We start from the raw sequence: 57,671 nt of genomic DNA, 5'->3' as shown, positions 1-57,671 counted from the left end.
CCCCGATTTCGGCATACATCAACGGGTTGTTTCCCTGCGTACTCAATCCATACGTACCGTCGGCATATTTGGGAACAGCCCAGAGCGAACCATGTAGCAGAAAATTGATAGGATCGACGGTGGGAGCCTGTGAGTAGTTGTAGCGGTAGTTAATATCGCCACTTAGACGCAGTTTCGATGAAATCGTGTAATCTGTATTCAGACGAATTTCGCCGATTTTACTACTGTAATGCGTGATAATACCTGCCTGATCCTGATACCGCATACTCAAGCGTGTCCGTAGCGTTTCATTACCACCCGATACAGCTATAGTGTGGTTTTGTTGCGGAGCTGCGTGTAGTACGGTTTGAAACCAGGTATTGGGCAGCGGGTATTTCTCGCGGTCGGTAGCCGTGACATACGCCTGAATAGACTGTTCCGTGAAACGAGCAGGCAAGGGAGAACCAGCATTGGTATAGGCAGCTACCTGCATTCGCATGTAGTCTTCAATGCCCATCATGTGCGGTTTGTTAATGGAATTCTGAATAGCGTAATAGCCATTATACTCGACCTGCACCTTACTGCCTTTAGCCCGTTTAGTTGTTACAAGCACAACTCCGTTAGTTGCTCTTGACCCATAAATAGCCGTAGAGGCAGCGTCTTTCAGTACTGTAACTGTCTCAATATCATCTGGATTAATATCAGACAAGCGCTGTTCGATACCGTCGACAATCACTAGCGCATCGTTTTTGCTCATGTCATAGCCACCTGAGCCATTATTGGTACCGGCGGTATTACCAATGCCATTGATATTGAAGGTGGTAATCCCACGAACGCGAATAGCCGTGTTAGAGCGACCGGGCGATCCCCCCTGATCCAGTACGGTAACGCCGGGCAACTGCCCCTGCAATGATTGCTGAATATTGGAAACAGGCCGTCGGGCAATTTCTTCGCCACCAATTTGCGCCACCGAATTGGTCAGGCTTTCGCGCTTCTGGGTACCGTACCCTACTACTACAACCTCGTCGAGCTGCTTATTATCGGTCGCCAGCGAAACGTCGATGCGAGTACGATTATTTACCGGAACTTCCTTCGTTACAAATCCGATACCCGAAAAAACCAGAATTGCCGTAGCTGGGACTTCGAGCGTGAATTTCCCGTTGGCGTCGGTAGTCGTTCCTTTAGTCGTATTCTTGATGACGACATTGATACCGGGCAGGCTTTCCCCAGATTCACTTTTGACCGTACCCGTAATAGGCTGATCAACGGCCACTTTGGCGTCTGTTTTTGCGATTTCCTGTACTAATCCTGATGGCAGTTTTGTCGTCGGCTCGGCTTGGGTACTTTGCTCCTGATTCAGCGTAGACTCCGAAATCGAACCGTCGGCGAAGGCAATTTTCTTTGCTTTTCTATTCCCCAGAATCAGGTACGAATTACCGTTTACTTTTTTATAGCGTAAGCCCAATGGGCGCAGTAAACTCTCCAGATTTTTGTCGAGCGTTTCTTTAGCATTAAGCACTTCTGGAGACACAGATAGTCCGTCTACTGTTTGCAGCTCGAACATGATGTTTACACCATACTGATTCTTCAGATCATTGAGCACCTCCTTGAGTTGACGGCTGGCGGCTCGATTAGATTCAGTTCGCTTTTGCTGAACATTGCTGGCCAGTACAACCGACTGCGACCAGCCGGGATGAAATCCAACAAGCAGCATTGACAGAAGACTCACATTGGAGACTTTTCGTAAATGATTTGTCATAAGAGTTAACAGATTGATTGTAATTGTCCATCTGCTGGACGTAGTTAGGCTAGTAATTGGCAGGCTGTTGATTGATAGTAACCCGGCAGAATTCCATTAGCGGGCAAGGCCAAACAGTTGAGTAGGCACATCAAAAATTGGGTAAAAACGAACTAGTACTGTTAATATATGGGCAAAGGTTGGTAAGCAAAATCTCTTTTCCAAGAGAAAATTAAAATTTTGATTATCAACTAATTACCTAATAGTCTATCGAGAAGTACTGTTATTCATAGTCAAGCGGAGGTGCTCAAACGGCATTCCGATGAGTCTGAACGTGTTACGCGAGTTCACCTATTTATCCATGATTTGAACATGATTCCCCTGACGAGCAACATTGATGTCTAACAGCTCAGAGATGGATAGCAGGAGTTGATCGACGTTATCAGCCTGGAACGAACCCATCAGTATACGTTGAGCCAGTGCCTGGTTTTTAATGTTAACCCGGAGCCCATAATTTTCTTCCAGCATATAGGCTACTTCTTCCAGCGTGGTTTCTTCAAATACAAATCGTTTCTCTTGCCCGACTGAAGGAAATTGACGCTGTTTAATCGTTTTCAGAGCGATATGATTCTCTGGATCAAGCGTGACAAAATCGCCGGGCTTCATCGTTACCTGTTTAGCGATTTTATTCTCCTGATAATGAAGCTGAACTTTTCCCTTATTCAGTAAGACCCTGGCTCCTCGTTTTCTCGCAAAAACGGTAAACTCTGTACCCAGAACAACTACGTCTAACCCTTTCGCTGTCTTCACCACAAACTTCTGATCATCAGGTGTGTGTGTGACAGAAAAATTAGCCTCTCCCGCTAACAGAACCTCGCGGGTTGTGCGCCCAAATCCCCAACGGGGTACCTGTAGGCTGGAGTTTGCATTCAGATTGACTTCGCTCCCGTCGGGCAGTTTTATGGATCGGGTTTCGCCAAACGTTGTCGTGTAGGTCTGGTAGATGAGCTGATTACGAAACAATAAACCAACCATACTGGCAACCAACACGATAGACGCTGCTACTAACCAAAACGGCCTGTTCCAGGGTCTTGATATGGGCAGGATTACCGGTATCTCATTTGACGAGGTTTCTTCTGTATGTGGATTATCGGCTAAAAACGTGGCATAGTGTTGAGTCGCTTTTTCCGTTTGGGTCAGGTATTGGGGATTCCGATTTTCCCATTCTTCCAGCCATTCGTAATACTGCTCCTCATTTGCTTTTTCCCGAAGCCACTGGGCAATCAGTTCGCGTTGAAGCGGAGAAACTTTCCTTGCGAAATGGCTAAATATCAACTCTTTATTAATGTCCGATTCCATGGCGTGTAGTAGCTTGCTTATTGATGAGACAATTTTTGGAGAACTTTCCCTGACTGATCGACATCCAATCAGAAAGGAAGCCAATGCCCGATTGCCATCAGCATAAGCAGCCAATGGTCTTTCAATCCTTTTCTAACTGTACTCAGGGCTTTGCCAATATGGACTTCAACAGTTTTGATCGACAGCCCCAATTCTGTTGCGATATCCTGGTATTTCTTTCCTTCGAAACGACTCAGCAAAAAGACTTTACGGCATTGTGGTGAGAGCGATTCAATCATTTCCTCTACCCGATGCAGCACTTCCTCAAACTGCACAATCTGATCCGGTCGCTGACTAAACGCGCCTTCCTGAAGGTCGGCTGTTTCGATATCGTCCAATTCCTGAAACTCTAATCGGAGATAATTGTAGGCTTCATTCCGAACGCTGCGGAACAGATAGTAGCGGTATGAGGACGTTACGTTTTCGTAAGCTTTGGTTTTCCAGAATTTACAGAAAACATCACTGACCAGGTCTTCGGCCGTTTCTTTGGAGTAGACGAACCGGACAGCATGGTTGCACAGAGCCTGATGGTACCGTCGAAAAAGCAATTCACAGCCTTTTTGAGGACTTTCTTCAAACGTCCGTCGAATAAATAGCTCTGTATCGTTGCCAACGGTTTTTTCTTCCATTGCCTCAACAGTTTCTCCGACCGGGCGATGAGTGGGAGAACTTGCCGGGAAGGGCTGGCCAACGGATTCAATCAGCGGACGCACTTGCATAGTCTGTGAGTAAACGAATTCATCTCTATTCGAGCCTCTCGTCTACTAGTAAAGACAACTTTTAGCAAAAACCCCCTTAGTTGATTTTAATTTTTTCTAGAATAAAGCTAAAAAACTATCAGTAATCCACTTTCTTACGATTGACTTTCGTGTCACCCTTCTGCTTTTTTCGGGCGATACGCTCCTCGACAGATGCTTTTGAGGGCTTTGTGGCTTTGCGTGGTTTGGGGGCTTCAAAGGCTTTTTCGATGAGCCGATAAAACTTCTTCGTTACCTTTTCCTTATTGGCGAGTTGTGTTCGTTCGGTCTGGTGAGTCAGTACCAGTTCGCCTTCTGTCGTTAGTTTATTGGCTAACTTCTCTTCCAAAATGGCCCGTTCGTCATCGGTAAGTAGCAGCGAATTGCGGACGTCGAAACGCAATTCGGCCTTCGTAGCCACTTTATTCACATTTTGTCCACCCGCTCCCCCACTCCGGGCAAACTGGTACTGTAACTCGGGTTGTAAATGGGTGGCATCCATACTTAATCAACTTTCTTTATCTGGAAAAACCTGTTCATCCTACAAACAATCGCGGCAGGAGTCGGTTTTTTTTCAAAACTAACGGATTCAACGTTACGGCTCACCACGGACCGAAAATCGCCATCTATTCAACAAACTAAATCATGATTTTAGGTGAATACGTTTAATGGGGCAGTCGGCCGTAATTGATTAACAACAAAAACCACAGATAGCCATGATACAGAACAAACAAATAGAAACCGAACCAACGGTCGATATGGACGACACAACAGGAAGCAATGGAGGCCCAGCCAGTGAACGATTTTCGGGAGAAGCTGACAATACGGCAGACGAACAGGGCGATGGCTATGCCCATCCTTCAGACCATGACAAACCCCGAAGCGATACAGCACGGGTCGATGGCATGGGCATCTCGGGTGGCACTGGCGATACAGATTCAAGCCAATCGGGAGGTCGCTCGCAGTACTAATGAATTATCAGAAAGCAATCTGTGGCAGTAGGGCAAAAATTCTAGAGGTGACTTTCGCGCATAGATTGCTTTCTGGTTTATCGGCAAACAAACCGCCCGCGACCGGGTTATTTTAAGAACAGCAAACCAGTTGGCTGGTAAATTTAGCGACGATGGGATCAAACAATTTGGAAGAGCAGGCGCTCGACAATACACTCAGTGCATTCCGCCATAATGGCCATATAGCGGCTATTTCGCCTGAACAGGGGATCAAATTGCTCGATAGCTGGCTTCAGGCGTTACAGGGCGATCCTAATATCGATCAGATTAAAGGCCAGCTTGGCGAACTTCGCACAGCCTTGCAGGCCACTCCACCCGACGACCAATACATCCGAGATCTGTTATTAAGTTTAGCCGATAAAACACAGGCAGTAGCCGAAGATGCAGACTCTGAAGGCACCTGGACAGGTGGATTGGAGAGTTTATCAAAAATTCTACGAGATTTCGGCAGTAAATCATAACGTAGCCCTGTGTTTGCCGTCTAATAGACCACAAATACAAAACTATAATTCACTACATAACATGGAAGGAACCGGAACCACACTTGAGCACCGGATGCTCAACGATACGTTAGGTGCTTTGGGCGATGGCAGTCATGCCACGCTTACAGCCGAACAAGGCATTTTATTACTTGAAGGCTGGCTAAATGCCCTGCCCGGCGATGTTGGTGCCGAACGTATTCTGGCGGAAGTCACAGCCCTGCGGGATCACTTGAAAACAGGCCATCCTGATGGCGAAAAAATTCGTCATTGGCTACTTAGCATGGCTAGCCATACGCTGGCTCTCTCGCACGAACCATCTGTCGACGCCACCACGGAAAGACAGCTTAAGCAATTGGCCACAGCGTTGCGTAGCTTCACTAACCAGATTTAATATGCTGACTCCCGAAGAATCCGCAGATCTCCTCGACTCAACAATGGATGTTCTGGAGAGCGAAGTAACAACGGCCATACCGCAAAGTGGATTAGATATTATTGATCAGTGGCTTGTCCAACTCCGTCAAACCGAAAACGCGAAGGAAATTACCAATACGCTCGAACAGGTGAAAACACAACTGGAAAGCAATCAGATCAATACACAAGAGCTGATCCAATTGTTCGATACGTTAGCTACGCAAACTATTGAGTTCAGTACTCACGTAGGATCGGAAGGAGACATGGCTGTTCGGCTTGAAGCCATATCCTCAGCGTTACAATCGCTGGCGGGACAATTGGGACGTTAAGTTTCAGGTTCCAGGTTCAATGTTCCAGATTATACAACATTGAACCTGGAACCTGAAACATTTTCATGGTATTCGGTTATTCCAGTAAATCAATACGTTAAGCGTGGCTCGGCCTGATGCAATGATGTCTAAATCGCCATCCCCATCAAGGTCGGCAGCTTGCAGATCTTCACAGGCCATACGAACGCTATCGTCAAGTGGATACCCTTTCCAGTTCTTGACTTCTTGTGGTTTAAACAGCCTAACTCCGACTTTTTTGTAGGCATTGGGATTTCGCCAACCCGCTATAATCTGATCGCTCCCCAAACCAAGAAAATCTCCGCAAACCAGCGCGTGCCCCTGATTAAGCATATCGCTCAAAACATCGATTTGTTTATCGCCAGCCAGTTTCCGGGGTTTTCGTAGCGAATAGAATCCGCTTTCTACCTGTAGCAAATTTCCATGCATAGGCTGAATGGTGGCAATGCGCTTACCATTATCCAATCGCCTGATTTCCCCAATGCCAGCGACATCATTGGTTAGTAAGGGTAGTGAATTGCTCGCCGATTCATCATCGACAGGCTGCCATTTCTTTTTCCGCCATTGGAAAATATTTCCTCCTTCTTTACTAGCAACAATAACGCCTGTAGCTGAACCATTTTCCCCATCTTCCCAAATCTCGAAGTTATGGGTCAAGTGCATAGTCGAATCGATGAGGTGTCGTTTCCAGGCACCTTTGGGTTTTTTCGGGAATTCATACCCCCAAATTCGAACGCCCCTACCTTCTCCGTTTTTATTCCCCAGCCCATGTAAAGGCACAACAATGAGTTGATAATTATCTTTGCCGACTTTGGCCCAACGCATTCGGTGGGTTGTCACTTCGTGTGGCAATCGCACGGGTTCCCAACGCTGGGTAGGGTCCTGTGGGCGAATGAGGTAGAAAACAGCACCCGACTTCGTACTATCATTCGTTTCGGCAGGATTCCAGCCTGCGCCAACGGCCACCTCCATAAGACCATCCCCATCGAGGTCACGAGCGGCAATGCAAACATTGTCCTGCGGTGTCAGGTTTGCGGCCATAACGTACCGTTTCCACTGCCCATCTTTTGCATTAGGATTTTTATACCAGACAATCTCTTTCTGATCAGCCAGCAGAATATCGGGTTGTTTGTCGCCATCCACATCGCCAATGGCCATACCATAGCCAATACTGATCTGGTTATCAACCACCTGAATCTTAAAATTCAGCGCAGCTTGCTGGGTTGTATCCGTTTGCGCCAGCAGTGGGCTAGTTAATAATAAGCAGAAAAGCAGGCAGGTTTTCATCGCGTTTTGGTTAGACCACGTCAATAGGCTAAAGGGTTCTGCCCTATACATCTACCGACTTATACTTACCCGCTCACCCAACTGCATGACACGATAAGGCGTGCCATACTGCTTGCAGGCATTCACAAAGTCGGCAGGATCAGCCGTGTTGAATTCAAATAAATCGTAATGGTGCGGGATAACCAGCCTGGCCCCTATCTCGCGACCCAATCGGGCAGCTTCGTCGGGGTTGAGATTACCAGCTACCCGTCGTTCGGGTTTATTGCCGTTGATGGGTAAAAATGCAACGTCTATATTGAATGGTCGCAGGATATCTACTATGCCTTCGTACCAGAGTGTATCGCCAGAATGGTAAATCCGATAAGGCCCCACTTCTACGACAAAACCCATGAATTTACAACGCCCTTCGGCATCCCGTTCGAGTTCATTATGGGCAGCCGGAACGCCGTGAAACACAAATCCATCAACCGTTGCTGTCTGCCCGTCGGTCAGGCCAATGGGCCAGATCGCATCTGTTTTAAGTCGATCAGCAATAAATGTGCGGTTAGCTTCGGGTATTACAAACTGTAAATTTGGGTTAGCCGCCATAAGTGGCAACAGCGTTTCGGCATCCAAATGATCAGTATGATTATGGCTCGACGTAACAACGTCGATCATTGGTAAGCGAGCGGGATCGATTACAAGCTCTGAAATTCGCACATGCGGCTTATCGGTATTGGCGTATTTCCGACTTAGTGAATCTGAAAGGTATGGGTCAAACAGCAGATGCTTGCCGTTGTATTGAAGTAAAAATCCACTTTGGCCAAGCCACCAACTATGCAAGGTATCAGACTGATTTCGAGAAGCTTCGATATCAGCCAAAAGGGCTTCGTCTTTTTGAAAAGCGGGTTTAAGCATGTTTGTGAGTAGTAAGTTGTAAGCTGGTAAGTAGTAAGTGGCTGATGTAAATGAATTGCTTTAGCGTCAGCCACCTACTACTTACCTACTCACAACTTACTAACTTTTTATGTTACGACGATTTCGGCTCTCGCAATCCACTAATTCGTCCCAGCACCCAATCCAATACCCAGGCGGGTAAGAGCCGGGGCAAAATCCAGCCCATAAACTTACCAGGCACAAGGGCATAGCGCACGCGGGGTCGATCGGTTTCATAAATTTTCACGATGCGTTCGCCAAGATAGTCGATTGAGAAACCTTTGCTTTCAGATACTTCGACCTGTTTCAAAAATCGCTGCATAGCTGGGTAATAAGGCGTGTTTTTATAAGGGCTCATATCCGTGCCTTTTCCCCAGATCGGTGTTTTAACCGCCCCCGGACCTATAATAATCACTTTAATACCCAATAAGACCAATTCACGACGCAGGCTATGCGACAAGCCTTCAACGGCATGTTTCGATCCAACATACGCGCCCATAAACGGAATAGCAACCTGCCCATTTACCGAACTAATATTCAGAATTCGGCCCGGCTGAACCGGGTGGTTGTCGCGAGCACCCAGCAGCGGCAAAAATGCCTGCGTAACCTGAACTAAGCCCAACACATTTACTTCGAAATGGTGCCAAAAAACGTCCATTGGCTGGTATTGTAGTGGCCCACCAATGGCAATACCAGCATTGTTGATTAGACCGCCCAGACCATTGCCAGCTAGTCGTTCCGTTAGGAATTGTGCCGCTTTCGTTACGGCTTCGGCATCCGTTACATCAAACAGCAGTGGAGTAAATGACTCACCAAATTCAGCCTGCAAGCGGTTGGCATCTGTTTGCGTTCGAACGCTCCCGAAAACGGTATAACCACACCGGAGAAAGTATTTAGCCGCACCGTAGCCAATACCCGTTGAGACACCAGTAATCAGAATATTTTTGCTAACGGGTTTCATGGCGTAAACATACCCATTATCTGCCTCAACAATCGCGCATACGTTAACGTTATGTTTTTTATACTAAGTGAATGAGGAAATGAGAGAACGAGCGAATAACTTCAACTCACCTATTCACTGTACCGGTGGCACGGTCATTTATCAATTCATTAACCTATGCAAGATATTGAACCTTTCTACGGCTGGGAGAAGTATTACACCGCGTCGGAAGACGAACAGTCGCCGTTTTATGAGCGTGAATACAACATGCAGCAGTACGAAAACACGATTTACGGCTACTACATTCATCCCCTTTGGGACGATATAGGTTCCGAAACATTGTACTGCAAGATACTGTTTGCCAACTATGATCGGCAGTATGTAGTGATCGAATTATTTGGCGAGTGGAATGATACCCTGCACAACGACATCATGTACCTGAAGCGCCAGGTTATCGACCCACTTGTGCAGGAAGGAATCAAATACTTTATCCTGATTAGTGAGAACATTCTCAACTTCCACGGTTCCGACGATAGTTACTATGAAGAATGGTTTGAGGATGTAGAAGATGGTTGGATTGCGGCCATTCACTCACCGGAGTTTATCGAACGCGAATGGAAGAAATACCATCTCGATTATTACATCAATTTCGGTGGCACGCTCGACATTGCCAACTGGCGAACGCTTAAACCAGCTAACCTTTTTGAGTTAGTCAATAGTTTGATAATTCGGCGATTGGGAGGCTGATCAGCCAAAGGGATAATCAAGAAAGAAATAAGATTTTGACCTCATTTCGTGCTCATTTTACCCTTCTTCCCATTCTAGGTAGCATTTCCCCCAATTTTCTCAACTTTACCCAAAATCCCACGAATAAATTCTATGGAAAACAACGAAAAAGCGAAAGCTGCTGCCGATGTGCAGGCTGCGAAAGCAACAACTGCTGAGAAACTCGAAGCGTTTAAAACCGAAGCGAGCCAGCACCTCGACTCAGCCGCTACCCAACTCGACGAACTGAAAGATAAATTAGTGGCTCAGGCGCAGGAATTTGGGAAGGACATTGATATTGACGGGCTTAAAGCGAAAGCAACGGAACATTTCGAAGCGGCTAAAGCATCGACCGCTGAGAATTTAGCCAACCTGCAAGCTCAAGCCGAAACGGCTTTTGCCGCAGCTTCTGCCAAAGCGGATGAACTGTCGGATGTAGCCGAAGATAAGTTCGACGAGATGAAAGCCGAAGCAGCCGTACAACTAGAAGCGGCACAGGTCAAATTAGACGAACTAAAAGCCGAAGCGGCCCTTCAGATTGAAGTGGCCAAAGAAAAGGCTAAAGGTGTTTGGCACAGTTTATTTGGCGAGTAATTCCGTCCAGAGTCGGTGTATAAAAAAAGTCAGCCTCATTCGAATGAGGCTGACTTTTTTATGAGGTAGTTTAACCGTGTTTCGGACCACGAGGAGGACCTCCGGGGCCGCCTGTTCCACTATGCGGTGGCGTATCAGTGCCACTGTGCGGAGGGGTATCAGTGCCACTATGCGGAGGGGTAGCTGTGCCACTATAGGGGGGTGTTCCGGTTCCACTATGCGGATGAGTGTCGGTACCACTATGCGGTGGTGTATCAGTACCACTGTGAGGTCCGGTAGCGGTACCACTATGAGGACCACCAGGAGGAGTTCCTGTCCCACTATGGGGTGGTGTATCAGTACCACTGTGCGGAGGTGTACCTGTTCCGCTATGAGGTCCGGTCGCCGAACCTGACGAGACAGATGACGTACGAGCTTCGGCACTTGTGTCGTCAGGAGAGAGGTCTGAACTCTTCGTACAGGCATATCCGCCCAGCAACGTTGCTACCACACAACTAGTTACAATCAGTTTCTTCATTGGATTATCCGTTTAGGGGACTAAAAATCATTTTAGGTTTCAAGAAGCTATACGCTACTGTCCCAAAAAATGTGGCAGCTTTAATAAAAATTTAACCTCAATTTACTCACCATTAATTTATTTATAATGAGCCTAATAATAATTAGTACACTAAGTAATAATCCTTACACAAAACTAAGTTGATTCGAACCTTTTGGTAGTCAGGGGAGTCGTTATCAGAAAAATAGAAAACTCATGACCCGCTGGTTGATTGTCCTGATGCTATTGGCTACGCTAGTGAATTGCCATTCCGACAAAACATCGGATGATTCTGTGACGCCTGTGCATGGAGATGGATTACCTGGAACATGGTTATTGGCCGAAAGAGGATACTCACCAGGAGCTGGCTATATTATCGACAAGATCCCATCCAAACCCGAACAAACCCTGACGTTCGCAGCCGATGGCCATATGCAGGCGCAGGGTGATGACTTAAAAGCCTATCAGACGTTTAGCCAATTTCGTCTTGACACCACGAATCAGATGGTCCTTATCCACTTTGCTCCCAATACAACTGATTATTATGAACGAGTTTATCTCCGCAACGATACGCTTAAACTATATCAGTCCTGCTACGAAGGGTGTCATTTAGGCTTCTTACGAATAAAGTAAACGCGGGTTGGCTTAAAACTAAAAACCACAACCCGAAGCTACTGAAGCAACTGGTTGTGGTTTTGTCTGATCTGGTGTCGGATTACTACTATCATTAGCAATCTGTTTAGTAGACGGCGGTCCGTCGTACTGGACGGGAAACTGCCGTTCCCACACCCAATAATCGAGCCCGCTCGGTGCGGAAAATAGTGCGAATTTGTCGTGTTGTTTTCATTGTCTTTGTTGTTTTGGTTTTTGAGGAAATGTATCGTTTTAAAATTTTGCTGCCAGACCTAGTTTCAGCGCTGAAACACCATAACCGACTTCGGCAAACGCACCAACTTTAGGGCTGAAGAAGTAGCGGGCACCAACATGAATACCCAGCCATAAGCCACTGTTGTAGCCACTGCCATAGTCGCTGTAACTGTAGCCGTACGAGTCGCTATAACGAGCGTAACGGAAACCTAATGTTGCCCCGATATATGGATCAAAATTAGCATCCTGAACCCCAAAGGCGTCGCCCAGATGGTAAGAAGCGCGGACACCTGCCAAAACGAAGTTGTACCCACCAGAATAGTAACCATAGTTGTAGTGGAAATAGTCGATCGAGCCACCTACCGAAAAGTTATTTTTCACACCTGCTTCCAGCGATACGCCAATTGGAAAGCCACCACCGTAGTACGTTGCCAAACCAACGCCAGCATTCAGATATAATGGATGACTGATACTGTTACGGGAAGGCTTTGCATAAGTGCGGGAAGGCGCCGTATGAGCAACTGGTTGTGGACGAGCTTCGGCCTGACGTGTAACAACTGGAGCCTGACTGGTTTCTGGAGCCGGTGCTTGCTGTATTTGCGGCTGGGGTTTGGCAGTGGCTGTAGTGGCAACAGTCGGTTTTTTCGCCTGACTCACTGAGGAACCGGTGGCGGATGAATTAGGCCGGGTTGCGGTTTTAGTAACTGGACGACGAACAGGTTGTTGAGCCAAAGTTGAGCCTATGGAGAGTGTAAAGGCCAATACTAAGGCAGTGAATTGAGTAATTGTCTTCATTTTGTAGTTGTTGTTTTCGTTTTTTCTGAGGAACACTACAAACGTACAACAACCCCTACCCAGTAAGCCAGCTCCCCTTGTGTGAACTGCCTAAAGAGCATCCTGAACTGTGAAGGAAACCAGGTGAAGTGATTCTAATTTTTCGGCACCGATGTTAAGACTATACTACGATTCAGCCTACCATAGAACCGTTCGTGTAGCGTCTTATCCACTAAATAGGGCACATTAAATTAGTACAGGTTGATTTTCGTATCTTTGTTTATCCTCTTGAGAACTTCTTTTACTTGATTAATGACGTACGAAGCCTGGTCTCCACTCTTTCTGGGTATGGTATTGGCGATGCTACTGGCTAATTCGGTTCAGTGGTTCATGTACCGGGAGCGTATCTATGGTATATACTCCATCTACACGTTAATATGGGCGATTTACTTCACCATCAATCATTTCTTATTGCCCTACAACATTGCCAATTTCTACAAACTCATCCTCTCTTATACGGGTTACATTCTTTATCTCGAATTAGCTAAGATTTTCCTGAACCTTCGAGAAAGGCCCAAGTTTCTGCGCTGGGTGGCCATGGTGCAGTGGCTGCTGATTGCCTACTGCGTTGTCAAAACGTATATCTACCTGTTTACCGATTTCTGGCAGACCAAACTACACACCATCTTGCTTCAGCCCGTTCGGTTTGCCTTACTGGGCGTGGGAGGTTATATCGTATTTTCGTTTTTCCGGTCGAAAGATGTAGTCGCACGCTTTTTTGTTGCCGGAACTGCCTCCTTGTTAATCAATCATGCGATAACGTTTATTTTACTCGTACGCTCACCTAGCCTCAACTTACAACTACCGTTTTGGCAACATCCCGACTTATTTGTTCAGACAGGCGTGGTGCTGGATTTAATCTTTTTTGCGCTGGGTATTTCGTATCGGCACCGACGCGAAGCGGTCAATAAAGCAGTCCTGGAAAAAGAACTGGAACGTGAGCGCGAGCAACACCACCGCGAATTTCTTGAAGCCGATCTGGCCTTACAGCGTATGCAACAGGAAAAGACGGAAATGCAGATGAGGGCCCTACAAAGCCAGATCAATCCCCATTTTTTGTTTAATGGACTGAATACTCTTTCCTCATTAATTGATGAGAGCCCCACTCAAGCCGGCGAATTTGTCGATGAACTATCGAACGTTTACCGCTATCTGCTACGTAGCAACGAAAACGAATTGACCACCTTGGCTATCGAATTACGCTTCATCAACTCGTACTTTCATCTCCTCAAAACTCGTTTTGGTCGCTCAGTTAGCCTGGAAGTGCTGGTCGATGAAGCATATAAGGAAGCTATGCTACCCCCGCTTACCTTACAGTTACTGGTCGAAAATGCCGTCAAACATAACGTAGTCCTTAGCCAGAATCCGCTCAAAATTCGTATTCGAACTACTACAGACCAGCAATTGATTGTTGAAAATAGTCTGCAACGAAAAACGCTGCTAGTTGAATCGAATGGAGTAGGCTTATCGAATATAGCGGTCAAATACCGGCTATTGAACCAACCTGCCCCACGTATTGAGGAACAGGATGGCTGGTTTAAGGTTACGCTGCCGTTGCTAATACCCCAATCAGTATCTGTCAATTAGGTTGATTGACACCAACAAAAAAACCTGCAGGCCATAGGGCTCGCAGGTTTTTATTAGACAGCTAAAGGTGTACTGCCAAGGCAGTTACTGAAGTAAAATTAGGCAATTTTTTAGTAACCGCAAACGTTATTTCTGCTTAACAAATTCGCGATGGTAAGCTGCCCGATAGAGTTCTTCCTGAGGCAAACTTTTGAAATAATCGTAGGTTACTTTTAACCCTTCTTCTCTGGGCACTTTAGGCTCCCATCCCAAAATAGCCTTAGCTTTAGTAATATCGGGTTGGCGTTGTTTCGGATCATCGGTAGGTAACTCTTTAAAAATCAATTGCTGAGTTGTACCCGTGAGTTTGATAATCTCTTCGCCAAACTCCTTAATCGTAATCTCCGACGGATTACCAATATTGACTGGGTATGCATAATCGCTTAGCAGCAGTCGATAGATACCTTCAACCAGATCATCTACATAACAGAACGAGCGTGTTTGACTCCCATCACCAAAAACGGTCAGGTCTTCACCCCGCAGTGCCTGGCCAATAAAGGCTGGCAATACACGACCATCATTCAGGCGCATCCGCGGACCATACGTATTAAAAATCCGAACTATTCGTGTTTCCAGACCATGATAGGTGTGGTAAGCCATTGTTATAGCTTCCTGAAAGCGCTTGGCTTCGTCATATACCCCCCGAGGCCCTACTGGATTTACATTACCCCAATATTCTTCGGGTTGCGGATGGACATTGGGGTCACCATATACTTCTGACGTAGATGCAATCAACACCCGGGCTCCTTTTACCCGTGCCAAACCAAGGCAGTTATGAATACCCAAAGAACCTACTTTCAGCGTCTGAATCGGAATTTTGAGGTAGTCAATTGGGCTGGCTGGAGAGGCAAAATGCAGAATATAATCCAATTCGCCCGGCACATGGATGTATTTGGATACATCGTGATGATAGAACTCAAAATTTGGCAGATGGAAGAGATGCTCAATATTACGGATGTCGCCCGTAATGAGGTTATCCATTGCCATCACATGATAGCCCTCTTTAATAAATCGATCGCAAAGATGCGACCCCAAAAATCCGGCTCCACCGGTAATAAGTACGCGCTTCATATACTGCTTAGGAAAGTAGTAAACACAGAGACACAGCGCTTTACCTCTGTGTCTCTGCGATATGTCTAAAGTAATTAGGCTTTCTGTTCTACCGGAGCCAAAACGGGCTCGCGGCCTACAGAATAATAGGTATAATTTTGCTCGCGCATCTGGTCGAGTTCGTATACATTACGGCCATCGAAAATTAATTTATTTTTCAATAGCAGATTCATCTTGTCGAAATCGGGGGTACGGAACAGCGGCCATTCGGTAATGACTACCAGCGCATCAGCATCATCTAGAGCAGCGTACTGAGTATGTGCATAGGTAACTGCATTGCCAATTTGCTCCCGTACATTGTCCATTGCTTCAGGGTCATAAACCGTCACTTTCGCGCCAGCATCGAGCAATGCCCGGATGTTATCCAGAGCTGGTGCTTCACGAATATCATCGGTATAAGGCTTAAACGCCAACCCCCATATAGCAATCGTTTTTCCTGTCAGATTTCCACCAAAATGTTCTAAAATCTGAGGCAACAACTTAGTTTTCTGGAGGTAATTCACTTCCATTACCGATTTCAATACTTTGAAATCATAATTGAAATCCTTGGCTGTTTTAGCCAGTGCCTGTACATCTTTCGGGAAACAGCTCCCACCATAACCGATGCCCGCAAATAGGAAACGCTTGCCAATGCGGCTATCGGTACCAATACCCCGACGAATATCATCGACATTAGCACCGGCCCGTTCGCACAGGTTAGCAATCTCGTTCATAAACGTGATTTTCGTAGCCAGGAACGCATTCGCAGCATATTTAGTCATTTCGGCCGAACGTTCGTCCATGAAAATAACGGGATTTCCCTGCCGAACCAACGGAGCATAAAGCCGATTCATTACGGCTTTCGCCCGATCAGATTTGGTGCCGATCACGACACGATCAGGTTTCATAAAGTCTTCAACAGCTACGCCTTCCCGTAAAAACTCCGGGTTCGATACCACGTCGAAATCAACCTTGGCATTGTCGGCAATATGAGCATGAACTTTCTCCGCTGTGCCAACAGGTACAGTACTTTTATCGACAATAACTGCATACTGACTCAGGATCGGGCCTAGGTCGCTTGCCACTTTCAAAATATATTTCAAATCGGCAGAGCCATCTTCACCTGGAGGGGTTGGTAAAGCCAGGAAGATCACCTCCGCGCCCTTGATACCTTCTTCGAGATTTGTTGTAAAAGACAACCGGCCTTCTTCAACGTTCCGGTGAAATAAGGTTTCAAGACCGGGTTCGTAAATAGGAACGATTCCATTATTCAGTTTTTCAACTTTTCGCACATCAATATCAACACATGTGACTTGGTTGCCTGTTTCAGCAAAACACGTACCCGTAACTAAACCTACATATCCGGTTCCAACAACTGCTAATTTCATATAGTTATATAATCTAGGTATTCTAAAAAAAATAGTTTGTTTACATAGGGGCCTTTAATTACCCGATTTCACAAAAATAGGAGTTTTTCAATAACCACCTATACCACCCAACTAATTGTGACTTAGCGGTTGGTGAATTGGATCGCTAAGGGTGGTAGCTTTCTAAATTTACTTTATTGTAAAATCATGAAACTATCTATCAATAATAGACTATTACAAGTTACTAAATTTAATATTAACTCAATATACCGTTTCTAAATTTAGGTTTAGTAGCGAAAAGGAATGGTTATTGCACCCGACAAAAAAAGATTGGAGTTAATCAGGAATTTATCGAAATTACTATCCGCACCCAGTATCAGGTGGCCTTCATTTATGACGAACGAAATTGTAGAAAATCAAGAATTAATAGCCCAATCGGTACGTGATTTGAGCGAGCGACTTATTCGCCCAAACATTCGGCGATGGGACGAAGATCAGCATTTTCCGATTGATCTTTTTCGCCAGTTAGGTGAGCAAGGTCTGATGGGTATGCTGGTGCCTGCTGACTATGGAGGAACAGGGTTAGGCTACCGTGAATACGTAACAGCTATTGTTGAATTATCGCGCGTGGACGGCTCTGTTGGACTGTCAATGGCAGCCCATAATTCTCTGTGTACCAATCATATACTGCTATTTGGAAGCGAAGAACAAAAACAAACCTACTTACCTCGCCTGGCAACCGGCGAGTGGCTGGGAGCATGGGGACTAACCGAACCGAATACGGGCTCCGATGCCGGAAATATGCGAACAACAGCCGTTCGCGATGAGTCGAATAATTGGATACTAAACGGAGCGAAAAACTTTATTACTCATGGAAAAAGCAGCCATCTGGCAGTCGTAATTGCCCGTACTGGCGAGCCCAATACACCGCATAATGCAACGGCCTTTATTGTAGAGCGCAACACACCTGGTTTTTCGGTCGGACGCAAAGAAGATAAACTAGGTATGCGGGCATCAGAAACGGCAGAAATGCTGTTCCAGGACTGCCGAATTCCCGACAGTCAGCGGTTGGGTGCCGTAGGTGATGGATTTGTCCAGTCATTGAAAGTCCTCGATGGCGGTCGCATTTCAATTGCAGCTCTAAGTCTGGGCATTGCCTATGGTGCTTATGATGCTGCCCTAGCTTATGCACAGGAACGTGAACAGTTTGGGCAACCCATTGCCAATTTCCAGGGGATCAGCTTCAAATTAGCCGATATGGCTACAGAGATTGAAGCCGCCAGGCTCTTAACCTATCAGGCAGCCGATTTGAAAGATGCGGGCAAGTCGGTTACGAAAGAGTCAGCAATGGCGAAGCTATTTGCATCGGAAACAGCGGTGCGGGTAGCCAATGAAGCAGTACAGATTTTCGGGGGGTATGGCTATACGAAAGATTTCCCAGTGGAGAAATTCTACCGTGATGCCAAGCTCTGTACGATTGGGGAAGGTACTAGTGAAATCCAGAAACTGGTGATTTCGAGGCAGATACTAAAATAGACCGGGATTTAGCTGATTTAGGGATTGAAACTGATTTTGCTTTGCGCTTCATTGAAGCGAATCTATTAAAACAAAATCAGTTTCAATCCCTAAATCAGCTAAATCCCGGTTCTGACTTATACTGTACTACTACGTCCTTTGATCAGGGCGGCAATACCAAGAATAATAACAGCACCTACAAAAGCGGTGAGGATTTGATCAATGACACTGCCACCGCTACCAAAAATCAACCCGCCTACAAATCCTCCGGCAATACCGAGTAGGATTTCAGCGAATAATGAAAACGAAAACCGTTTGAACACGAGGTCGGCTAGCCAACCGGCTACAGCCCCTACCAGAATTGATACTAAGATTCCCATGATTATTAAGCGTTGAGTGATTATTAAAACAGGTATATAACGGCGGGTAGGCTATTTTGTTCAGCTTTTCAGTCCAATCACGGCCAGCATCCGCCCGGTTTGCCCCTGTTCCGCCCGGTACGAAAAGAAATCAGTGTTATGTAGAACCGTTGAAAAAGGCGAAACACCAATTTGTGCGAACGGGATGCCAAATGCAGTGAGTTGTTTCGTATTGGCCCGTTTTAAATCAATATATCCTTTGCCTGTTTCAGCATCAACACGTTTCAATTCTGACTCAAATTGCTCGGCCACTTCTGGGCCTACCTCAAACGAACATTCGTCAATACACGTCCCCACATACGCATAGCAGTGTTCGGCAGAAGTTCCAAATTGCTGCTTCATTCGATCAAGTGTTTTCGTTACAATACCACCAACCGTTCCTCGCCAGCCCGCATGAATGGCAGCCACAGCTTTATGCTCGTGGTCATAAATTAAAATCGGTACGCAATCGGCAACCGTTACGCCAATCAGTAAGCCTGGCTTATCAGTAATAAGTGCATCGTAGCCATCAAAACGACCGGCTTCTGTGGCATGCAAAACGTCTGTCCCATGCACCTGGTGCGACGAAGCAAACTGGTTTGTTGAAGCTTCAATGGTCTCAAAGAATCGACGACGGTTCTCATTTACATTCGACGGCCCATCGGTCGTATTGATCCCTAAGTTCAGTGACGCGAATGGAACCGGACTAACGCCCCCATGCCTGGTACTCTCTGCTGCGATAAGACCAGGAAAAGGGTAAAAAATAGCGGGAGTTATATGAAGTCTTGAAGCGTTGGATACAATCATAATAGAGGCAAACGATTAGCTCTTCAAAATTAGCCATTATTATTCTCCATAAATCAACTCAATTACCGTTTGCTCAACCATCCCTTGTTTCCCACCATTCATCCAGTTGGCTAACCGTTCCAGTAGTTTGCTATACATAGTACCAGCTATTGCCCATACATTTGACTCATCAATCGGGAAAAACCCCGCTAAACAGTACACAACAACTTAGAACAGTACACAACAACATAAACGCATAATCCCCATGAAAACCCTCATCAAATCGCTCGCAGTAGCTCTTACTTTGGGTATCGTTACTTCTGCCGCTTCATTCGCCGATACAAACCCAGGCACACGTCCAACTGCCGCAGCAGCTTATAAAACCGGTATTTATTCAACCCCTTATGGGCAGTTGAACATTGCGTTGGACAAAGAAAAAGGCGGAGCTGTTGATGTTCGCCTAAAAGGAGCTGATGGCAACGTATTGTACACGCAACATGTCGGCAAAAACGAACGCAACTACCGAGTACGGCTGAATTTGAGTGAACTAGCCGATGGGGTTTATCAGGTTGAAGTGAGCAATGGGGTGGAAACAACCACCCAGAGCGTGACTATCTCAACGAATCAACCCAGTGCGCCTAGCCGCCTTATTTCGATTAACTAAATCCTTCATTCACTACGACTAAAAATCCTCGCCCAGTGAGACTGAGCGAGGATTTTTAGTCATTCATAAGCCTACATATAGAAAAGCACTGGTTAAATCTCGAAATGCTCAACATACCGTCTTAGGAAAGACCTGACAACTCACCAATTTATGCGTAACGATGACTAAAAAAGAGAAGGCAATGAGTAAATAGCCCGGCTCTTCTTAGTTTTGGTATGAATAATTCTATTGCTCACTTTAATGGTACGCCCATGCCTGCTTTTACTTTTTTTAATTCCCTTCTCACAAGGGGTTTCACAAACGTATTTGCCTGATAGTAAACACATAAACAAGGCGCAGAGCCCGCCAATCATTAATCAATTTGAGCATTTGTCCACTAAAGAAGGACTCTCTAATAATTCGGTCAACTGTATTCTGCAGGATAGCGAAGGGTTCATGTGGTTTGGAACAAATGAGGGCTTAAATAAATATGATGGCAACACTTTCACCGTTTGGCAACCCAATCCGAACAATCCAACCCATAGTCTCCAAAACAGCAACATTACCGGACTTTGCGAAGACCATTCAAACCGCTTATGGGCTATAACAGAAGGTGGTGGATTACATGAGATCAATAAACAAACGGGCGTTGTCACTTCACACCTTATTCAGGCCAGCGAGGCTCACCGTTGGAATAACCAGGTCTCCATTTATGAAGATAGTCGTGGAATATTGTGGATAAGCACCTTTGCGGGCCTGGCCCGTTACGAGCCTGATCGTCATTCATTTACGCTCTATCCGGGGCCTCAGCTTAATGTACCCCTAAAAACCGTTTTTGAAGATCGTCAGCATCGTTTCTGGATAGCAACTAATCGAGGCCTATATCTCTTTGACCGGTCAACAGGTCGATTTATTCCAGTATTTATTCAAGCGCCAACGGAATCACAACCTGCCTTTATTTCCATGTATCAGGACGATCAGGATGTACTCTGGCTTGGTACAGCAACGGCTGGTTATAGCTTATTTCAGCTCGATCTGCGTCACCAACCCTGGCAGTTGGTACCCTATAATCCAGGTGGGCAGCTTAATTCATTTGTGTTTCTGAACTCGATTCATCGGGATGCACAGGGAATCATTTGGGTAGGCACCACCAGAGGTCTACAGGCAATTGAGCCAACCAGCAGGCAGGTTTTCACCTATCGGCCTGATCCTACTATTTCAAAAGGCATCAGCAGCAATAATGCCCAGGCTGTTTACCACGACCGGGCGGGCATTCTCTGGATCGGCACCGATAACGGAATTGACCGACAGGCCATTACAATAAAACCGTTTAAGACGTATCAGGTAACACCCAATAAGGGTCATGCAAACTTACCCGAAAATAGAGTGAACGCCGTATTGAACGATAGTTACGGTCAGCTTTGGGTCAGTAATTTAAGCGCAGTCTATCGAATAATAAGTGGCAAAAAAACTGCGGAGGAAGTCTCACCTAAAGCGCTGGGATCTGTTGGTCAGCACAAAAATTACCCCTGTGCCTTTCTCTCAAATGGCTCTGAGGGTATCTGGTTAGGTACTACAGATGGATTATATCACTTCGATCAGGCATCAGGAACCTATACCAGCTACCCATCTGAAGTGCCGGCTCAATTTCTGAGTCTTGCGTCAACGGGCAGCCTCTGGCTTGGGGGCGAAGGGGGCATTGCTTCCTTCAATCCTCATACACACCAATACAAGTATTATAAATATCGATCAGGCGATACGACTACGTTGCCAGATCCATACGTAAATGGGCTACTGGCAAGCCGAACGGGCGATATATGGGTATTAATAAAACGACAGGGGATCTGCCGCCTGAAGCCAGAAAGTGGTCAATTTATACGGTATACGGCGGGGGGCAAAGGCAGATTAACCAGTAACGAAGTTGAGGCAATTTACGAAGACAAAGACGGAATCATATGGATTGGAACACATCTGGGCGGGGTAAATCGTTTTGATCCCAAGACTGGTCTTTTTTCAGCCATTACTAAACAGGACGGTATTCGGGGGAACAACGTTGTCGGTGTTACCAGCGACAATGCCGGGAATATCTGGCTTAGTACCGATAAAGGACTTAGTCGTATTGATCCCCGCACGAAGTCAATTCGCAATTACGAGCTTAGCAGTGGCCTACCTAGTAATGATTTCCTGTCGAACGCCGTCTTCAAGCAAAACAACCAACTCTTTTTTGGCAGCCTAAATGGGGTTGTTCAATTCAATCCAGCCAGCATCCGAGACGATAAACGGCCCTTTCCGGTCTATATCACGGCTCTGAAGATAATGGATAAAACCCGGCTACTCACCGACAGCATAGTTACCTTAAATCACGATAAAAACTTCCTGTCGTTCGAGTTTGCAGCACTGGCGTATGCCCTTCCTGAGCAAAACCAGTATGCTTATCAGTTGATTGGTGTAGATCAAAATTGGGTACAAAGTGGTAATCGTCATTTCGCCAACTACACAAACCTGTCGCCAGGGAGGTATACGTTTCGGGTAAAGGCTGCCAACAGCGATGGCATCTGGAACACAAAAGGAGACACCATCCGTCTTGTTATTCGACCTCCCTGGTGGGCAACGTGGTGGGCATACTGCATTTATGGGTTGCTATTTGGTGGGGCTATTTGGAGTTATATACGGTTTTATACAAACCGGATCAGGCAACAGCAGGAATTCGAGTTTAATCGCCGGGAAGCTGAACAGCTCAAAGCGGTTGATGAGCTAAAGACTCGTTTTTTTTCTAACATTACCCATGAGTTACGCACACCTTTATCTCTAATTCTAACGCCGGTCGAAAAGCTCTTAAAAGGAAATCAACTTGACACCTCAACCAGTCAGATCCTGACATTAGTACAGCGAAACGCGAATCAATTGCTTCGGCTCATCAATCAACTATTGGATCTGTCGAAACTAGAGGCCGATAGAATGTCTGTCTCGTTAATGCGGGGCGAAGTGCCTGAATTTGTTCACCAATTGGTTGAATCATTCCGACAGGCCGCCGAACAAAAGGGAGTGACACTACACTATACAGCCGTCGAATTTCTACCAGAGCAATTGTTCGATGCGGATAAATGGGAGAAAATCCTGATAAATCTTCTCTCGAATGCTTTGAAATTTACGGAAGCAGGAGGACATATAACGGTTTCACTCACTTCCGTTTTTGTGCCGACAACAAGCGAAGTTTCTCGTGTGCAGATCAGTGTAGCCGATTCAGGCATCGGCATTTCCCCTCAAAACCTTCCGCATATTTTCGACCGCTTTTATCAGGTCGATTACTCACTTACCCGCGCTTATGAAGGTACTGGCATTGGGCTCTCGCTTGTGAAGGAACTGATCGAATTACTGGATGGTGAAATCAAGGTTGAGAGCCAACCAGGCGCAGGCACTACATTCATTGTAACCTTGCCGGTTATGCCTTTATCAACTAATGCTGAAGCGCCTAAGGCAGTCTTGGGTGACAGCAAACAAATTATTCCAGAACGAGTAGCTGACTCAACACTTACTATGGCCGATAATCAGCCAATAGGAGACGAACACGCCCATGCCCCGCGCATACTTATTGTTGAAGATAATGTCGAACTACGCGAGTTCCTGACCATGGAACTGGCAGATACCTACCAGGTGCTAAGCGCAGTCAACGGCGAAATCGGCTGGCAACAAGCCCAGACAGAACTGCCAGATATAGTCATTACGGATTTAATGATGCCCCAAATGGATGGGTATGAGTTAACAAGACTCATCAAAAACCATCCCGATACCGATCATATTGCGGTAGTAATACTAACGGCCAAAGCAGCTCATCTTAGCCGTATTGAAGGTTTACAGGAAGGCGCTGATGATTACTTAGCCAAGCCTTTTCATTTAGATGAACTCCATCTACGACTAAATAATCTGATTACCCGCCAGCAGAAACTCCAGAATCAGTATCGTCGGCAATTTACATTACCCGATACGCCTACTCCACTTGAGTTAACGCAAGACCCATTTTTGCACCGGGTTTACGAGTTACTGGATAATCACCTCGACGATTCATCGCTCAATGTCGACTGGTTAGCCGATCAGTTGGCCATGAGCCGCAAAACCCTCTATCGTAAAATTCACAGTCTGGTTCAACTAGCCCCCAACGAACTGATTCGTCAATATCGATTACGCAAAGCCGCCGACTTACTACGGACAGGCCATAATGTAACTGAAACAACTTATCTGGTTGGCTTTAAAACACCATCCCATTTCACTATTGTTTTCAAAGAATTCTACCAAAAAACGCCAACAGAGTTTATTGCTAGCCACGACAAAAATGCTTAGTCGGTCCTATTCACGGCTTTCATTGCCCCAATGTCCCCAATACGATAGAATTTGACCCAAATCAGAAAGCCCGTCTGAGGATAACAGGCGAAATTTGATAGCTCAAGCTAACCTATCCACATATTAACTAATTCTATCCACACCATTTTTAAGTAGTGAGCCGAATCTCCAACTGAACATGTTTCCTAATGGGCAACACCTTTCAAGTTGGGGACTTTTTTTGCCTATCCTTCCAGAGTGGAAGACATACTGCACTACGGTGTTTGTGTCTTCCACTCTTTTTCTTTTAAAGCGATTAGCTACGACCAGTTAGAATTCGCCAACAAAAAGCTCCATAGAATACTGCATACGGCTTATTCAGTTCGTTCATAACCAAAACGAGCCTGTACCATTCCCTCAATCATCCCTTATTTCCCACCACTCATCCAGTTGGCTAACCGTTCCAGTAGTTTGCTATACATAGTACCAGCTATTACCCATACATTTGACTCATCAATCGGGAAAAACCCCGCTAAACAGTACACAACAACTTAGAACAGTACACAACAACATAAACGCATAAACCCCATGAAAACCCTCATCAAATCGCTCGCAGTAGCTCTTACTTTGGGTATCGTTACTTCTGCCGCTTCATTCGCCCATACAAACCCAGGCACTCGACCAACTACCGCAGCAGCTTATAAAACCGGGATTTACTCGACTCCAAATGGCCAACTGAACATTGCGTTGGACAAAGAAAAAGGCGGTGCTGTTGATGTTCGCCTAAAAGGAGCTGATGGAAAAGTATTGTACACGCAACATGTCGGCAAAAACGAACGCAATTACCGAGTACGGCTGAATCTGAGTGAACTGGCCGACGGGGTTTATCAGGTTGAAGTGAGCAATGGGGTGGAAACAACCACTCAAACAGTGACCATCTCAACGAATCAACCCAGTGCGCCTAGCCGCCTTATTTCGATTAACTAAATTTCACCGTTCACCATCAAATCAAAACCCGTCCTCAGACTGAGGACGGGTTTTGATTTGATACCAGTCTGAACCAGCCATAATTTATAAGCGGCTCGTTTTGCCTGATTTCAAGTCCTTATCGGCCCATTTCCAAGCTTTAGTCAATAAAGCATTTGTTTGCTGCGCTTTTTCGGTAAAGCCCTGACTCAGTTGCGCTTGATAAAGGCCCGACAACGCCCAGCCATTGCGCGGAAATACTGTCAAATCTTTAGCAAAAACCGCTTCTGCTTCACTATACCGTTTGGCTTTCAGCAAAACGGCGCCTAAGTTATGACGTACCGAAAAGAACCAATCGGGTGGTTCATCGTAGCCTAAGGCATCTTCCAGCGCAACAGCTTCCTGTAACAAGTTAATGCTACTCTCTAATTGACCTTCATTCGATAGGATTTCGGCCCTAAGCACACGACGGGCAATTTCCAGAATGGAACGCATTGAGTTAATAGGGCTGACAGTTAGTTTAGCCATATCCACATTAGTCGCCAGCCTATCAAGTTGTTGCAGTTCCAGTTTTGCTTTCGGGAGTTGCTGTTTCCCAGCTAGTGCCAGACCGCGGGCGTAGTGGCGTATGGCCATCGGATAGGTTAATCGAACAGTGTCAGCTTTGGATAATCGAAGTAGTTCGTCCCATTTTGAAAACTTAATGCCCACGTAATAAGGAATGGTGTAGAAATGCTGAAGAAAGCACCAGGACGGTTCGGCCATCAACGTTTTATTCGTATTGTCGGCCACTTTTTTTGCGGAACTCATTGCCCAAGTATAATCCCCGTCAAGCGTGGCTGTAGCGACTAACAGATGATAGTTATGCGGAAAATAGGCCAGTGGAAAAGCCCCTTGTGCATGTACGTCCATTAGGTATGTACTGTCCACACGTACTGCCAACAGATTGGCTAATGAGCCTTCGTGATAGTCACCTGTTCGGATGTAAATGTGCGATGGCATGTGTACTAAATGACTGGCCTTTGGCGCTACCTTACCAAGTATTTTTGCACTCGTTAACCCTCGTTCTGGCGTTTGAGAGGCTTCTACCGCGTGAATGTAATAGTGATTCAACGCAATATGCTCAGGGTTACGTGCCATTAACTTCTCCAAAGTCGAAACTATAGCGGGTGTCCACGGCTTCGGTCGCCCATCTTTCTCCCACAAATCCCAGGGATGTAGGTCCATTAACGATTCGGCATAAAAACCGGCAATATCCGCGTCGTCAGGAAACCGTTCATAAACTTGTTTTATGGAATTAGAATAAGCCAGATCGTAGGGTTTCCGGTCATCGACGGGCTTAGCTGGATAGCGCTTCGCCAACGCAGCGATCAGTGCCTTTTCTTTGTCGGTACAACTTCCCGACAATTGAATCGCCCGCTGGATAGCAACATACGCTCGCTCGTAGTTATCAGGTTCCATACCCGCATTATAGTTTGGTCCCAGCACATAGCTAAAGCCCCAGTATGCCATAGCACAGGTTGAATCCAACCGGGTCGCTTCGTAAAATGAACGAGCTGCTTCGGCATGATTGAACCCTACAGCCAGCATCAATCCTTGATTGAAATACCGTTGAGCGTCAGAACTTCGGGTAGTAATGGGGAAATTTATATTGCCTAATCCCTCGAAAAGCAGGGCTTTTTTGCCGGAACTATACCAGGCTTTGTCCATCGGGGCCGTCCGACAGATAACGATCGAAGTAGGTAAGCTATCGGCGGGTTTCTGTTGAGATTGGCAACTTATCAGTAGATATAAACCCAATAATATGCAGTTCAGCCAACCCGATGGTGATTGCCTGCGTATGTTCATGGTTCGGACAACTAAAGAAACCTGTCTATATCTGGTTAGTATTTCAGGAAGTCGCATACAGTCATCATTGTCTCGCCTTAAAATACAACTCATTGATTAATAGAACAAAACTAGGCATTCTTATAAGACAAGGTTGTGCTGTTCAGCTCAAATTATCGTCTATAAAGATCAAGATACAATTAATTTTAGGTATCGGTTAAAAACATATCCCATATCCGTACTATTCATTGATCTATTGCTCGTCTGAATCGCAGTTGGCCTTCCATCGCATCAATTTTTTTGTTCTATATTCAGGAAATTTTTGACTGTAACAAGTTTACATACTATCGATTACACCATTTTTCGTAAAACTGATTTATTCCGGCTACCAATCATGCCGTCCTTACATGCTTACAACAAACCTCTTACCTTCTTCAACTGCCTGGCCTAAAACTGCCTCCGATACCGCTTTCTGGACAATACTGACCCAAACCCTGTTACCACCCTATGTGAATACATGCCGTTGGTTTGCAGGAAAAGCACGCCAGCAAACCGGTTTTTCGGTACAAACGATTCACTCATTACTTCTACCCGATGGTGATGTATCGTTCCTGTTAATTCTGGAAGCCAGTTATGCTGATGGCGTTCCTGAACATTATCTCTTGCCGGTGTCGTTTCTCACAAAAACAGGCGCTGAAGAGCTAGCGGAGATTCCTCAAAAAGGCCGTATCGGCGAATTGGAGCTAGATGGACAAGCCGGACTTTTAATTGATGCCATTTACGATGAACGGTTTCGGCAGGTCTTATTTACAGCGATTTATCAGAATCAAACTATACCACAAGCCACCGGAAAACTGGCTTTTCACCGGGGCAAAGGCCTAGAAGAAGGCGACGACAACCTGACATCGCGGGTATTACCGGTCGATTCGAGCAACTCGGCTATGACCTTTGGGGATAAGTATTTCTTAAAACTCTATCGTAAACTCTTTGAGGAAACCAACCCCGAAGTGGACATGGTCGCGTTTTTGACCGACGAAAGCAACTTTACCCACATTCCTGCCTTTGGAGGCAGCATTATCTGGAAACAGACCAATGCCGACGGGTCAGCTCGGCCCGATGTAACGCTGGGGATGGTACAGCGTATGGTCCCAAATGATAAAGACTCCTGGATGCAAACGGGTGACTATCTGAATGATTTTTTGTATGGTGTGCCCCAGCGCATGTTTGCCATTCGAGAAGATGTATTTGATAAAGTTGAATTGTTAGGGAAGCGAACGGGAGAAATGCACTGCGCCCTATACAAACCGACTCGGGAAGGCGAACCCGCCGATCTAGCATTTGCTCCAGAGCCTTTCACCGATGAGTATCGTGCGTTTTTGATCAAACGATTCGAAGATTTGCTCGAACGGCGCTATGCGCTATTGATTGACAATTACACCAAACTCGATCCGCTGGCACAGCGGTTGGCATGGGTATTTATGGAAGCTAAAGAAATGATCGAAACGTTCATTGCCGACTTCCGGACCCGCCCGCTCGATTCACTCCGCATCCGGATTCATGGCGACTATCACCTTGGTCAGGTTTTGGCCACAGCCACCGATTTTGTGATTATCGACTTCGAAGGAGAGCCAGAAAGCACGATTACCGAACGAAAAATCAAGCACTCACCCCTCAAAGATGTGGCGGGAATGATTCGATCGTATCATTATGCGGTATCGGCCAAATTATTCAATTCGACAGAAACTGACAATCTTGATCCTGACCATCTGCAGCGGGTATCGGATCGCTGGTTTTATCTGATTCGCGACACGTTTCTGGATGCCTATCTGGATGTTTTTGGAGCACCGCACCCACTATTCAAAAACAACAGTGAAATCAATTTTCTGCTTCTGATTTATCTGCTCGAAAAGGCGGTCTATGAGTTAGGTTACGAAATCAGCTACCGACCGGCCTGGGTAAAAATTCCCCTCAAAGGTATCATTGATGTCGTACGTGAAATTGAAAAAATTCGCCTGAGCGACGGCCATTCTGTTCCCGATGTACCGATGCTACAAACGGGTTTGCTCCAAACGAAGGGAGCATAACGTTTACTCTAGCCTCTGCAAATCATACAATAACTGCGTGATTTGCCAAAAAGGTGTGCTAGTTGAGCGACAAACCTGATAAAATTGCGAGGAACATCATTTTATCAAAAAACGTTACATTTGGCATATAGACAGGAAACGCCATGAACACCGAAACGCTTACTCCCGACGAACAAGCCAAGGCACAATACCGGCTGGAATTCGCCCGTGCCTGGATGGCCCGAAAGCGGAAAGAGCAGCAGGAAATGATAGAGGAAGCGAAAACCGACCCAATGATCATAGCTGCATTTGAAGAACTAAAACGACGCAATATTGAACGTGGAACAACCATTATCGAGTTATAATTTTACGTTTGTTGGTGGCCCACAGTCAATTTACATTTTTGAAACGCGCTTCGGAGCAGAATATGAAATCAAATTCAAGCCTAGCGGTTATTTAGTCGATAATCCAGAATTTGAAGCTCTTGTCTTCGAAATGGTCATTGTACTGACCTACAATCCATACGAACCCAAACTACCACCGGTTGATGCACTCATGTCGGCGACGATTCGATCAATCGTCGCCGATTTTTTTAAAGCTCACAAGCGGGTCGTTATTTATATCTGCGATGACTCCGATTCTAAGGCTGATTCACGCCGAAAATTATTTGATCGTTGGTTCGGACGCTACAAAGCCGAAATCTTTGTCAAACTTAATGTACCACTTGGTATCGACGAAGAAGGTATGGCTTATTCGGTTGAACTAATATCCCGGTTTGACAATCCGCATTTCATGGCGATCTACGAGTCGTTCAAACGAACTATCTCCGGCGAAAAATAATAGCCTCTTTGACCCTCCCGCTTTTTTTCTAACTTTCCGACTCCTATTCCGTTCTACAATGAGCGCACTACCCTTTTAACCTATGGCAAAACGCAAAACGACTACGCCCCCGGCTCAACCCGATTCGTCGATACAGCCCACCTCATCCGAACCAATAATCACCGAATCGGCTCCAGCCGAAACACCAGCCCATATCGACGGCCCTTATTCCCGCTTCACCGATTTCGATATTCATTTGTTTCGCTCGGGGAAGCATCAGCGGCTTTACGAAAAATTCGGATCGCATGTTGTTGAATACAATGGTGTTATAGGCACTTACTTCGCTGTATGGGCGCCTTCGGCCCGTTACGTGGCTATTATGGGCAATTTCAACGGCTGGGATAAAGGCAGTCATCCGTTAAATGTTCGGTGGGATTCGTCGGGCATTTGGGAAGGCTTCATCCCAAATATTGGTCGGGGCGAAACCTATAAGTATTTCATCGTTCACGAAAGTGGACGTGAGCTGGAAAAAGGTGATCCGTACGCCCACTGGTGGGAGGTTCCGCCGAAAACAGCTTCTGTAGTTTGGGATACCTACTACGAATGGAATGACCAGGATTGGATGACCAGCCGCCAAGCCAAAAATGCACTCAATGCGCCTATTTCGGTTTATGAAATGCATATGGCTTCCTGGCGACGTGATCCAGGCAACCCTGAACGGGAGTTGAGCTATGGCGAAATTGCCGATGCACTGGTGCCATACCTGCAGGATATGGGCTTTACGCACGTTGAGTTCATGCCTGTTATGCAGTATCCTTACGCACCCTCGTGGGGCTACCAGATCACGGGCTACTTTGCCCCTAGCAGTCGTTTCGGTACGCCACAGGATTTTATGCAACTCGTTGATAGACTGCACCAAGCAGGCGTCGGTGTATTGCTGGACTGGGTTCCTTCCCACTTCCCTGGCGATGCACACGGATTATATGAGTTCGACGGATCGCATCTGTACGAACATCCCGACATGCGGAAAGGGTATCACCCCGACTGGAAAAGCTATGTCTTCAATTATAGCCGACCCGAAGTACGATCGTTCCTGTTAAGTAACGCCCTGTTCTGGCTCGACCGTTGTCATGCTGATGGCTTACGGGTTGATGCAGTTGCGTCGATGCTTTATTTGGATTACTCTCGTAACGCAGGTGAATGGGAGCCCAATATGTATGGCGGTCGCGAAAATCTGGATACAATTTCGCTCTTCAAAGAAATCAACGAAGCCATTTACAAAGAATTTCCTGATACACAGACGATTGCCGAAGAATCTACTGCTTTCCCCGGCGTATCAAGACCGGTATATACGGGTGGGTTGGGCTTTGGCATGAAGTGGATGATGGGTTGGATGAACGACACGCTCCGATATTTTGAGCGTGATCCGGCTTTCCGCAAGTTTCACCAGGACGAGCTAACCTTCAGTACGATTTATGCCTTCACGGAGAACTTCATGCTGCCCCTCTCGCACGATGAAGTAGTGTATGGCAAGAAGTCGCTGGTGGGTAAAATGCCTGGCGATGAGTGGCAGCGATTTGCCAATCTGAGGTTGTTATTCTCCTATATGTTTACACACTCCGGCACCAAACTGTTATTTATGGGTGGTGAGTTCGGGCAAACATCCGAATGGAAATTTGACAACAGCCTCGACTGGCATCTGCTAGACCACGGCCCACACAAAGGCATGGCTGCTTGTGTAAAAGCGTTAAATAAACTGTACAAATCCGAACCAGCATTATACGAACGCAATTTTAGCGCCGATGGCTTTGAATGGATTGACACCACCGACCGTGAAAATACGGTGGTTACCTATTGTCGCAAAGGCAATAATCCCGAAGACACGCTACTTATTGTATTGAATATGACCCCTATTCCGCGCTCCAATTACCGCATTGGTGTACCATCAGCAGGATCATATCAGGAGTTGTTTAATAGTGATGCCAGTGAGTTTTATGGTAGTGGTATTAGTAACAGCTCGCCCATTGCAAGCGATGAAGAAATGTGGCACGGCCGGCCTCAATCAATTCAGGTGAATGTGCCACCGCTAGGTGCTGTCGTCCTGAAAGTAGTGAAGTAGCGGATTAGTGAAATGGGTGAAGTGGTGGAGTAAGTAAAGCGACTAGCTCATTTACTCCACCACTTCACCCATTTCACTACTAAACTTCTATTGGCTTCAAATCGAAATAGGTTTCGAAAACGGCGACGGCCGCTTCGTTCGTACGCGTCTGAAAATTATCGAGGTATTGATGCAGACCGGCTTTAAAGATGTCGGCGGTTTCGGTAAATTCAATTTCTGTACGAAGCTTGGAAAGGGCTCGTTCAGCTGAGTTGCCAAAGCCCTGTGTAATATTATTACCAGAAATTTCGTAAAGCGACAATTCGGCCTGTCGGATACAATGTGCAACCGCCCTTGGGAACATCTTATCTAGAATCAGGAACTCCACAATGCTGGCTGGTGTCAGCGAACGATACTGCTGGCGGTGCATATTATACGCGCTAACCGACTTCAGTACAGCCGACCAAATCATCAGGTCGATTGTAGATCCAACTAACTCTACTTCGGGCAGCAGCGTAAAATATTTCACATCCAGAAAGCGGGAAGTTTTATCGGCCCGCTCCAGAAACCGACCTAAACGCCCGAAATGCCAGGCTTCGTTACGGGTAATCGTGGCGTCGATAATGCCATAAAAAAGCTGTATGCTATTACGAATTTCCGTAAAAAAATTCTGCGTCTGAATTTCTCCCCACTGCTGCTTCGGCGACGTGTCGCGCACCATCAGGTAAAACTGATTTAGGTGCTCCCACATCTCTTTAGAAATTACTTCACGAATCGTACGGGCATTCTCACGGGCGTAGCTCAAACACGCCACAATCGAGTTCGGGTTACGCTTGTCGAAGGTCATGAATTGAATAACATTCTCCCGCGTAGGTTGCTTGTAATAGTCCTTAAACAGGTCATTATCAGCTGTTGCAATCAGCAGAGGCTCCCATTGCTGATCAACATTGGGTGGCAGATCGAGGGCCAGATTAAAATTTACACTCATGAAACGGGCGTAGTTTTCAGCCCGCTCAATGTAGCGATGCATCCAGTAAACAGAATTGGCAACGCGGCTCAGCATAACGTATAAAGTTGGGATAAAACGGTGGATGACCAACAAAAATAGGGATTTATGCTGGTTCGACAAGACAATAAAACTGGTTACGACTTATTTACAAAACAATCATCTCTAAAAAGAGCAGTTTTCCTTTAGTAGTAAATCTGGCCTGGAATTCATAAAAAGTAGCCTCAAAGGTACGGTGCGAGGTTAGAAAAACGTGCCTTGTCCCTTATACAGGAAGAACAATCTTTACGTCTAAGTTACACAACTATATGACCTGCAAATTGTATTCACTACTCACCTTTGGTCTGCTTTTGAGCACGGCCACGTTTGCTATGCCTAAGCCGAATCCAATCAAGTCAGGGCAGGCCGGATCAACCCAGACTGCGCCAAGCACTAAGTTCTACGAAGTCCGGATTTACCACCCAACGCCGGGTAAATATGCCGAAATTGTAGATCGTTTCCGGCAGTATACGACAAAGATTTTCGAGAAACACGGCATGGAAAATATCGGCTATTGGACACCCACCGATACAACCAACAAAGAACTGATTTATATTTTAGCCTATCCAAGTCGGGAAGCCCGCGATGCCTCCTGGAAAGCATTTGGTAGCGATCCTGAATGGAAAGCGGTAGTGGCCAAAACTGAAGCCAATGGCAAATTAGTTGACCATGTCGATCAAATTTTTATGACCGAGTCTGATATTTCGCCCAAGGTAGAAGTAGGCCAAAAATCACCCGCCCGGACATTCGAGTTGCGCACTTATACACCTACTCCAGGCAAGTTGGAGAATTTGCTGACACGTTTCCGTGATCATACCATCAAATTATTCAGCAAGCACGGTATGACGAGTATAGCTTACTGGGTTACTCAGGAAAAAGATCCTGCTGCACAACCAAAACTGGTTTACATTCTGGCCCACCCCAGTGAAGCCGAAGGAAAAGCGCATTTCGAGGAATTCCGGAAAGATCCTAAATGGGTAACCGTTAAAGAAGAATCGGAGAAAGCTGCTGGCGGATCGCTCACGACCAGGGTCGAATCGACCTATATGGTACCAACCGATTACTCGCCAATTAAATAAATCGGACAAACAACCTCTTTCATCAATCGGTTTCTGACGTAAACAAACAACGTTATGAAACCGATTGATCGTTTTACGAGTAGCTTACTCGAAAATCCAGCGCGAGTTACTCTGACCCGCCAGGATTTCCTTCAACTCACAGGTCGTGGTTTGGCCGTTGGTGCATTAGGTAGTACTCTGGCTTCGTGGGAAAAGAAACCTGAAGCTACGAACGCTACTTCCTCAACAACCAGCACACCCAGCGGTCCTGTGCCAAAACTACCGGCAACCTCCCCGCCTGCTACCGTTCCTGCCGATTCCAGCAAACCTATTGAACTAGAACAGATAAAAGCTAAAACCGAGCAACAGGAAGGTCCAACTCCTACGCCAATGTCTGAGGATAAGCGCATTGGCTACGCACTAGTTGGTCTTGGGCACCTCACTCTCAACCAGATTCTACCCGCTTTTGGCGCTTGTACTAAGTCAAAAGTAGTAGCGCTGGTGAGTGGCAATCCTGAAAAAATGCAGAAAGTAGCGGTTCAGTACGGGATTAAAAAAGAGAGTTGTTATAGCTACGCCGATTACGATAAACTGCGCGACAATAAAGAGGTGCAGGCTATTTACATTGTTCTCCCGAATGGCATGCATGCCGAATACACGATTCGGGGAGCGCAGGCAGGTAAGCACATTTTATGCGAAAAACCAATGGCAAACTCAGTCCTGGAATGTCAGGCTATGATTGATGCCTGCAAAAAAGCAGACCGTAAGCTCATGATTGCCTATCGAATTCAGTATGAGCCCCACAACAAAATGGTGCGCGACATGGTACAAAAGGAGCAGTTTGGCAAGGTAAAAAGCATTATTGCCAACAACGGGCAGAACTCCGACAATCCTAAACACTGGCGATTCAATAAAGCGCTGGCTGGTGGTGGTTCGCTCCCCGATGTAGGCTTGTATTGCCTGAATACGATCCGATTTGTCTTGGCAGAAGAACCTACTGAAGTCATAGGCTACGTTCACAGTACCCCTAACGATCCACGTTTCAAAGAGGTAGAAGAGCAGGTGAACTGGCTAATGAAATTCCCGAGTGGTGTGCAGGCCAGTTGTGGTACCAGTTACGGTCACCATGACGACAAGAGTTATCGCGTACTGGCCGACACGGGCTGGATCAAGATGGACCCCGCTTTCCCGTACACGGGTTTAGAGCTAGAGACAAGTCAGGCACAGGGTACGGAGAATCAGATTATTCAGCACAAAATTTCCGATAAAGATCATTTCACCACCGAAATGGATCATTTTTCAGAGTGTTTATTAGAAAACAAAACACCATTTACGCCCGGCGAAGAAGGGCTTCAGGACCAGAAGATCATGGAGGCTATCTACCAGTCGGCGCGAGAGGGAAAACCTGTAAAGCTGGAGACCATTACGAAGAAAGACGCGTTTAGAGGTTCGGAGCCTACTGTCTGAACCGGGATTTAGCTGATTTTAGGATTAAAGTTGATTTTGCTTTACGCTTCTTTGAAGCGAATTCATTAAAACAAAATCAACTTTAATCCTAAAATCAGCTAAATCCCGGTTCAGATAATAACAAACTCTACCCTTCTATTCTTCTTCCGATTTTCCTCACTGTTGTTAGGTGCGACTGAGTCGATTGGCCCACGTCCTACAGCTTTCAGGCGACTTTTGGCGATTCCTTTAGTAACCAGATAGTCAATCACGGACTGACACCGATCGCGGGAAAGCTTTACATTTAGATCGAAATCACCCTGGTTATCAGTATGGCCAACGATTTCGATTTGTAACGCGGGATTTTCCAGCAGCATGCTATATAACTGGTCGAGTTCGGGATAAGATTCTGCACGAAGAACAGGGCTGCTCTGATCAAAATAGAGATTTTTCAGTTGAACAGGTTTGCCTTTTTCAATGGGCCCGAATGGCTTAACAGCTACCACTTCGGCAGCTGCTGCAGTGGTAGTAATAGGTGGAGTTACGGGTGGTTTTACAACGACTTTCTCAGGCGGGGCTGTATTTTCAATGACAGGTTTAGTACTGGGTTTCTTTTCGGCAGGTAGCGGTTTAGCGGCCAAAATGAACCGCGCTTCGTTCTGTACACTATCTAGCCGTATTGACTGTACGAAATCGGCATATCCTTTGGCTGTACTGCTTAACACATAGACTCCCTTGTTGGGAAGTACTACCTTAGACAAGCCAGTAGTTGAATCAGGTGTAAGCGTAAGTGATGTGGCGCCCGTGGCCTTCCCACTAATGGTGAAACGGACGCCCGGTATAATCTTGTCAGTCTGCCTATCGACCGCCCAAACAGTCAGACCAATAGCGGTCCGATCCAGCACAGCATCAAATTCATAGTGATTACCCAGCGGTGATAGCTCAATTATCCGCTTGCCTTTCGCCGATATATACCCTTCTGCATTAACCTCGATTGTTAATTCATCAGGTGCAGAAAACGTCCGTTCGAGTCTGCCATTTAACAGAGAAAAACGTTCAGTTTTACCTGTAGCCCGCGATTTGATTAGCACAAAAGCCGACGCTAATGACTTACTGATATCGCCGTCAAAAGCCCTAATACTTAAGACACTGGGTTTTGACTTCTGAGTTGAATCGGTCCTGGGCATCTGCTTTATAACCGGGCTAATCGGCCTCGGTTGGCCAATAGCAACCGTATAAACAAAAAACAGACAATACAGGCTGTATCGCCATGAAACGAATCGACCAATCGGGTAATTAGCCATTGGGTAAAGGGTTATGACACCGTGGGTTGGTACCCATCCATTTACCTAACGAATGAACGCTCATTAATGATGAGCCGTAGTTGAAACGGGTGGATTGATCATAATGTGGGCACGGTGCGTACCAGGGTCCATAATCCAGGGCATACCTGGCGCTTCGGGTTTTAGTGGCAGACCTGTACTTTCGGCAGTCGCATAAGGAATATATACGACGTAACGTAGATAGCCATCCTTCACCTCGCCGGTAGTAGCATCAAAGTCCCCGTCTTTAGCGGTATAGGAAAATAAGGTCGATGGATGCGTAGGCATCGTTAACTTTTTGTCTTTCACTTCCTGTTCGCGCATTGCCAGAATCTCCGCTGGCTTTTTACCATCCTTTTTCAAGATTCTGCCCCGCTCCATAAACGGGTCCAAATCGCGGTGGTAACAGGATACACTTAAGCCTTTCTGCGCTGGATCATCGGCCAAACAGATAAGTTCATTCGTACCTTTCCGCAGTACAACAAACTCATTTTTAGGCGAGTATCCATACACCGTAGCTCCGTCGCGCTTATCCGCTGGCGCGGCCAGAATTGCGGTTTTGATTTGCATATCAGGCGCTGGCACTGTTGGCGTCTGTGCGAATGCTATTGTTCCTTGTAAAGCGATGAACGTAAAGAGGGCAGTTTTCATGGTTAAAAGTTGTTTAGGATTGATGGCGCGAGGCTAATAAGCTACAGCCATATGGGCTAATCAGTAATGAAAGCGACACTGGATAATATGCAATCTGTCTGCTTCAACTCGGTAAACAAGCCGATGTTCGTCGGTAATTCGTCGCGACCAGAAGCCAGATAAGTTTTCTTTCAAAGGCTCTGGTTTACCTTTACCCTCAAAAGGAGTACGCATGCATTCTTTAATGAGTTCATTGATCCGTCGAAGTATGCTTTTCTCTGTCTGCTGCCAATAAATGTAGTCTTCCCAAGCATTCTTATCCCACGATAAAGTCATCGTCAGTCTTCAATCAGATTGTGCGTTTCATAATCGTCCCGCTCAGCGCGTTCAATCGCACTGATCAAACGGTTACGGTTCTTTTCTGAACTTAGTAAATGAAGTGTTTCTTTTAAAGAGTTATACTCTCTTAGCGATATAAGTACAACGTTTTTATTTTCGCTACGATTAATAATGACCGTATCTCCGTCATCGCTAACCTGATCGAGTTTAGCCTTCATCGAACGACGAAATTCTGTGTAATTGACAACTTGCATGAGCAATTATTATTTACGTACAATTTTACGTACTTATTTCAGTAATTTCAACTATTTATTCGCTACTGATAACCCCGCGCTTGCAAGCCAAACAACTCGGCGTAGCGGCCATCTTTCTCTAGCAATTCGTAATGACTACCGATTTCGAGCAAGGTGCCATTTTCCAGAACCAGAATCCGGTCGGCCATGCGGACGGTGCTGAAGCGGTGCGAAATAATGACCGACGACTTACCTTCCGTTAGTTTGGCGAAACGCTGAAAAACTTCATACTCAGCGCGGGCATCGAGAGCCGCTGTGGGTTCGTCAAGAATGATGAGTTGGGCATCGCGCATGTAAGCCCGACCCAGCGCAACTTTTTGCCACTCGCCCCCTGAGAGTTCGACGCCTTTCCCAAACGAGCGCCCTAATTGCTGGTCGTAGCCACCCGCTAATTTAGCAATTACAGTATCGGCAAGACTTCGCTGCGCTGAGGTTTCGATACGCGGCTGGTTGGTTCGTTCGTCAATATCACCGACTGCAATATTCACCCCTGCCGACATTTTGAAGCGAGTGTAGTCCTGAAAGATGACACCGATGTTGCGCCGAAGTTCCATCAGATCATATTCGCGAAGATCGTAGCCATCAAGCAGGATTCGGCCTTCAGCGGGGTCATACAGCCGGGCGAGTAGTTTGACAAGCGTGGTTTTACCCGCACCATTCTCCCCGACAAGGGCTAGTTTTTCACCTGCCTGAAGCGTGAATGAGAGATTGCGTAAGGCCCATCGCTCGGAGTTGGTGTACTTGAATCCGACATTTTGGAATACGAAACCTTCACGAATTGGGTTTGGAAAGGCGCGGACCGTTTTGGGTGAATGAATCAGCGGTTTGATGGCGAAATAATCGAACAAATCCTGTAAGTAGATGGCCTCTTGCGTCAGGCTGCTGAATTGGAGCAGAATACCTTCCAGAGAGCCTCGCACCTGCCGGAATGAGCCAGCTAAAAACGTTAGATCACCCAGCGAAATTTGGCCACTTACAGCTCGCATCACGATCCAGACATAAGCTCCATAATAACCCGCCGTGCCAAGTGCTGTCAGCAATGTTCCCCATCCGGCACGACTGATGGATAGCGATCTGTTTTTTAGATAATACTCCCACGATAACGACCGGAAGCGGTCGATCAGGAAATTCGACAACCCAAAAATCTTGACTTCTTTAGCCGTTTCGTCACTGGCCCCAATGAAGCGTAGGTAATCCAGTTCGCGCCGTTCGGGTGTCCAGGAGCGTGAGAGTGAATAACTGCGCTGATTGAAGTAATTATCACCAATGAATGAAGGCGTTACGGCCACCAAAATCAATAGTAATAACCACGGATTATAGACTGCCAGACCTGCTGCTAGAAACCCGACCGAAATCAGTGCCTGCACCTGTCCAAATACGCCTGAAAGTAGTACGGTGCGGCCCGTCGTCTGACGCCGGGCCCGTTCGAGTTTATCGTAAAATGTAGCATCTTCAAACTGTTCAAGATCAAGCGTAGCCGCATGTTCCATCAATCGAATGGAAGTTTGATTGGCGAATAGATCCCCCAGTAAGCTGTCCATAAGCGACACCGCCCGGCCTAATGCCGTTGAAAGTATCGCCAATCCAAATTCGGCCCCGACCAGCCACCAGATATAGTGCGTATCGTTCGTAGTAGTATGTTTGGAAAGGGCAACGACCTGATCAATAATCAGTTTACCGATGTAAAGCGTAGCTGCCGGAATAGCAGCCTGAATGAGTCGTAGAGTCGCATTGCCGAGAAATAAAACGGGCGATACCTCCCAGACTAATTTGAAAAATGCGGGCAGGTTACCCAGAGCCGCGAAGCGTTCGCGCCAGCTTACTTGTTCCTTAGTATCAGCGGGTTTAGTGTTTGGAATTTCAGACTTTGCCATATCTAAAAAGACAAGGCTAGCAGGGGATTAGTTCATCAAAGCTGCTTTCTAAATCGTCTTATCAAACACTCAACTCAGCCACCAATTCTTTAAAAACTCCATAAGCAGGTTTCGGTGAATAATCATCCCGCAAAAGCCCAAATTGATAGAAGATGTCAGGATTTGACGAGTTGGCATCGCGAAGGTCGAAGAGTTCGTAGCAGGCAATATTGTACGTTTCCCGCTGCTCATACACTGTTCGGATAATGGTTTCAAGTACTTCTGCCTGTCGGGTATACGGGCGCGTTGGGCTGGTAGGCCATCCGTTTTCACCAATGTGCATGGGTACAGTTGCTGGAATACCCGCCTGAAGCATATTTACATGCCGAAACTGGTGTAAAACGGCTCGAACGGCATCGCTTAGTTGAACATTGGGTTGTAAAGGAACGAACACGTCGGGAAAGAAATCAAGTGCTACATAATCAAGCGCATTCACAAATGACTGGCCGCCTAGCTGGCCTAGTTCCGTCCAGAAATCGTCGGCAGGATTGAAACTAATAGTGGCGCTGAATCCAACACCAATGGGTAAACCTAAGCGTTGTATTTCGGTTTTAGCGGCCAACACACCGGCTACGAGGGCGGCCCGAACATTAGGTGTAATGCCGTCGCCACCCGGTCCGGTCGAATTCGCTTCCTCGGTGATTTGTAAGGTTGCCAGATTAGGACCGTATTGTTGGATAGTTCTCCGAATGAAGTCGGTCCATAACTCGAAGGGCTCGTCAATAGCCCGATAACATAAGACCAGATCAAGTTTTCGGTTGGGAGCAATGTATTGTTCGAAATGTTGGGGTGTACTTCCCTGAACATTGTCTCTGTCGATATAAGCCCGCACCCGAAACGATTTGCCATCGGGCTGTAAGTCGTTCAATGCTTCCTGAATGCGTTCAGGAATATCGGGCAAGCCAATTAATAAACCATCTTCGGCACCAAGTGCGCTGCCGGGATAGATGCCAAACGTGAAAGGGTGCATTTGCTTGTAGTTTGATGAGGCCGCGAAGGTAGATTGTGTACGTTATGGCGCTGCCACGCGAAACGGATTATAGAGCCCGTGAAACGGATTTACTAACTTTTGCGGCAACCCAACTTTCTGTGTAGCTTCGTTCTATGGAAATTAGCTCTAGTAATTACGGCTGTTACTTTGATGAATATAACCGTAGTTATCCACCCGAATTTCATGGATATGCAGGCTATACGGAAACGCGTGTTCAACTACATGACGAGGTTTCTCAGGGCGAGTTGGGCGAGATTTGTTTTCATGGTGTACGAATCCATTATGGCCGTTTCCAAACGTTGAAAGCCGATACCATTCGAACAACGGAAGATTTTCCGTCAGTTGAAATGGTATTTCAGTTGCAGGGACGCACATCCGATCAATCGTCGGTGCTATCTGGTTTTTCGCCACAACAACACAATTTGAGTTATCGCCCCTATGGAGACCGTTTAAGCCGATTCGAAGCGGGTGCGTATCACTATGTTGGCATCCAGTTGACCGAAACGTTCTTCTATCGATTTGCAGATGATGACTCGCCAACCATAAGTCGCTTGTTAACTAGTCTCGCTCAAAAAGAAGCCGCTGCGCTGTCTAAGCATAATCTGGTAATTACTCCTATATTTCAGACGCAGCTAATCGGGTTAACCCAGCCTAATCGGACTCAACCACTGAAACGCCTGTATCTTGAAACAACGGTGCTGGATTTGCTACGTCAGCAACTAGAACAGGCAGATAGCCATCTGGCAAAATCAAAAACGTCCTTGACGGCAAGCGATGTCGATAAAGTCCTAGCCGTAAAGGCATTACTTGACTGTAATCCGCTGGATACTTACTCGTTGCTACAGTTAGCCCGCTTCGTTGGATTGAATGACTATAAACTTAAGAAGGGTTTCCGTGAAGTAGTTGGCAATACGGTATTTGGCTATCTCAACGACCTGCGCATGCACTATGCCCATCAATTATTGCGCGATACTGATCACACCATTGGTGAAGTGGCAATCAGGCTCGGTTATAGCGAAACGCATCATTTCTCAGGTGCTTTCAAACGGAAATTCGGGTACTTACCGAGCCAGATAAGCGTCAAGATTTAATCCCAAGCCCATGCGTTAATACGATATACGATCAATTCTTCTGCTACCTTTCTGACCAAAACGTTTTTTTTCATCTGACATACTCTATGCAAGCGCTCATTTTACGGCTGATATTGTGCCTAATTCTGCCCATGGCGTTTGGCCCAGTCGCTCATAGCGCAACCCGTCTGCCCAATGAGCCGTCGGGCATTGCGTTTTTCAAAGGTTCCTGGAAAGAGGTGCTGGCCGAAGCTAAACGACAGAATAAGCCTGTCTTTGTAGATATCTATACCAGTTGGTGCCCGCCCTGCAAACGCATGGCCAAAGAGGCTTTTCCTAATCCCACGATTGGGACTAAGTTCAACGTTCATTTTATCAACTATCAGCTTGATGCTGAACAGGGTGAGGGCGTTCAAGTAGCAAAACAATACGCCGTAGCAAGTTATCCAACCGCCCTGTATCTATCTCCAAACGGAACGCTGGTTCACCGTGCGGTGGGTTATGCTGGCATTAATGGGATGATCGATCAGGCCGATCATATGCTGGCATTACCCCAATTACGGGCAACGGTCGCCAGGGGTGATCGGGATTATGCCAGCGGTAAGCGTGACCTATCCTTCCTCAAAAAGTATCTGGTAACACGTCAAACACTCAATCGACCTATCAACGATGTGCTCGATGTTTACCTTAATGCGCTACCGGAATCAGAACGGTTGACAATGGAAACGATGACCTTCATCGCCGAAACTATGCAATCATCCACGACCAGCGCGTTTGATTATCTGATCAAAAATCGCCCGGATTCGCTATCCTCCGATCCAGCGAAACAGAGCCTGGCAACAACGATTTCTGCTGCACTGAATCGTGTACTAGATGCTGACTTTAAGCAGGTTATTGCTACTAACGACGAGGTTTTACTCGAAACGATTATTACCAACAGTGAACGGAACATTGCTTCAGCAAATCCGTCTGTAATCCGAGACGAGTCTCAGAAACAGGAAGCTGCCAACTACTACCGGTTAACGTTTCTGAAACAAACCCAGAGCCTGACCAAATAACCGGGTAGTTCGTTTACATACTCTCAATTTCCGCGATTATACTGCCATTTTAATCTCACAAAGCGCAATGGATTGGTGATTTAGAGAGAACTTACCTCTTTAATTAGTTTATCCCATGAACTCCGGTCGATTCACCAAATTCTTCGAGAAATTTGCCTCCAAAGCAACCCAGGCTACTGGCTCGTCAAGCGCATTTCTACTAGCGCTGCTAACGATTGTTATCTGGCTCATTACGGGGCCCATTTTCGGGTATTCCGATACCTGGCAGTTGATTATCAACACCGGAACAACCATTGTCACGTTTTTGATGGTGTTTTTGATTCAGAAATCGCAGAACAAAGATTCACTGGCCATGCAGATCAAACTCAATGAATTGCTTGCTGTAAATCGTAAGGCCAGCAACCGCTTACTCAATGTGGAAGACCTGACTGAAGCAGAACTTCATGCCTTGCATCGGTTCTTTGGCGAACTCGCCGAAAAGGCAAAAACCGAAGCAAGCCTGTCCGAATCACACTCGGTTGAAGAAGCAGAAGAAATTCACAACGATAAAGTAGAAGTTCTCCACGAACGGCAGGCCGCTCGTAAGGCCGAAAGACTGGCCAACAAGCAAAAGAAAGAAGCCGAGAAAAAGGCGTCGGGCAAGACGCCACCGACTGGCAAAAAGCCCTGACGGAGCCATAGTGTTACTGGCTAACCGGGCGAAGCGTCTACACTTAAAAAACAGGCAGTTGGCTACGTTGAAAAACAGTCTGATAATCGACAAACGCTTGTCCGGCGGCAGCAACCACTTCGTCGGGATGCGCTTCTCCCTGGCGTGTTAAGAAAGCGCCGAAATTTTTCCAGTTGCTCCCTGTTGACGCTCCATAACCCTGATAGAACCGAGCGTGCATAAGCAATGGCTGAATGGCTGGATTTTTCTGCAACAACCGCCAGATAACCGTACCGCCTAACATTGAACCTTCGCCTACATAAGCAGCACCCAGCAACGAAACCGGCGACCAGTCGATGAATAAATCCGGCATAGGTTGCGGTACTGGCTCATACAGATACGCTAAATCGGCCAGTAGCCAGGACGTTTTTCGACGAACCTCTGGCTCGTACTCCTGAAAAAAATCGGGATGGCGATCAATGGCGGTTTCGAGCGCCTGATGAAATGTAAAATGGGTACGAAGCAGGTGGCTATATTCCTCAACAGACAGGTTGCCATTTTGCAAGGCATCCGTATAGAACATCTGTTCGGTTTGTTCGTGCAAGGGCCGGGTTTCGTGCCGCAAACGCTCTAGTAAAGTACTCATTGTTACTCTATTCGGGTATTATTTTCTAACCAGAAATCGCACAGTCTACTAATTAATGAACCCGTTGCCTGATAACTCCCGGGCTTTACAAGATAGGCATTAACACCTGCTTCATAGGCAGATCTAATGTCGCGGGGGCTATCAGATGTACTAAACGCGACGATGGGAACAAATCGAGTTCGGTCAAGCGAGCGAGCCTGCTGCACTACCTCGACACCACTCAGTCCGTCCAGATTTAAATCCAGCAAAACCAGTTTAGGGAGCGAATGCGGTTGATCTGCATAACGACCCTGACCCGCTAGGTAGTCAACAGCGTCTGAGCCACTGTCAAGAACGGTATACGTAAAAGGTCGATTCAGTTTCCGCATCAGGCGACCGAATATGTCCGCATCGTTCGGATTATCTTCAACATAGAGGACGTCTACCATGAATCAGGAGCGAGTAATTAATGGAAATGAAACAGAAAAAGTTGTACCCCGATCTGGTTCGCTGTGAAACCAGATCTTACCCTGATGTCGGTTAATGATTCGCTTAACAATAGCCAATCCAACGCCACTACCTTCAAATTGGCGAGCATTTTCCAGCCGCTTAAACAAATCAAACATCTTACCCGCCTGCTTCATATCGAAACCAATCCCGTTGTCTTCGACAGAATAAATAACTTCATCGTCGGTTTGCCAACCTTTCACCTGTATGACAGCCTTGGGAGCCAATTTTGTATATTTAGCCGCATTACCGATCAGATTTGAAAATAATTGAAGTGCCATTGTCGGATCGGCCGATATGGGCGGTGTATCGCCAATGTCAATTTGTAAGGACCGCTCTTTGGCCGTCACCAGAATTTCTTCTCGTATACCCTCCAGCAATTGCTGCATATCGACTACCTGGGCGCTCAAATCTGCACGACCCATCCGCGAATAATACAGAATATGTCGAATCAGGCCGCGCATCCGATCGGTAGAGTCGATAATTTTCTGAAACAATGCCTGAGCATCGGGATTCAACTCTTGCCCGTATTCTTCCAGCAGAATTTCGGAGTAACACCGAATCGACGACAAAGGCGTCCGCAAGTCATGCGACACCGTATAGCTAAACGCGTCTAACTCTTCGTAGGCTACCTGCAATCGCTGGTTTAGTAATCGGATTTCATTCGCCTGTCGCGTTACGACCTGCAAAATATCCTCACGTAGTTTCACGACAGCCCCAATTTCAGCTTCGCTCCAGGGATTCGATGTATTTCGTACAATCTCGGTCCAGGCGGCAAAACTCGTTCGGGGACTAAGCCGATGCTGCCCATCGGCCTCAACCGTCACTGGTTTATCGGGGTTACCCGCCCAGGTCACCTCCTGAATCTGCTCGGGTTTGAACCAGAATACATACTCTTTTAACTCACGCGACAACTCAATCGCCAATAACCCCGATCCCACATGTCGAAAAGCTTCGGCAGGTGGATATAAATTAGGGAGTTGACTGGTTTCCAGGAATGTTTCGGTATCCTTTGTTGGTAACCAGTCTGCTAACGCCCGAATGTTTGCTTCGTCGGGTGCCTGACCTAATCGGTAAACTTTGTCGTTAAACAGGAGCGCAGCACCCGTCGCCTTGGTCACATCAAGCACCGTTACGGGCGATTTAACGAGTGATCGCACGACATCGTCACTGAGAATTAATTGCTCATGCAGCCGTTGGCCGTTTTGGGTATATTGCAGTAGACTCGTCTTGTCTTCTTCATCTTTACGAAACTCAAGCGCAGCTGAAAGCAGCTGACTAACAAATTTAGCCGCCTGTCTGGCTGGGTAATCCACAAAGCGTGGCGTTGTGTTGTGGCACGAAATCAGGCCCCAGAGTTCGCCCCGATAAAGCAGCGAAATACTCATGGATGCCTGTACACCCATGTTCTTAAGGTACTCAATATGAATTGGCGAAACGGCCCGAAGTACCGAGTGGGTGAGATCGAGCGGCCGATCGCTAGGCCAATCTGGAGTCGAAAGAATTCGGGATGGCGTACTGGTAGCATCGGCAATCAACCGTACCAGATTCACCTTATACAACTCGCGAGCCTGCCTCGGTATATCCGAAGCGGGGTAGTGCAAACCCAGATAGGGTTCCAGGTCGTCGTCCTTTTCCTCAGCCACTACCACACCATGCCAGTCGGCCCCAAATCGATATACCATTACCCGATCATACCCAATAATGGTTTTTACGCGTCGGGCCGTGTTTTGCAGCAAATCGGCAAGAGTACGGCTAGACTGAACTTCCGTTAATGCCTGCGCCAGCAATTGTTGATTAATCAGAAGATTTCGCTCATCGCCAACAGACTCCCATTCAAGCAGGATGAGCCCCAGGTATTGATGAACAATCAGATTCCAGGCTTTCCCGTTGAGATTCAGCCGGTTTGGGTTCATGGTATCCCAGGAATCGTTCCGGCAACCTACATTCAGGAGTTCAATAAGGGTATCTGCTGGCAAGTCTGTATTTGCCAACAGTGCTTTGACGGGTTGCCCCAGCAGTTGCGTAGGCGGTATACCAACTAGTTCAGCTATATTGGCACTGACATGTACAATGGTGTAAGTATCAGGCTGAATGGCTACTAGATAGCCGTGTGACTGGATATGACCGAGGATATGAATCGGCTCCCGTTCGCAGTTTGTCAGGTCAACAGCTAATGAATTCATCGAGGGTTCTCATGTAATAAACTAACGATATCATCTGATTAATTGACTATTATCGTTAGGCCCAAAGGTCGAAGCAACAACGTGCAATATAGGCATGCGACTTCTAGATTCAGCATAAATCTATTTAACTGCATACGGCGCCGGGTGTTCAGATAAAATCAGTTGAAGCAGTAAATGAGGGGTGGCAAATGCATTTAGTTGAAACCTCGAGCACAAACGCTTTTTCTTTATGCCAAATCAGATTTTGGTGATTGGTAGTTCAAATACCGATATGGTCGTTAAGACCCAAAAATTACCTGCACCAGGCGAAACCGTGTTAGGCGGCACATTTTTCATGAATCCCGGTGGCAAGGGAGCCAATCAGGCGGTTGCAGCCGCCCGGCTTGGTGGTCAGGTGACCTTCGTAGCCAAAGTTGGTGATGACATTTTTGGGCAGCAGGCCGTAACCGGTTTCCAGCAGGAAGGCATCAACACAAGATATATATTGACCGATGCTGAGCACCCATCAGGCGTTGCGTTAATTAATGTAGATGCTTCCGGCGAAAATTGTATTACGGTGGCACCGGGCTCGAACGCCCATCTGCAGGCAAACGAAACCGCAGAAGCGCTACAAACAATGGCTTCCGATACGCTGGTACTTCTTCAACTCGAAATTCCGTTATCGACCGTTGAGCATGTTGTGAAACAGGCTGCCAGACGGGGATTGCGGGTCATTCTAAATCCTGCGCCAGCCCAGGCACTTCCAACCGATTTGTTTCAGCACCTGTTTTTGATCACACCCAATGAGACTGAGGCTGAACTGTTCACAGGTATTCGTGTAGCAGACTTACCGACGGCTAAACTGGCTGCTCAAAAGCTGCATGAACTAGGTGTTTCGAATGTCGTGATTACGCTTGGGTCAAAGGGTGCTTATCTCTCGACAGAAACGCAGGATCAGCTTATCAGCACGGCAGTTGTTAAAGCAATTGATACGACAGCTGCCGGTGATTGCTTCAACGGGGCGCTGGCAGTGGGTTTAGCCGAAGGACAGCCTCTTCCTGACGCGATCGCATTTGCCTGTAAAGCGGCTTCAATTTCGGTTACACGTATGGGCGCTCAGGCGTCGATGCCAAAACGGGAAGAAGTCGATCAATAAATAGAAGCCCTTTCCCTTTTTGCCTTTAAACTGGAATATCTTAATGAAAACCCTCTTCCTATCTGTACTTACGTTGCTCCTTCCAGCAACAACTCCCCCCGGCAAACCCGCTAAAACGGTAGCGCCAGCTACGGTAACGCTATCGAAAACGGCGATTCAGGATAAAATTAAAGGCGGATGGGCAGGTCAGGTTATTGGCTGCACGTTCGGTGGGCCAACTGAATTTCGGTTTACGGGAACAATGATCAATGCGTATCAGCCAATTCCCTGGTACGATGGATATATCAAGAAAACAATGACCGATAACCCAGGCCTGTACGATGACCTGTACATGGACCTAACTTTCGTGGACGTTTTCGAAAAAAAAGGGCTCGATGCACCTATTTCCGAACATGCCAATGCCTATGCCAAAGCCGATTATATGCTCTGGCACGCGAATCAGGCTGGTCGGTATAATATCCTGAACGGTATGAAAGCTCCTGAGTCTGGTCACTGGCTCAACAATCCGCATGCCGATGATATTGATTTTCAGATTGAAGCAGATTTCTCAGGCCTGATGGCCCCCGGAATGCCTAACACGGCCGTGAAAATTGGCGACCCCATCGGTCACATTATGAACTACGGCGATGGCTGGTATGGTGGTGCCTATGTGGGAGCCATGTACTCACTGGCTTTTGTATCTAAAGATGTGAACTACATCGTCAAGGAAGCGTTAAAAAGCATTCCTGCACAAAGTACATTCTACCAATGTATCGCCGACGTTATTAAATGGCACGATCAGTTTCCGAACGACTGGAAACGCAACTGGTTTGAAATTGAGCGAAAATGGGCTGACGAAGTAGGGTGCCCCGACGGCGTGTTTCATTCGTTTAATATCGATGCCAAAATAAACTCGGCCTACATTGTTCTAGGGCTACTTTACGGTGGGGGCGATTTTACGAAAACGATGGAAATCAGTACCCGCGCCGGGCAGGATTCTGACTGTAATCCGGCTTCGGCAGGTGGCATTTTGGGTACTATGCTGGGTTACGATCACATTCCAGCTTACTGGAAACAAGGCCTGAAAGAAGCCGAAGATATTGACTTCAAATACACGACCATGTCGCTGAACGACGTGTATGCCATGAGCATGAAACATGCCCTACAGGTTGTGGAACGCAACGGTGGAAAAATTAATGGAGAGCAAGTTACCATCGCCCTACAAACACCCAAAGCCGTGCGACTGGAACAAGCCTTTACAGGTCATCATCCTATACTGGTGCGTGGTATTCATAAAGAAGTAGATGGCGAATACAGTTTCGACTTTGAGGGTACAGGTTTTGTGCTCAAAGGAGAAGCAAAACCTAAATCCCGAAATGCCTGGGATTATAAAAGCGACTTCGCATTTAATGCTGAACTATACATTGACGACAAGAAAATTGAAACGGCCAAATTACCCGTCGATTTTACCCATCGTCGGCATGAGTTATTCTGGCGCTATCAGCTTCCCAAGGGCAAACATACCGTACGTATAAAGGTATTAAATCCCGACCCAGAGCATATTGTGCGCATGGGCGAATTGATAGTATATAGTGATCAACCAGTTCAGTCAAAACTCCGTTAACAGAGGAAGCGTCGATACGCCATATCTTGGAGATATGGCGTATCGACGCTTCCTCTGTTAACGGAGTAATCACATAGCATATGTCTCTCCGCTGGTTCTTTTTCTTCTTTTTGCTGACGCTATCCGTTTCGGCCCAGAAGCCACTTCCGCCCACGCTTCATCCCGATCCGGCTGGCGCGTTGGCAGATTATCAGAAAAATCTGGCTCAACTTCGGCAGCAACATCCGAATCATCGTGAACTACCCAATCTAAAGTTCTTCCTGTTCGGTATGGGCGACCGGTTAAAGCTCATCTACCGCAAAGGGAGACTACTGAATGCGCTGACAGGCAATATTGAAGAACAGTGGCATGTAGAAGAGGAAATTATTGTCCCATCGGAGTATCTGGTACATCTTACCCTAACCGATGGGCAAACGATCCAGATTCGCGAAGACGAAACGGGTGTGTGGCTCTTACAAACCGGCAGACGTCCGAGGCTAATTCCCGGCACCCGCAGCCGGGTAAATCTGCCTCGCTTTGCCAATCACCCATTCGGTCCTATACTTCGGGTACTGCACCAGGAAGTTCTTATCAACGTAATCAACGGTCGGCCCGTACCGAATTTCCTGGTTTACTTTAAACCTAGTTATCGGGATGCTGCGCTAATGGCCATGGTGATGCGGGAAACCAATAATTTACCCTTAATTCACGACTGGATCATGGCAATTCGCGATCCCTTCGACCGCAATAACCGCGGCATTCCCGAAGCAGACAACCTTGGCGAAGTGTTATTTCTGGTATCGTTAGTGTCTGACAAAAGCCATCCAGCGGTGCAGATGGTGTTGGATTCCGTCAAACAATTTCAGAAAGGGGCTTATATCGTAGGAAAAACGAACAATGCCGAACACCCGGTTTTTCAAACCAAATGGCTCAAGTATGGCTTAAAGTCGCTTGGCCTTCCCGATTCATACACAATTCCGAAAGAGTACGACAGTTATTCGTCACGCTTCTGGATGGATTATAAAAGCGAGTACGTTGCTCCAGTATCAGTTGAGGACAAAAAAATCGACGAGACTTCGGGCGCTAACTATCCGTATTTAGCCTGGGCAGAAGACCATTTTTATAAAGGGAAACGGGGCATGGTCAACAACCTTGACTATCCAATGAGCTGGGAACAACAGGCCAGTAATGCCCATTATCCTGGCTTGACAGTACTGGACAAAGAATTCGTGAAACAGAAACTCGCCTTCCCCCATGCATGGCACGCGGCAGAGATGTTTCTGTTACTATACGAGGACAAGTAGCAAATTCAGATTGAAACCCTACCGCGAACCACCAATGGTGAGGCCCGCTTTTACGGTTAAGTAAGAATTATCGGCCGTCATCGTCAGCCCAGACGTAGTATTCTTAACACTGGTATCACCTACCAGGTTATAGGCGGCCTCTACATGCAAAATCTTGTATTTAACACCTATTCTACCCAATCCACCTATACTGGTCGTAACCGGTAATGGATAGGAAATTGAGGAATAAATGGGTGTACTTTTCTCGGCATAGTAAAAGCCTACACCCACACCAATATAGGGTCGCAATGCTTTACCAATATCGATCACATAATTTGCCGTTAACGCACCAGACATAATAGACTTCGTCTGCGTTGGAAACGAAAGTACCTTATCGAGGTATTCTGTACGCTGAACAAATGCCTGTTCAAGGCGAAAGCCCAGGTCAAGGTTCTTGATGAATTTATCAAGCTCATATTGCGGTTCAAGACTATAAACGAATCCGGCTTTCGCAAAGTCGTTGTTGCTTGATCGATAGGTAGGGGACGAATACCCGCCAGCAATAGTAACTTTAAATGGTTTGTTTTGGGCAAGCCCGGCAAAGGAAATCTGTAAGAGGAAAAGAAGGAATAATTTACGCATGAGATATAATGGTTTATTTTAGACGATTTATTGGAGTCGTGATGAACACACTGCAATCACCATCTATAGTCTTTACACCCAAATTCCGGTTTACGTTGCAACAGGACAGCTTAAAAAGCATTGGGATAAATTTCACTGCAATATCAGTTCATTTTCACTTGCTTTAGCTAAACAAGTTGAATTTCTCAGGGCTCCTTCCCCGTTTCTGTTTTGATTAAGTTCGATAAGCAGCTCAGTGAATGATTGTTAGCTCAGAAAATTTTATTCATCCAGAAAAATAATCCCATCCCTAGTAATCCAGGCGTGCGTTGTGGACTCGTATTTATCGATTTGATCGCCACCACCCCGCTGACGAGGATCGTTTTCTTCTTGCATCCATTTAGTTAAGCGTTGACGCAAGCCGTTTTTAATTTGAGTCAACGCAGCGTCCTTCGCCTTATTATGGAGATTGTATGGATCATCTTTTAGCACATATAACTCTTCGGCGGGTCGCTTCGCAAAGCCCAGTGCAAACAGTGGCTTCACGGCAGAATCATTTCGATGATCCATCATGTAGATTTTAGTAGGTCCACCATCGACATCGCCAAAGATAGAGGGTGTATTCGGGATGGTCTCGTCACCGGCAGGCATGCGGTCTGGCCGGAAGTTTCGGATGTACAGATAGTCCTTTGTTCGAATGGCCCGCATAGGATATCCGGCACCATAATCAAATTCAGGCCGGCATAGGCAATGTCGCTCGCGCTCCAGAAAAACTTCGGCTCGGTGAACCGTTTTCTGTCCACTCAGCACAGGCAGCAAGCTAATGCCATCAACTGCAGGGCGCTGTTTTACCTCAGCCCAATCCAGAAAAGTCGGCATTAGGTCAATCAGGTTCACAAACGAATCGTTGCGTTTTGGTTGATTCGTTTTTTTTGTGAAGCGGCTAATCAGTAATGGAACCCGCGTCCCGTAATCGTACAAATTCGCCTTCGCATGCGGAAAAGGCATCCCGTTGTCAGAAGCCACCACAATGATGGTATTTTCTAATTGGCCTGAGGTTTCCAGTTTCTTTAACAAATCGCCAATCTCACGATCAAGCCGCTCTACTTCCGACAAATAATCAGCTACATCACCCCTGATTTCCGGAACATCGGGCAGGAATTTTGGCAGGTGAATTTTTTGTGGATCAATACCCGCTTTCTTACCATTTCCCAAATCGAAAGGGCGGTGAGGGTCGTTGGTGCCAAACCAGAAAAAAAAGGGCTTTCCTTTTGGCAATTGGTCAATAAATGGCGCAAACCCTGCTTTTGCGGAATCTCCTGCCGGATTTTGCTTATAGCCCATTTTTCGAAAATCGCCCGGTGCCCAGCCTTTACGATCAAAAGCAACTGAATAACCTTCTTTTTCAAGTAATTGAACGTAGGTAGGAATACTATAATCAAGCCGTCCGCACAGGTTTACGCCTTCGCCGAGGTTGTGTGGATAACGGCCTGTAAGCATGGCTGCCCGCGAAGGCGTACAGGAAGGAGACGCACAGTAAGCATTCGTAAAAACGGTGCCATGCTGTGCTAGCTTGTCGAGATTAGGAGTCTTAAGTGTATGGTCGCCATAGATGCTCGCATACGGATAGCTCCAGTCATCGGCCAGAATAAACAGGATGTTCGGTCGCACGGCGGTTTCCTTCTGGAATGAAAAAAGGCTCAGTGCGAGCATCGAAAACAGCCCTGTCAGGCAAAACATATAGTTCATAATCGGGCGATAGTTTCTTTAAAAGTAGCACGAAATTTTACGCGCCAAAATTAAAATCGCCCGCTCTGAATCCTAGCAACTCGATTTATTAACCGCTGTCCGGCTATAACTTATATGCACAACAAAAATCACTTTTCAATTTCAAAGGCCAGTAAAACGTTTCCAGGCAGTTCGCCAAAGAGACCATAGCCTGAGTTGACAAATAGCATTCCGTCGGCCACCACTGGCGCTGAACCATCAATTGATCCGCCTTTACCTTCAATACCGTTTACGGACTGATACGCTTTCACGGTGTCATAGTCCCACAGTATTTTACCATCTGTTGTTGAGTACGCCCGAATGTGTCCGTCCAGTGTTCCGGCAAACACCAATCCCGGAATAACGGTTGGAGCAGCGGAGTTAGCCTCAATGCAGCCTTTTTTGCCATCACAGGATGGCGCTGCTGTTTTCCAGACAATTTTTCCGGTTGCAATATCCAGCGCAAACAGACCCGGCTCAGGCTTTATCAGTGAATCAACTTTAGGGTTTATGCCGTATTTATTATCCGCATTGGCTGCATACACGTACTTACCGTCAGTTGCCATACCCCAGTGAATACCTCCCAATGCCCCACCCCTACCAATTCGGGTTTGCCAGATCACTTTCCCATTGTCGGGCGATAATCCATAAACAATGCCCGCCTTCTGGCCAACGACTAAGATATCTTTCCCGGATGGTTGTTTTGTCAGAATGGGAGCCATTCCGAAATCAAAATCAGGCCCTACTTTCTCTGGGCAGTTGGGATTTCCGGGGCAGGCCAGATTCCACGTATCATCTTTAGTTGACTGAAATGACCAGGCCAACTTTCCTGTTTTCAGATTTAATGCCTGAATGGCATCGCTGGTCGTCGTAGCTGGACTGGTATAATTCTCACCCGTTCCGAAATAAAGCAGCCCACGTTTGGTATCGACCGTTGGACTAGACCAGACAATAGCGCCCGAAGGACCGTAAAATGGTGATCCGTTTTTCTTTTTGCCAGCAACCTTCGCTTCCTCTGTAATGACCCGGTGCCGCCATACTTCCTTACCAGACCGGGCATCCAACGCCACAATCTCACCAGATGACGAACAGCAGGGATAAGTCGGGTCCAAAACTGACACAACCTCGTTAGACGTTAGAGGCACATAAACCATGTTGTCATAAACGGCCACAGAGCCTGTATTTCCCGATTGCGGGTGTTTTCCAGCTTTGCTCTCCCAGAGCAAATTGCCGGTTTTCACATCAATCGCATAGGCATTGGTATTGTTGTCCGCAAAAAAGGCGCGAATGCCATCGTTGCTCTGCACAACCGAAATGGCTCCTCGCACGGCTGCTTTTGCCAGAAAACGCCAGCCAATTTTTCCTGTTTTTTTATGGATGCTATAGACTTCCCCAAAATGAGTACCGATAATCAGCCAGTCGCCAACGATAGCGGGTTTGCTTCTGACCTGACTAACATCGGGGAAAGCAAATGACCATTTGAGTTTAAGGTTCCCAACCGTTGTGGGTGAAATACCCGCCTGTTGCGCTGATCGGTAGCCAGTTCCTTCCAGATTACCACCCCAGCCAGAATGATACACCAAGGCACTCTTTCCTTCAGGAAGTGAAAATTGACCGTATGCTTCCTGAGGTATAGGGTTCTCTTTTAACGTCTTGCTCGCGAGCCATTGTGCTACTGCTTTCCGTTGATCGTTAGTTAACTCTTTGGCTTGTTCGCGCATTTTTCCCGTTTCCAGCGCGGCAAGAATGGCACGTGGAGGCATCTGAGCCAGCACGAAATAACCTGGCGCACCAACCCCGGCTTCAGCTTTATGGCAATTATTGCAGGTAGCCATGTACACTTTTTGCCCCTCGGTTGCTACGGTAAAGTCTAGTTTCTGAGAAAACCCAGTGGTAGCGGGTATCAGCAACGAAGCAACTATTCCCCAAAGGCACTTATACCATGCTGGTTGACCAAATCGATAGGCAGTATCCATAAATTGTAACTGTTCTATAGTTCAATGCATTAATGCCGATAAAGGTAGATTGTACCTACTGGCAGCGCTTTATTTTTTTGATAAACCACAGCAATGAGAGGATAAAGTTTGGATTGAACGGGATGAATTGCGTTTCATCAACTGATGGAAGGTTAGGCAACGGACTGGCTCTATTTGGCTGAAATGATTAGCATCAAACCCAATACATAGCACACGCCCATGAGTATTAGATAACGGTTTGACAGGGCAGGAGCACCCCGAAATTCATGCCAGATAAATATGCCCCAGAAAACAGCGATAATGGTAGCTCCCTGTCCTAATCCATAGCTGATAGCATAGCCAGCTGCGCCCGATGCCAGTAAACTCGACGCCATTCCCAGACACCACACCATACCGCCCAGCATACCGATCTGGTGATTACGTCGGCTTACATCGCTATAAAAGATTTCTCCGTCGGCAGGCTTGCTAGCAAATCGACGCAATACAGGTAAGAAGAGAGGAGTACTGATTACGACACCAATGGCAAATAATACTAAAGCTGTGTACGGCGTAAGCAGGCCCGGTTCAGGATTTGTAAAATCCATAGTCATGGATTTAGCCACGAAATAGAAAAAGAAGCTCATCAGAAACCCACCTACCAATGAGATAATCAGCCCCTGTGTGCTCACGGATGAATCAGTCGTCGCTTTTGCCCGATAAGCCATCGCACTAAATACCACCGACAGAAATATGGCGAAAACTCCTCCCGACAGCAATCCGACATTGCCCACTGGCGATAAAATATAATTAACAACAACGCCCAAAATGAGGGCTAACCCAATTCCAACGGGCATGGCGACCGACAAGCCTGCCAGTTCAATACCAACCACAATGAGGATATTAGCGATGTTAAACACGAAACCGCCAATCAAGGCATACAATAGGCTTTGTGTATCGCCCTGTTTGAAATCACTCAGAAACGATCGCCCTGAATCACCTATACTGCCCAGCGTAAAGGCTAATAATAGACTTAGCAATAAAATCCCGTATGTATAATCGCGGTAAAAAATGGTAGTTGGCACCGACTGCGTTGCCAATTTTTGAGTATTGGCCCAAGAGCCCCAGCATAGCATTGTCAGAAAACAGACGACGACTGCTACAGGGTAATACGTTATGATGAACATAGAGGGTTGAGGTGTTTAGGTAAGGTTAGTGGCAAGCTACAAAATGTGATACATTTTATCAAAATGTCCACACAGCTGAAAATCAGGTTTAAGAATAAGGTTCCGATTGGCAGTTGCCTACCTTTGCAGTCATGAATTACATCTATTTGTTGCTTGCCTTTGTGGTTGGCCTGGCTATTACTGTTCAGGCGGGCGTTAATGCCAATTTGCGTCAGGCAATGGCCAATCCTATTCTGGCTGCCATCATTTCATTCGGTTCAGGGTTTGTAGCCTTAGTGTTAATGTTTCTGGCCACTGGTGGATCAACTCCCCCATTCGAGACCATTAAACAGATTAGCTGGTGGAAATGGACTGGGGGCATTATGGGCGCTATTTATATGATCACCGTTATCGTTAGTGTGCAAAAAATAGGAACCGCAAATATGGTAAGCCTGAGCGTAGCCGGACAGTTATTAGCAGCCCTTATTCTGGATCACTATGGATTAATGGGTTTTTCCATTCACCCTGCCAACACCTGGCGCTTACTCGGCGTCGGGTTGATTATTGCAGGAGTCCTGCTGGTCGTAAAAAACTAAGTTTATAGTATTCGGTTTATGGTTCACGATGGCTTTACCATAGTAACCTGGCCGCAGTAAACCATAAACCGAATACCATAAACC

The 57,671-nt window shown here is 46.6% G+C and carries 54 protein-coding genes (1 of these 54 only partly in view); 25 read left to right on the top strand and 29 right to left on the bottom strand.

The window, feature by feature from the left end; genetic code table 11:
* The 4 genes from GO755_RS23430 to arfB all read right to left on the bottom strand — a co-directional run.
* Nucleotides 1–1,738: the beginning of a SusC/RagA family TonB-linked outer membrane protein gene (locus tag GO755_RS23430; RefSeq protein WP_157587729.1), read on the bottom strand. The gene continues 1,763 nt to the left of window position 1, outside the view; 1,738 of the gene's 3,501 nt are visible here — the first part of the coding sequence; the start codon lies at nucleotides 1,736–1,738; its stop codon lies beyond the left edge, outside the window.
* A gap of 330 nt (nucleotides 1,739–2,068) precedes the next feature.
* Nucleotides 2,069–3,076, bottom strand: coding sequence for a FecR family protein (locus tag GO755_RS23425; protein WP_157587728.1), 1,008 nt, complete (start codon nucleotides 3,074–3,076; stop codon nucleotides 2,069–2,071).
* Nucleotides 3,077–3,144: 68 nt separating this feature from the next.
* Nucleotides 3,145–3,834 (bottom strand): RNA polymerase sigma-70 factor, encoded by a 690-nt coding sequence (locus tag GO755_RS23420; RefSeq protein WP_157587727.1) that lies wholly within the window; start codon nucleotides 3,832–3,834, stop codon nucleotides 3,145–3,147.
* Between the two features lie 118 nt (nucleotides 3,835–3,952).
* Nucleotides 3,953–4,354, bottom strand: coding sequence for an alternative ribosome rescue aminoacyl-tRNA hydrolase ArfB (gene arfB, locus GO755_RS23415; protein WP_157587726.1), 402 nt, complete (start codon nucleotides 4,352–4,354; stop codon nucleotides 3,953–3,955).
* A 214-nt stretch (nucleotides 4,355–4,568) separates the two neighbouring features.
* Here arfB and GO755_RS23410 point away from each other — a divergent pair, with 214 nt between their 5' ends.
* The 4 genes from GO755_RS23410 to GO755_RS23395 all read left to right on the top strand — a co-directional run bounded on the left by GO755_RS23410 (nucleotide 4,569) and on the right by GO755_RS23395 (nucleotide 6,084).
* Nucleotides 4,569–4,823 (top strand): hypothetical protein, encoded by a 255-nt coding sequence (locus tag GO755_RS23410; protein WP_157587725.1) that lies wholly within the window; start codon nucleotides 4,569–4,571, stop codon nucleotides 4,821–4,823.
* A 152-nt stretch (nucleotides 4,824–4,975) separates the two neighbouring features.
* Nucleotides 4,976–5,323 (top strand): hypothetical protein, encoded by a 348-nt coding sequence (locus GO755_RS23405; RefSeq protein ID WP_157587724.1) that lies wholly within the window; start codon nucleotides 4,976–4,978, stop codon nucleotides 5,321–5,323.
* A gap of 61 nt (nucleotides 5,324–5,384) precedes the next feature.
* Nucleotides 5,385–5,735, top strand: coding sequence for a hypothetical protein (locus tag GO755_RS23400; protein WP_157587723.1), 351 nt, complete (start codon nucleotides 5,385–5,387; stop codon nucleotides 5,733–5,735).
* A gap of 1 nt (nucleotide 5,736) precedes the next feature.
* The gene (locus GO755_RS23395) at nucleotides 5,737–6,084 is read left to right on the top strand and encodes a hypothetical protein (RefSeq protein WP_157587722.1); all 348 of its coding nucleotides are present in this window, start codon (nucleotides 5,737–5,739) and stop codon (nucleotides 6,082–6,084) included.
* A 63-nt stretch (nucleotides 6,085–6,147) separates the two neighbouring features.
* Here the strand turns inward: GO755_RS23395 and GO755_RS23390 are convergent, their stop codons facing one another.
* From GO755_RS23390 to GO755_RS23380, 3 genes are all read right to left on the bottom strand, one after another.
* Nucleotides 6,148–7,389 carry an FG-GAP and VCBS repeat-containing protein gene (locus GO755_RS23390; protein WP_157587721.1) on the bottom strand — a complete coding sequence of 414 codons (1,242 nt, stop codon included), beginning with the start codon at nucleotides 7,387–7,389 and terminating at the stop codon, nucleotides 6,148–6,150.
* Between the two features lie 51 nt (nucleotides 7,390–7,440).
* Nucleotides 7,441–8,286: an MBL fold metallo-hydrolase gene (locus GO755_RS23385; RefSeq protein WP_157587720.1), complete on the bottom strand. Its 846-nt coding sequence runs from the start codon at nucleotides 8,284–8,286 to the stop codon at nucleotides 7,441–7,443.
* Between the two features lie 112 nt (nucleotides 8,287–8,398).
* Nucleotides 8,399–9,265 carry an SDR family NAD(P)-dependent oxidoreductase gene (locus tag GO755_RS23380; protein ID WP_157587719.1) on the bottom strand — a complete coding sequence of 289 codons (867 nt, stop codon included), beginning with the start codon at nucleotides 9,263–9,265 and terminating at the stop codon, nucleotides 8,399–8,401.
* A gap of 156 nt (nucleotides 9,266–9,421) precedes the next feature.
* Here GO755_RS23380 and GO755_RS23375 point away from each other — a divergent pair, with 156 nt between their 5' ends.
* A complete protein-coding gene (locus GO755_RS23375; protein WP_157587718.1) occupies nucleotides 9,422–9,991 on the top strand; it encodes a hypothetical protein in 570 nt (189 codons plus the stop codon).
* Between the two features lie 132 nt (nucleotides 9,992–10,123).
* On the top strand, nucleotides 10,124–10,603 hold the full coding sequence (locus tag GO755_RS23370; protein ID WP_157587717.1) for a hypothetical protein: 480 nt from the start codon (nucleotides 10,124–10,126) through the stop codon (nucleotides 10,601–10,603).
* A 70-nt stretch (nucleotides 10,604–10,673) separates the two neighbouring features.
* On the opposite strand, the gene GO755_RS23365 is transcribed toward GO755_RS23370, so the two are convergent.
* On the bottom strand, nucleotides 10,674–11,120 hold the full coding sequence (locus GO755_RS23365; protein ID WP_157587716.1) for a hypothetical protein: 447 nt from the start codon (nucleotides 11,118–11,120) through the stop codon (nucleotides 10,674–10,676).
* 234 nt (nucleotides 11,121–11,354) lie between these two features.
* On the opposite strand from GO755_RS23365, the gene GO755_RS23360 reads away from it, so the two are divergent.
* Complete coding sequence (locus GO755_RS23360; RefSeq protein WP_157587715.1) at nucleotides 11,355–11,771, top strand: hypothetical protein; 417 nt, start codon at nucleotides 11,355–11,357, stop codon at nucleotides 11,769–11,771.
* 252 nt (nucleotides 11,772–12,023) lie between these two features.
* Here the strand turns inward: GO755_RS23360 and GO755_RS23355 are convergent, their stop codons facing one another.
* Entirely contained in the window at nucleotides 12,024–12,800 is a 777-nt protein-coding gene (locus tag GO755_RS23355) for a hypothetical protein (RefSeq protein WP_157587714.1), read from the bottom strand.
* Nucleotides 12,801–13,091: 291 nt separating this feature from the next.
* Between GO755_RS23355 and GO755_RS23350 the strand changes: the two genes are divergently transcribed.
* Complete coding sequence (locus GO755_RS23350) at nucleotides 13,092–14,426, top strand: sensor histidine kinase (protein WP_157587713.1); 1,335 nt, start codon at nucleotides 13,092–13,094, stop codon at nucleotides 14,424–14,426.
* Nucleotides 14,427–14,552: 126 nt separating this feature from the next.
* On the opposite strand, the gene GO755_RS23345 is transcribed toward GO755_RS23350, so the two are convergent.
* Both GO755_RS23345 and GO755_RS23340 read right to left on the bottom strand, forming a co-directional pair.
* Nucleotides 14,553–15,536 (bottom strand): UDP-glucuronic acid decarboxylase family protein, encoded by a 984-nt coding sequence (locus GO755_RS23345; protein WP_157587712.1) that lies wholly within the window; start codon nucleotides 15,534–15,536, stop codon nucleotides 14,553–14,555.
* Nucleotides 15,537–15,610: 74 nt separating this feature from the next.
* On the bottom strand, nucleotides 15,611–16,942 hold the full coding sequence (locus GO755_RS23340; RefSeq protein WP_157587711.1) for a UDP-glucose dehydrogenase family protein: 1,332 nt from the start codon (nucleotides 16,940–16,942) through the stop codon (nucleotides 15,611–15,613).
* Between the two features lie 372 nt (nucleotides 16,943–17,314).
* Here GO755_RS23340 and GO755_RS23335 point away from each other — a divergent pair, with 372 nt between their 5' ends.
* Nucleotides 17,315–18,457, top strand: a complete 1,143-nt coding sequence (locus GO755_RS23335) for an acyl-CoA dehydrogenase family protein (protein WP_157587710.1) — start codon at nucleotides 17,315–17,317, stop codon at nucleotides 18,455–18,457.
* 116 nt (nucleotides 18,458–18,573) lie between these two features.
* On the opposite strand, the gene GO755_RS23330 is transcribed toward GO755_RS23335, so the two are convergent.
* The 3 genes from GO755_RS23330 to GO755_RS23320 are packed head-to-tail and all read right to left on the bottom strand — an operon-like array spanning nucleotide 18,574 to nucleotide 19,842.
* Complete coding sequence (locus tag GO755_RS23330; protein ID WP_157587709.1) at nucleotides 18,574–18,816, bottom strand: GlsB/YeaQ/YmgE family stress response membrane protein; 243 nt, start codon at nucleotides 18,814–18,816, stop codon at nucleotides 18,574–18,576.
* A 60-nt stretch (nucleotides 18,817–18,876) separates the two neighbouring features.
* Nucleotides 18,877–19,641 carry a peptidoglycan editing factor PgeF gene (gene pgeF / locus GO755_RS23325; protein WP_157587708.1) on the bottom strand — a complete coding sequence of 255 codons (765 nt, stop codon included), beginning with the start codon at nucleotides 19,639–19,641 and terminating at the stop codon, nucleotides 18,877–18,879.
* A gap of 39 nt (nucleotides 19,642–19,680) precedes the next feature.
* Nucleotides 19,681–19,842, bottom strand: coding sequence for a hypothetical protein (locus tag GO755_RS23320; protein WP_157587707.1), 162 nt, complete (start codon nucleotides 19,840–19,842; stop codon nucleotides 19,681–19,683).
* 43 nt (nucleotides 19,843–19,885) lie between these two features.
* Between GO755_RS23320 and GO755_RS23315 the strand changes: the two genes are divergently transcribed.
* From GO755_RS23315 to GO755_RS23305, 3 genes are all read left to right on the top strand, one after another.
* Nucleotides 19,886–20,284 (top strand): T9SS type A sorting domain-containing protein, encoded by a 399-nt coding sequence (locus tag GO755_RS23315; RefSeq protein ID WP_157587706.1) that lies wholly within the window; start codon nucleotides 19,886–19,888, stop codon nucleotides 20,282–20,284.
* Nucleotides 20,285–20,653: 369 nt separating this feature from the next.
* Nucleotides 20,654–24,601: a hybrid sensor histidine kinase/response regulator gene (locus tag GO755_RS23310; RefSeq protein ID WP_227687057.1), complete on the top strand. Its 3,948-nt coding sequence runs from the start codon at nucleotides 20,654–20,656 to the stop codon at nucleotides 24,599–24,601.
* A 567-nt stretch (nucleotides 24,602–25,168) separates the two neighbouring features.
* Nucleotides 25,169–25,567 (top strand): T9SS type A sorting domain-containing protein, encoded by a 399-nt coding sequence (locus GO755_RS23305; protein ID WP_157587704.1) that lies wholly within the window; start codon nucleotides 25,169–25,171, stop codon nucleotides 25,565–25,567.
* Nucleotides 25,568–25,651: 84 nt separating this feature from the next.
* On the opposite strand, the gene GO755_RS23300 is transcribed toward GO755_RS23305, so the two are convergent.
* Complete coding sequence (locus GO755_RS23300; protein WP_227687056.1) at nucleotides 25,652–27,394, bottom strand: tetratricopeptide repeat protein; 1,743 nt, start codon at nucleotides 27,392–27,394, stop codon at nucleotides 25,652–25,654.
* Nucleotides 27,395–27,780: 386 nt separating this feature from the next.
* Between GO755_RS23300 and GO755_RS23295 the strand changes: the two genes are divergently transcribed.
* From GO755_RS23295 to glgB, 4 genes are all read left to right on the top strand, one after another.
* On the top strand, nucleotides 27,781–29,457 hold the full coding sequence (locus GO755_RS23295) for a putative maltokinase (RefSeq protein WP_157587703.1): 1,677 nt from the start codon (nucleotides 27,781–27,783) through the stop codon (nucleotides 29,455–29,457).
* Nucleotides 29,458–29,600: 143 nt separating this feature from the next.
* Nucleotides 29,601–29,801, top strand: a complete 201-nt coding sequence (locus GO755_RS23290) for a hypothetical protein (RefSeq protein WP_157587702.1) — start codon at nucleotides 29,601–29,603, stop codon at nucleotides 29,799–29,801.
* On the top strand, nucleotides 29,776–30,276 hold the full coding sequence (locus tag GO755_RS42035; RefSeq protein WP_157587701.1) for a DUF6169 family protein: 501 nt from the start codon (nucleotides 29,776–29,778) through the stop codon (nucleotides 30,274–30,276). Before GO755_RS23290 ends, GO755_RS42035 begins: the two co-directional genes overlap by 26 nt.
* Before the next feature lie 82 nt (nucleotides 30,277–30,358).
* Entirely contained in the window at nucleotides 30,359–32,374 is a 2,016-nt protein-coding gene (gene glgB / locus GO755_RS23280; protein ID WP_157587700.1) for a 1,4-alpha-glucan branching protein GlgB, read from the top strand.
* A 79-nt stretch (nucleotides 32,375–32,453) separates the two neighbouring features.
* On the opposite strand, the gene GO755_RS23275 is transcribed toward glgB, so the two are convergent.
* Nucleotides 32,454–33,416, bottom strand: coding sequence for an alpha-E domain-containing protein (locus GO755_RS23275; protein WP_157587699.1), 963 nt, complete (start codon nucleotides 33,414–33,416; stop codon nucleotides 32,454–32,456).
* Nucleotides 33,417–33,667: 251 nt separating this feature from the next.
* Between GO755_RS23275 and GO755_RS23270 the strand changes: the two genes are divergently transcribed.
* Together GO755_RS23270 and GO755_RS23265 are read left to right on the top strand one after the other, a co-directional pair.
* Nucleotides 33,668–34,477: an NIPSNAP family protein gene (locus GO755_RS23270; protein ID WP_157587698.1), complete on the top strand. Its 810-nt coding sequence runs from the start codon at nucleotides 33,668–33,670 to the stop codon at nucleotides 34,475–34,477.
* 54 nt (nucleotides 34,478–34,531) lie between these two features.
* On the top strand, nucleotides 34,532–35,923 hold the full coding sequence (locus GO755_RS23265) for a Gfo/Idh/MocA family protein (protein ID WP_157587697.1): 1,392 nt from the start codon (nucleotides 34,532–34,534) through the stop codon (nucleotides 35,921–35,923).
* Between the two features lie 110 nt (nucleotides 35,924–36,033).
* On the opposite strand, the gene GO755_RS23260 is transcribed toward GO755_RS23265, so the two are convergent.
* From GO755_RS23260 to GO755_RS23235, 6 genes are all read right to left on the bottom strand, one after another.
* Entirely contained in the window at nucleotides 36,034–37,206 is a 1,173-nt protein-coding gene (locus GO755_RS23260; RefSeq protein ID WP_157587696.1) for an OmpA family protein, read from the bottom strand.
* 63 nt (nucleotides 37,207–37,269) lie between these two features.
* The gene (locus tag GO755_RS23255; RefSeq protein ID WP_157587695.1) at nucleotides 37,270–37,875 is read right to left on the bottom strand and encodes a hypothetical protein; all 606 of its coding nucleotides are present in this window, start codon (nucleotides 37,873–37,875) and stop codon (nucleotides 37,270–37,272) included.
* A gap of 60 nt (nucleotides 37,876–37,935) precedes the next feature.
* Entirely contained in the window at nucleotides 37,936–38,190 is a 255-nt protein-coding gene (locus GO755_RS23250) for a Txe/YoeB family addiction module toxin (protein ID WP_157587694.1), read from the bottom strand.
* 2 nt (nucleotides 38,191–38,192) lie between these two features.
* Complete coding sequence (locus GO755_RS23245) at nucleotides 38,193–38,447, bottom strand: type II toxin-antitoxin system Phd/YefM family antitoxin (protein WP_157587693.1); 255 nt, start codon at nucleotides 38,445–38,447, stop codon at nucleotides 38,193–38,195.
* Between the two features lie 62 nt (nucleotides 38,448–38,509).
* A complete protein-coding gene (locus GO755_RS23240; RefSeq protein ID WP_157587692.1) occupies nucleotides 38,510–40,360 on the bottom strand; it encodes an ABC transporter ATP-binding protein in 1,851 nt (616 codons plus the stop codon).
* A gap of 61 nt (nucleotides 40,361–40,421) precedes the next feature.
* Nucleotides 40,422–41,369: a hypothetical protein gene (locus GO755_RS23235; RefSeq protein WP_157587691.1), complete on the bottom strand. Its 948-nt coding sequence runs from the start codon at nucleotides 41,367–41,369 to the stop codon at nucleotides 40,422–40,424.
* A gap of 134 nt (nucleotides 41,370–41,503) precedes the next feature.
* Between GO755_RS23235 and GO755_RS23230 the strand changes: the two genes are divergently transcribed.
* The 3 genes from GO755_RS23230 to GO755_RS23220 all read left to right on the top strand — a co-directional run bounded on the left by GO755_RS23230 (nucleotide 41,504) and on the right by GO755_RS23220 (nucleotide 44,188).
* On the top strand, nucleotides 41,504–42,481 hold the full coding sequence (locus GO755_RS23230) for a helix-turn-helix transcriptional regulator (RefSeq protein WP_157587690.1): 978 nt from the start codon (nucleotides 41,504–41,506) through the stop codon (nucleotides 42,479–42,481).
* Between the two features lie 86 nt (nucleotides 42,482–42,567).
* On the top strand, nucleotides 42,568–43,518 hold the full coding sequence (locus GO755_RS23225; RefSeq protein WP_157587689.1) for a thioredoxin family protein: 951 nt from the start codon (nucleotides 42,568–42,570) through the stop codon (nucleotides 43,516–43,518).
* 115 nt (nucleotides 43,519–43,633) lie between these two features.
* Complete coding sequence (locus tag GO755_RS23220; protein WP_157587688.1) at nucleotides 43,634–44,188, top strand: low affinity iron permease family protein; 555 nt, start codon at nucleotides 43,634–43,636, stop codon at nucleotides 44,186–44,188.
* Nucleotides 44,189–44,231: 43 nt separating this feature from the next.
* Here GO755_RS23220 and GO755_RS23215 read toward each other — a convergent pair whose 3' ends face one another.
* The 3 genes from GO755_RS23215 to GO755_RS23205 are packed head-to-tail and all read right to left on the bottom strand — an operon-like array spanning nucleotide 44,232 to nucleotide 47,485.
* Nucleotides 44,232–44,813, bottom strand: coding sequence for a biliverdin-producing heme oxygenase (locus tag GO755_RS23215; protein ID WP_157587687.1), 582 nt, complete (start codon nucleotides 44,811–44,813; stop codon nucleotides 44,232–44,234).
* A 2-nt stretch (nucleotides 44,814–44,815) separates the two neighbouring features.
* Nucleotides 44,816–45,241: a response regulator gene (locus tag GO755_RS23210; protein WP_157587686.1), complete on the bottom strand. Its 426-nt coding sequence runs from the start codon at nucleotides 45,239–45,241 to the stop codon at nucleotides 44,816–44,818.
* Nucleotides 45,242–45,244: 3 nt separating this feature from the next.
* Complete coding sequence (locus GO755_RS23205; RefSeq protein WP_157587685.1) at nucleotides 45,245–47,485, bottom strand: ATP-binding protein; 2,241 nt, start codon at nucleotides 47,483–47,485, stop codon at nucleotides 45,245–45,247.
* A 229-nt stretch (nucleotides 47,486–47,714) separates the two neighbouring features.
* On the opposite strand from GO755_RS23205, the gene rbsK reads away from it, so the two are divergent.
* The 3 genes from rbsK (at nucleotide 47,715) to GO755_RS23190 (ending at nucleotide 51,506) form a co-directional block, all read left to right on the top strand.
* A complete protein-coding gene (gene rbsK / locus GO755_RS23200) occupies nucleotides 47,715–48,620 on the top strand; it encodes a ribokinase (RefSeq protein ID WP_157587684.1) in 906 nt (301 codons plus the stop codon).
* A 43-nt stretch (nucleotides 48,621–48,663) separates the two neighbouring features.
* Nucleotides 48,664–50,223, top strand: coding sequence for an ADP-ribosylglycohydrolase family protein (locus GO755_RS23195; protein ID WP_157587683.1), 1,560 nt, complete (start codon nucleotides 48,664–48,666; stop codon nucleotides 50,221–50,223).
* Between the two features lie 80 nt (nucleotides 50,224–50,303).
* Nucleotides 50,304–51,506, top strand: coding sequence for a hypothetical protein (locus tag GO755_RS23190; protein WP_157587682.1), 1,203 nt, complete (start codon nucleotides 50,304–50,306; stop codon nucleotides 51,504–51,506).
* Nucleotides 51,507–51,524: 18 nt separating this feature from the next.
* Here the strand turns inward: GO755_RS23190 and GO755_RS23185 are convergent, their stop codons facing one another.
* The 4 genes from GO755_RS23185 to GO755_RS23170 all read right to left on the bottom strand — a co-directional run bounded on the left by GO755_RS23185 (nucleotide 51,525) and on the right by GO755_RS23170 (nucleotide 57,012).
* Entirely contained in the window at nucleotides 51,525–52,127 is a 603-nt protein-coding gene (locus GO755_RS23185) for an outer membrane beta-barrel protein (protein WP_157587681.1), read from the bottom strand.
* Between the two features lie 261 nt (nucleotides 52,128–52,388).
* Entirely contained in the window at nucleotides 52,389–53,855 is a 1,467-nt protein-coding gene (locus GO755_RS23180; protein WP_157587680.1) for a sulfatase family protein, read from the bottom strand.
* Nucleotides 53,856–53,983: 128 nt separating this feature from the next.
* The gene (locus GO755_RS23175; protein WP_157587679.1) at nucleotides 53,984–55,849 is read right to left on the bottom strand and encodes an outer membrane protein assembly factor BamB family protein; all 1,866 of its coding nucleotides are present in this window, start codon (nucleotides 55,847–55,849) and stop codon (nucleotides 53,984–53,986) included.
* Nucleotides 55,850–56,019: 170 nt separating this feature from the next.
* Entirely contained in the window at nucleotides 56,020–57,012 is a 993-nt protein-coding gene (locus tag GO755_RS23170) for a GRP family sugar transporter (RefSeq protein ID WP_157587678.1), read from the bottom strand.
* 131 nt (nucleotides 57,013–57,143) lie between these two features.
* On the opposite strand from GO755_RS23170, the gene GO755_RS23165 reads away from it, so the two are divergent.
* Nucleotides 57,144–57,587: a DMT family transporter gene (locus GO755_RS23165; RefSeq protein ID WP_157587677.1), complete on the top strand. Its 444-nt coding sequence runs from the start codon at nucleotides 57,144–57,146 to the stop codon at nucleotides 57,585–57,587.
* Nucleotides 57,588–57,671 lie beyond the last annotated feature (84 nt).

Origin of the sequence: Spirosoma arboris, from assembly GCF_009754945.1 — a bacterium.
GTDB lineage: Bacteria > Bacteroidota > Bacteroidia > Cytophagales > Spirosomataceae > Spirosoma > Spirosoma arboris.
Note: the sequence above shows the minus strand (reverse complement) of the source record. Positions and strands in the feature narration are given on the sequence as shown.

Bases quoted from the DNA above. Each gene is read 5' to 3' on its own strand.
- GO755_RS23210 (WP_157587686.1), bottom strand. From the start codon at position 45,241: ATGGTAGACGTCCTCTATGTTGAAGATAATCCGAACGATGCGGACATA.
- GO755_RS23375 (WP_157587718.1), top strand. From the start codon at position 9,422: ATGCAAGATATTGAACCTTTCTACGGCTGGGAGAAGTATTACACCGCG.
- GO755_RS23240 (WP_157587692.1), bottom strand. From the start codon at position 40,360: ATGGCAAAGTCTGAAATTCCAAACACTAAACCCGCTGATACTAAGGAA.
- GO755_RS23420 (WP_157587727.1), bottom strand. From the start codon at position 3,834: ATGCAAGTGCGTCCGCTGATTGAATCCGTTGGCCAGCCCTTCCCGGCA.
- GO755_RS23220 (WP_157587688.1), top strand. From the start codon at position 43,634: ATGAACTCCGGTCGATTCACCAAATTCTTCGAGAAATTTGCCTCCAAA.
- GO755_RS23290 (WP_157587702.1), top strand. From the start codon at position 29,601: ATGAACACCGAAACGCTTACTCCCGACGAACAAGCCAAGGCACAATAC.
- GO755_RS23230 (WP_157587690.1), top strand. From the start codon at position 41,504: ATGGAAATTAGCTCTAGTAATTACGGCTGTTACTTTGATGAATATAAC.
- GO755_RS23390 (WP_157587721.1), bottom strand. From the start codon at position 7,389: ATGAAAACCTGCCTGCTTTTCTGCTTATTATTAACTAGCCCACTGCTG.
- GO755_RS23260 (WP_157587696.1), bottom strand. From the start codon at position 37,206: ATGGCTAATTACCCGATTGGTCGATTCGTTTCATGGCGATACAGCCTG.
- pgeF (WP_157587708.1), bottom strand. From the start codon at position 19,641: ATGATTGTATCCAACGCTTCAAGACTTCATATAACTCCCGCTATTTTT.
- GO755_RS23215 (WP_157587687.1), bottom strand. From the start codon at position 44,813: ATGAGTACTTTACTAGAGCGTTTGCGGCACGAAACCCGGCCCTTGCAC.
- GO755_RS23185 (WP_157587681.1), bottom strand. From the start codon at position 52,127: ATGCGTAAATTATTCCTTCTTTTCCTCTTACAGATTTCCTTTGCCGGG.
- GO755_RS23250 (WP_157587694.1), bottom strand. From the start codon at position 38,190: ATGACTTTATCGTGGGATAAGAATGCTTGGGAAGACTACATTTATTGG.
- GO755_RS23405 (WP_157587724.1), top strand. From the start codon at position 4,976: ATGGGATCAAACAATTTGGAAGAGCAGGCGCTCGACAATACACTCAGT.
- GO755_RS23345 (WP_157587712.1), bottom strand. From the start codon at position 15,536: ATGAAGCGCGTACTTATTACCGGTGGAGCCGGATTTTTGGGGTCGCAT.
- GO755_RS23425 (WP_157587728.1), bottom strand. From the start codon at position 3,076: ATGGAATCGGACATTAATAAAGAGTTGATATTTAGCCATTTCGCAAGG.
- GO755_RS23235 (WP_157587691.1), bottom strand. From the start codon at position 41,369: ATGCACCCTTTCACGTTTGGCATCTATCCCGGCAGCGCACTTGGTGCC.
- GO755_RS23275 (WP_157587699.1), bottom strand. From the start codon at position 33,416: ATGCTGAGCCGCGTTGCCAATTCTGTTTACTGGATGCATCGCTACATT.
- GO755_RS23295 (WP_157587703.1), top strand. From the start codon at position 27,781: ATGCTTACAACAAACCTCTTACCTTCTTCAACTGCCTGGCCTAAAACT.
- glgB (WP_157587700.1), top strand. From the start codon at position 30,359: ATGGCAAAACGCAAAACGACTACGCCCCCGGCTCAACCCGATTCGTCG.
- GO755_RS23400 (WP_157587723.1), top strand. From the start codon at position 5,385: ATGGAAGGAACCGGAACCACACTTGAGCACCGGATGCTCAACGATACG.
- GO755_RS23395 (WP_157587722.1), top strand. From the start codon at position 5,737: ATGCTGACTCCCGAAGAATCCGCAGATCTCCTCGACTCAACAATGGAT.
- GO755_RS23410 (WP_157587725.1), top strand. From the start codon at position 4,569: ATGATACAGAACAAACAAATAGAAACCGAACCAACGGTCGATATGGAC.
- arfB (WP_157587726.1), bottom strand. From the start codon at position 4,354: ATGGATGCCACCCATTTACAACCCGAGTTACAGTACCAGTTTGCCCGG.
- GO755_RS23350 (WP_157587713.1), top strand. From the start codon at position 13,092: ATGACGTACGAAGCCTGGTCTCCACTCTTTCTGGGTATGGTATTGGCG.
- GO755_RS23385 (WP_157587720.1), bottom strand. From the start codon at position 8,286: ATGCTTAAACCCGCTTTTCAAAAAGACGAAGCCCTTTTGGCTGATATC.
- rbsK (WP_157587684.1), top strand. From the start codon at position 47,715: ATGCCAAATCAGATTTTGGTGATTGGTAGTTCAAATACCGATATGGTC.
- GO755_RS23180 (WP_157587680.1), bottom strand. From the start codon at position 53,855: ATGAACTATATGTTTTGCCTGACAGGGCTGTTTTCGATGCTCGCACTG.
- GO755_RS23165 (WP_157587677.1), top strand. From the start codon at position 57,144: ATGAATTACATCTATTTGTTGCTTGCCTTTGTGGTTGGCCTGGCTATT.
- GO755_RS23205 (WP_157587685.1), bottom strand. From the start codon at position 47,485: ATGAATTCATTAGCTGTTGACCTGACAAACTGCGAACGGGAGCCGATT.
- GO755_RS23360 (WP_157587715.1), top strand. From the start codon at position 11,355: ATGACCCGCTGGTTGATTGTCCTGATGCTATTGGCTACGCTAGTGAAT.
- GO755_RS23270 (WP_157587698.1), top strand. From the start codon at position 33,668: ATGACCTGCAAATTGTATTCACTACTCACCTTTGGTCTGCTTTTGAGC.
- GO755_RS23300 (WP_227687056.1), bottom strand. From the start codon at position 27,394: ATGAACATACGCAGGCAATCACCATCGGGTTGGCTGAACTGCATATTA.
- GO755_RS23170 (WP_157587678.1), bottom strand. From the start codon at position 57,012: ATGTTCATCATAACGTATTACCCTGTAGCAGTCGTCGTCTGTTTTCTG.
- GO755_RS23305 (WP_157587704.1), top strand. From the start codon at position 25,169: ATGAAAACCCTCATCAAATCGCTCGCAGTAGCTCTTACTTTGGGTATC.
- GO755_RS23365 (WP_157587716.1), bottom strand. From the start codon at position 11,120: ATGAAGAAACTGATTGTAACTAGTTGTGTGGTAGCAACGTTGCTGGGC.
- GO755_RS23380 (WP_157587719.1), bottom strand. From the start codon at position 9,265: ATGAAACCCGTTAGCAAAAATATTCTGATTACTGGTGTCTCAACGGGT.
- GO755_RS23265 (WP_157587697.1), top strand. From the start codon at position 34,532: ATGAAACCGATTGATCGTTTTACGAGTAGCTTACTCGAAAATCCAGCG.
- GO755_RS23370 (WP_157587717.1), top strand. From the start codon at position 10,124: ATGGAAAACAACGAAAAAGCGAAAGCTGCTGCCGATGTGCAGGCTGCG.
- GO755_RS23340 (WP_157587711.1), bottom strand. From the start codon at position 16,942: ATGAAATTAGCAGTTGTTGGAACCGGATATGTAGGTTTAGTTACGGGT.
- GO755_RS23245 (WP_157587693.1), bottom strand. From the start codon at position 38,447: ATGCAAGTTGTCAATTACACAGAATTTCGTCGTTCGATGAAGGCTAAA.
- GO755_RS23195 (WP_157587683.1), top strand. From the start codon at position 48,664: ATGAAAACCCTCTTCCTATCTGTACTTACGTTGCTCCTTCCAGCAACA.
- GO755_RS23335 (WP_157587710.1), top strand. From the start codon at position 17,315: ATGACGAACGAAATTGTAGAAAATCAAGAATTAATAGCCCAATCGGTA.
- GO755_RS23225 (WP_157587689.1), top strand. From the start codon at position 42,568: ATGCAAGCGCTCATTTTACGGCTGATATTGTGCCTAATTCTGCCCATG.
- GO755_RS23315 (WP_157587706.1), top strand. From the start codon at position 19,886: ATGAAAACCCTCATCAAATCGCTCGCAGTAGCTCTTACTTTGGGTATC.
- GO755_RS23355 (WP_157587714.1), bottom strand. From the start codon at position 12,800: ATGAAGACAATTACTCAATTCACTGCCTTAGTATTGGCCTTTACACTC.
- GO755_RS23255 (WP_157587695.1), bottom strand. From the start codon at position 37,875: ATGAAAACTGCCCTCTTTACGTTCATCGCTTTACAAGGAACAATAGCA.
- GO755_RS23330 (WP_157587709.1), bottom strand. From the start codon at position 18,816: ATGGGAATCTTAGTATCAATTCTGGTAGGGGCTGTAGCCGGTTGGCTA.
- GO755_RS23190 (WP_157587682.1), top strand. From the start codon at position 50,304: ATGTCTCTCCGCTGGTTCTTTTTCTTCTTTTTGCTGACGCTATCCGTT.
- GO755_RS23175 (WP_157587679.1), bottom strand. From the start codon at position 55,849: ATGGATACTGCCTATCGATTTGGTCAACCAGCATGGTATAAGTGCCTT.